This window comes from Gluconacetobacter diazotrophicus PA1 5 (genome assembly GCF_000067045.1).
In the GTDB taxonomy this organism is placed as follows: domain Bacteria; phylum Pseudomonadota; class Alphaproteobacteria; order Acetobacterales; family Acetobacteraceae; genus Gluconacetobacter; species Gluconacetobacter diazotrophicus.
Genome location: NC_010125.1, coordinates 312,254 through 368,471, shown reverse-complemented (window position 1 = coordinate 368,471; position 56,218 = coordinate 312,254). Strand labels below are relative to the sequence as shown.

At 65.6% G+C, this 56,218-nt stretch carries 50 protein-coding genes and 3 pseudogenes (1 of these 53 only partly in view); 21 read left to right on the top strand and 32 right to left on the bottom strand.

Features of this window, described 5'->3' with window-relative positions; genetic code table 11:
* The first annotated feature begins 50 nt into the window (after positions 1-50).
* Positions 51-761, top strand: coding sequence for an ATP-binding cassette domain-containing protein (locus GDI_RS01685; RefSeq protein ID WP_012222642.1), 711 nt, complete (start codon positions 51-53; stop codon positions 759-761).
* A 45-nt stretch (positions 762-806) separates the two neighbouring features.
* The gene (locus GDI_RS01680; protein WP_012222640.1) at positions 807-1,751 is read left to right on the top strand and encodes a substrate-binding domain-containing protein; all 945 of its coding nucleotides are present in this window, start codon (positions 807-809) and stop codon (positions 1,749-1,751) included.
* Between the two features lie 96 nt (positions 1,752-1,847).
* Here GDI_RS01680 and GDI_RS01675 read toward each other — a convergent pair whose 3' ends face one another.
* Genes GDI_RS01675 through GDI_RS01665 form a run of 3 tightly spaced genes read right to left on the bottom strand, consistent with a single transcriptional unit; the run spans position 1,848 to position 5,057 of the window.
* Positions 1,848-2,990 carry a Gfo/Idh/MocA family protein gene (locus tag GDI_RS01675; protein ID WP_012222639.1) on the bottom strand — a complete coding sequence of 381 codons (1,143 nt, stop codon included), beginning with the start codon at positions 2,988-2,990 and terminating at the stop codon, positions 1,848-1,850.
* A 26-nt stretch (positions 2,991-3,016) separates the two neighbouring features.
* A complete protein-coding gene (locus GDI_RS01670; protein WP_012222638.1) occupies positions 3,017-3,853 on the bottom strand; it encodes an SDR family oxidoreductase in 837 nt (278 codons plus the stop codon).
* Positions 3,854-3,860: 7 nt separating this feature from the next.
* Positions 3,861-5,057: a phytanoyl-CoA dioxygenase family protein gene (locus GDI_RS01665; protein ID WP_012222637.1), complete on the bottom strand. Its 1,197-nt coding sequence runs from the start codon at positions 5,055-5,057 to the stop codon at positions 3,861-3,863.
* 91 nt (positions 5,058-5,148) lie between these two features.
* On the opposite strand from GDI_RS01665, the gene GDI_RS01660 reads away from it, so the two are divergent.
* Positions 5,149-6,249: a LacI family DNA-binding transcriptional regulator gene (locus GDI_RS01660; RefSeq protein WP_012222636.1), complete on the top strand. Its 1,101-nt coding sequence runs from the start codon at positions 5,149-5,151 to the stop codon at positions 6,247-6,249.
* A gap of 7 nt (positions 6,250-6,256) precedes the next feature.
* Here GDI_RS01660 and GDI_RS01655 read toward each other — a convergent pair whose 3' ends face one another.
* Genes GDI_RS01655 through GDI_RS01645 form a run of 3 tightly spaced genes read right to left on the bottom strand, consistent with a single transcriptional unit; the run spans position 6,257 to position 8,679 of the window.
* Positions 6,257-7,654, bottom strand: coding sequence for a DHA2 family efflux MFS transporter permease subunit (locus GDI_RS01655; RefSeq protein WP_012222635.1), 1,398 nt, complete (start codon positions 7,652-7,654; stop codon positions 6,257-6,259).
* Complete coding sequence (locus GDI_RS01650) at positions 7,651-8,208, bottom strand: cysteine hydrolase family protein (RefSeq protein WP_012222634.1); 558 nt, start codon at positions 8,206-8,208, stop codon at positions 7,651-7,653. Before GDI_RS01650 ends, GDI_RS01655 begins: the two co-directional genes overlap by 4 nt.
* Before the next feature lie 18 nt (positions 8,209-8,226).
* On the bottom strand, positions 8,227-8,679 hold the full coding sequence (locus GDI_RS01645) for a MarR family winged helix-turn-helix transcriptional regulator (protein ID WP_012222633.1): 453 nt from the start codon (positions 8,677-8,679) through the stop codon (positions 8,227-8,229).
* Positions 8,680-8,779: 100 nt separating this feature from the next.
* Between GDI_RS01645 and tcuC the strand changes: the two genes are divergently transcribed.
* A complete protein-coding gene (gene tcuC / locus GDI_RS01640; protein WP_173363363.1) occupies positions 8,780-10,054 on the top strand; it encodes a tricarballylate/proton symporter TcuC in 1,275 nt (424 codons plus the stop codon).
* A gap of 38 nt (positions 10,055-10,092) precedes the next feature.
* Here the strand turns inward: tcuC and GDI_RS01635 are convergent, their stop codons facing one another.
* The 7 genes from GDI_RS01635 to GDI_RS01605 all read right to left on the bottom strand — a co-directional run bounded on the left by GDI_RS01635 (position 10,093) and on the right by GDI_RS01605 (position 18,057).
* On the bottom strand, positions 10,093-11,484 hold the full coding sequence (locus tag GDI_RS01635) for an NAD-dependent succinate-semialdehyde dehydrogenase (RefSeq protein WP_012222631.1): 1,392 nt from the start codon (positions 11,482-11,484) through the stop codon (positions 10,093-10,095).
* A gap of 368 nt (positions 11,485-11,852) precedes the next feature.
* A complete protein-coding gene (locus tag GDI_RS01630; RefSeq protein WP_012222629.1) occupies positions 11,853-13,280 on the bottom strand; it encodes an NAD(P)(+) transhydrogenase (Re/Si-specific) subunit beta in 1,428 nt (475 codons plus the stop codon).
* Positions 13,277-13,639 carry an NAD(P) transhydrogenase subunit alpha gene (locus tag GDI_RS01625; RefSeq protein WP_041249245.1) on the bottom strand — a complete coding sequence of 121 codons (363 nt, stop codon included), beginning with the start codon at positions 13,637-13,639 and terminating at the stop codon, positions 13,277-13,279. The genes GDI_RS01630 and GDI_RS01625 overlap by 4 nt, the downstream gene beginning before the upstream one ends.
* Positions 13,630-14,805: an NAD(P) transhydrogenase subunit alpha gene (locus GDI_RS01620; protein ID WP_012222627.1), complete on the bottom strand. Its 1,176-nt coding sequence runs from the start codon at positions 14,803-14,805 to the stop codon at positions 13,630-13,632. Before GDI_RS01620 ends, GDI_RS01625 begins: the two co-directional genes overlap by 10 nt.
* A 376-nt stretch (positions 14,806-15,181) precedes the next feature.
* Positions 15,182-16,288 carry an NADH:flavin oxidoreductase/NADH oxidase gene (locus GDI_RS01615; RefSeq protein WP_012222626.1) on the bottom strand — a complete coding sequence of 369 codons (1,107 nt, stop codon included), beginning with the start codon at positions 16,286-16,288 and terminating at the stop codon, positions 15,182-15,184.
* A 48-nt stretch (positions 16,289-16,336) separates the two neighbouring features.
* Positions 16,337-17,146, bottom strand: coding sequence for a phosphate/phosphite/phosphonate ABC transporter substrate-binding protein (locus GDI_RS01610; RefSeq protein ID WP_012222625.1), 810 nt, complete (start codon positions 17,144-17,146; stop codon positions 16,337-16,339).
* The gene (locus tag GDI_RS01605) at positions 17,143-18,057 is read right to left on the bottom strand and encodes a fatty acid desaturase (protein ID WP_012554288.1); all 915 of its coding nucleotides are present in this window, start codon (positions 18,055-18,057) and stop codon (positions 17,143-17,145) included. Before GDI_RS01605 ends, GDI_RS01610 begins: the two co-directional genes overlap by 4 nt.
* Before the next feature lie 137 nt (positions 18,058-18,194).
* Between GDI_RS01605 and GDI_RS01600 the strand changes: the two genes are divergently transcribed.
* Complete coding sequence (locus GDI_RS01600; protein ID WP_012222621.1) at positions 18,195-19,115, top strand: helix-turn-helix domain-containing protein; 921 nt, start codon at positions 18,195-18,197, stop codon at positions 19,113-19,115.
* Positions 19,108-20,403, top strand: a complete 1,296-nt coding sequence (locus GDI_RS01595) for an MFS transporter (protein ID WP_231854184.1) — start codon at positions 19,108-19,110, stop codon at positions 20,401-20,403. Before GDI_RS01600 ends, GDI_RS01595 begins: the two co-directional genes overlap by 8 nt.
* Before the next feature lie 427 nt (positions 20,404-20,830).
* Here the strand turns inward: GDI_RS01595 and GDI_RS01590 are convergent, their stop codons facing one another.
* From GDI_RS01590 to GDI_RS01580, 3 genes are all read right to left on the bottom strand, one after another.
* Entirely contained in the window at positions 20,831-22,084 is a 1,254-nt protein-coding gene (locus GDI_RS01590; protein WP_012222617.1) for an arsenic transporter, read from the bottom strand.
* Positions 22,081-23,343 carry an MFS transporter gene (locus tag GDI_RS01585; protein WP_173363362.1) on the bottom strand — a complete coding sequence of 421 codons (1,263 nt, stop codon included), beginning with the start codon at positions 23,341-23,343 and terminating at the stop codon, positions 22,081-22,083. Before GDI_RS01585 ends, GDI_RS01590 begins: the two co-directional genes overlap by 4 nt.
* 264 nt (positions 23,344-23,607) lie before the next feature.
* On the bottom strand, positions 23,608-24,015 hold the full coding sequence (locus GDI_RS01580; RefSeq protein WP_012554285.1) for a VOC family protein: 408 nt from the start codon (positions 24,013-24,015) through the stop codon (positions 23,608-23,610).
* Between the two features lie 226 nt (positions 24,016-24,241).
* On the opposite strand from GDI_RS01580, the gene GDI_RS01575 reads away from it, so the two are divergent.
* Entirely contained in the window at positions 24,242-25,066 is an 825-nt protein-coding gene (locus tag GDI_RS01575; protein ID WP_012553437.1) for an IS5-like element ISGdi2 family transposase, read from the top strand.
* A gap of 308 nt (positions 25,067-25,374) precedes the next feature.
* Here GDI_RS01575 and GDI_RS01570 read toward each other — a convergent pair whose 3' ends face one another.
* The 3 genes from GDI_RS01570 to GDI_RS01565 form a co-directional block, all read right to left on the bottom strand.
* Positions 25,375-25,758: a type II toxin-antitoxin system VapC family toxin gene (locus GDI_RS01570; protein ID WP_012222609.1), complete on the bottom strand. Its 384-nt coding sequence runs from the start codon at positions 25,756-25,758 to the stop codon at positions 25,375-25,377.
* Positions 25,755-26,051 carry a type II toxin-antitoxin system Phd/YefM family antitoxin gene (locus GDI_RS18800; RefSeq protein WP_173363392.1) on the bottom strand — a complete coding sequence of 99 codons (297 nt, stop codon included), beginning with the start codon at positions 26,049-26,051 and terminating at the stop codon, positions 25,755-25,757. The genes GDI_RS01570 and GDI_RS18800 overlap by 4 nt, the downstream gene beginning before the upstream one ends.
* A 202-nt stretch (positions 26,052-26,253) precedes the next feature.
* Positions 26,254-28,653, bottom strand: coding sequence for a TonB-dependent receptor (locus GDI_RS01565; protein ID WP_012222607.1), 2,400 nt, complete (start codon positions 28,651-28,653; stop codon positions 26,254-26,256).
* A 296-nt stretch (positions 28,654-28,949) separates the two neighbouring features.
* On the opposite strand from GDI_RS01565, the gene mgtA reads away from it, so the two are divergent.
* Positions 28,950-31,472, top strand: coding sequence for a magnesium-translocating P-type ATPase (mgtA, locus tag GDI_RS01560; RefSeq protein WP_041249244.1), 2,523 nt, complete (start codon positions 28,950-28,952; stop codon positions 31,470-31,472).
* Here the strand turns inward: mgtA and GDI_RS01555 are convergent.
* Both GDI_RS01555 and GDI_RS01550 read right to left on the bottom strand, forming a co-directional pair.
* Positions 31,469-31,969: a hypothetical protein gene (locus tag GDI_RS01555; protein ID WP_012222605.1), complete on the bottom strand. Its 501-nt coding sequence runs from the start codon at positions 31,967-31,969 to the stop codon at positions 31,469-31,471. The genes mgtA and GDI_RS01555 overlap by 4 nt on opposite strands.
* Before the next feature lie 160 nt (positions 31,970-32,129).
* Positions 32,130-34,577, bottom strand: a complete 2,448-nt coding sequence (locus tag GDI_RS01550) for a membrane-bound PQQ-dependent dehydrogenase, glucose/quinate/shikimate family (protein WP_012222603.1) — start codon at positions 34,575-34,577, stop codon at positions 32,130-32,132.
* A gap of 382 nt (positions 34,578-34,959) precedes the next feature.
* On the opposite strand from GDI_RS01550, the gene GDI_RS01540 reads away from it, so the two are divergent.
* Both GDI_RS01540 and GDI_RS01535 read left to right on the top strand, forming a co-directional pair.
* Entirely contained in the window at positions 34,960-35,502 is a 543-nt protein-coding gene (locus GDI_RS01540) for a cupin domain-containing protein (RefSeq protein ID WP_012222601.1), read from the top strand.
* A complete protein-coding gene (locus GDI_RS01535; protein ID WP_012222599.1) occupies positions 35,499-36,017 on the top strand; it encodes a VOC family protein in 519 nt (172 codons plus the stop codon). Before GDI_RS01540 ends, GDI_RS01535 begins: the two co-directional genes overlap by 4 nt.
* 144 nt (positions 36,018-36,161) lie before the next feature.
* Here the strand turns inward: GDI_RS01535 and GDI_RS01530 are convergent, their stop codons facing one another.
* The 6 genes from GDI_RS01530 to GDI_RS01505 form a co-directional block, all read right to left on the bottom strand.
* Positions 36,162-37,274 (bottom strand): sugar ABC transporter substrate-binding protein, encoded by a 1,113-nt coding sequence (locus GDI_RS01530; protein WP_012222596.1) that lies wholly within the window; start codon positions 37,272-37,274, stop codon positions 36,162-36,164.
* A 56-nt stretch (positions 37,275-37,330) separates the two neighbouring features.
* On the bottom strand, positions 37,331-38,986 hold the full coding sequence (locus tag GDI_RS01525) for a GMC family oxidoreductase (protein ID WP_012222594.1): 1,656 nt from the start codon (positions 38,984-38,986) through the stop codon (positions 37,331-37,333).
* A 72-nt stretch (positions 38,987-39,058) separates the two neighbouring features.
* On the bottom strand, positions 39,059-39,841 hold the full coding sequence (locus tag GDI_RS01520; protein ID WP_012222592.1) for an enoyl-CoA hydratase/isomerase family protein: 783 nt from the start codon (positions 39,839-39,841) through the stop codon (positions 39,059-39,061).
* 68 nt (positions 39,842-39,909) lie between these two features.
* Positions 39,910-40,968: a LacI family DNA-binding transcriptional regulator gene (locus tag GDI_RS01515; protein WP_197535944.1), complete on the bottom strand. Its 1,059-nt coding sequence runs from the start codon at positions 40,966-40,968 to the stop codon at positions 39,910-39,912.
* 95 nt (positions 40,969-41,063) lie between these two features.
* Positions 41,064-41,480, bottom strand: a complete 417-nt coding sequence (locus tag GDI_RS01510; RefSeq protein ID WP_012222588.1) for a hypothetical protein — start codon at positions 41,478-41,480, stop codon at positions 41,064-41,066.
* Positions 41,477-42,337 (bottom strand): YitT family protein, encoded by an 861-nt coding sequence (locus GDI_RS01505; RefSeq protein ID WP_081482914.1) that lies wholly within the window; start codon positions 42,335-42,337, stop codon positions 41,477-41,479. Before GDI_RS01505 ends, GDI_RS01510 begins: the two co-directional genes overlap by 4 nt.
* Before the next feature lie 121 nt (positions 42,338-42,458).
* Between GDI_RS01505 and GDI_RS01500 the strand changes: the two genes are divergently transcribed.
* Positions 42,459-43,379 carry an SPFH domain-containing protein gene (locus GDI_RS01500; RefSeq protein WP_012222584.1) on the top strand — a complete coding sequence of 307 codons (921 nt, stop codon included), beginning with the start codon at positions 42,459-42,461 and terminating at the stop codon, positions 43,377-43,379.
* Positions 43,380-43,384: 5 nt separating this feature from the next.
* On the opposite strand, the gene GDI_RS18795 is transcribed toward GDI_RS01500, so the two are convergent.
* Positions 43,385-44,330, bottom strand: a protein-coding gene (locus GDI_RS18795; RefSeq protein WP_076611189.1) for an IS630-like element ISGdi6 family transposase whose coding sequence is annotated in 2 segments (ribosomal slippage) — positions 43,385-43,990 and positions 43,992-44,330 — 945 coding nt in all. Because the reading frame shifts where the segments join, the coding sequence is not laid out codon by codon here.
* 231 nt (positions 44,331-44,561) lie between these two features.
* Here GDI_RS18795 and GDI_RS01485 point away from each other — a divergent pair.
* Positions 44,562-45,272, top strand: coding sequence for a TetR family transcriptional regulator (locus tag GDI_RS01485; RefSeq protein ID WP_012554276.1), 711 nt, complete (start codon positions 44,562-44,564; stop codon positions 45,270-45,272).
* On the opposite strand, the gene GDI_RS01480 is transcribed toward GDI_RS01485, so the two are convergent.
* Both GDI_RS01480 and exaC read right to left on the bottom strand, forming a co-directional pair.
* Entirely contained in the window at positions 45,241-46,524 is a 1,284-nt protein-coding gene (locus GDI_RS01480) for an NAD(P)/FAD-dependent oxidoreductase (protein ID WP_012222578.1), read from the bottom strand. The genes GDI_RS01485 and GDI_RS01480 overlap by 32 nt on opposite strands.
* 83 nt (positions 46,525-46,607) lie before the next feature.
* Positions 46,608-48,110, bottom strand: a complete 1,503-nt coding sequence (gene exaC / locus GDI_RS01475) for an acetaldehyde dehydrogenase ExaC (protein WP_012222576.1) — start codon at positions 48,108-48,110, stop codon at positions 46,608-46,610.
* 434 nt (positions 48,111-48,544) lie between these two features.
* On the opposite strand from exaC, the gene GDI_RS01470 reads away from it, so the two are divergent.
* The 5 genes from GDI_RS01470 (at position 48,545) to eutC (ending at position 52,779) form a co-directional block, all read left to right on the top strand.
* The gene (locus GDI_RS01470; protein WP_012554275.1) at positions 48,545-49,924 is read left to right on the top strand and encodes an ethanolamine ammonia-lyase subunit EutB; all 1,380 of its coding nucleotides are present in this window, start codon (positions 48,545-48,547) and stop codon (positions 49,922-49,924) included.
* 98 nt (positions 49,925-50,022) lie between these two features.
* The gene (locus tag GDI_RS01465) at positions 50,023-51,261 is read left to right on the top strand and encodes an alpha-hydroxy acid oxidase (protein ID WP_012222572.1); all 1,239 of its coding nucleotides are present in this window, start codon (positions 50,023-50,025) and stop codon (positions 51,259-51,261) included.
* Positions 51,262-51,374: 113 nt separating this feature from the next.
* Positions 51,375-51,635 (top strand): antitoxin, encoded by a 261-nt coding sequence (locus GDI_RS01460; RefSeq protein ID WP_012554274.1) that lies wholly within the window; start codon positions 51,375-51,377, stop codon positions 51,633-51,635.
* A gap of 14 nt (positions 51,636-51,649) precedes the next feature.
* Positions 51,650-52,045, top strand: a complete 396-nt coding sequence (locus tag GDI_RS01455) for a type II toxin-antitoxin system VapC family toxin (protein ID WP_012222568.1) — start codon at positions 51,650-51,652, stop codon at positions 52,043-52,045.
* Complete coding sequence (eutC, locus tag GDI_RS01450) at positions 52,042-52,779, top strand: ethanolamine ammonia-lyase subunit EutC (protein WP_012222567.1); 738 nt, start codon at positions 52,042-52,044, stop codon at positions 52,777-52,779. The genes GDI_RS01455 and eutC overlap by 4 nt, the downstream gene beginning before the upstream one ends.
* A 10-nt stretch (positions 52,780-52,789) precedes the next feature.
* On the opposite strand, the gene GDI_RS01445 is transcribed toward eutC, so the two are convergent.
* Positions 52,790-53,254 (bottom strand): retropepsin-like aspartic protease family protein, encoded by a 465-nt coding sequence (locus GDI_RS01445; RefSeq protein ID WP_012554272.1) that lies wholly within the window; start codon positions 53,252-53,254, stop codon positions 52,790-52,792.
* A gap of 111 nt (positions 53,255-53,365) precedes the next feature.
* Between GDI_RS01445 and GDI_RS18790 the strand changes: the two are divergent.
* The 4 genes and pseudogenes from GDI_RS18790 to GDI_RS01430 all read left to right on the top strand — a co-directional run.
* Positions 53,366-53,536, top strand: a pseudogene (locus tag GDI_RS18790) (IS5/IS1182 family transposase); the annotation flags it as partial.
* A gap of 112 nt (positions 53,537-53,648) precedes the next feature.
* Positions 53,649-54,137: pseudogene (locus tag GDI_RS01440) on the top strand (IS630-like element ISGdi4 family transposase); the annotation flags it as partial.
* Between the two features lie 115 nt (positions 54,138-54,252).
* Positions 54,253-55,311 carry an IS481-like element ISGdi10 family transposase gene (locus GDI_RS01435; protein WP_012222646.1) on the top strand — a complete coding sequence of 353 codons (1,059 nt, stop codon included), beginning with the start codon at positions 54,253-54,255 and terminating at the stop codon, positions 55,309-55,311.
* A 58-nt stretch (positions 55,312-55,369) separates the two neighbouring features.
* A pseudogene (locus GDI_RS01430) lies at positions 55,370-55,939 on the top strand (IS630-like element ISGdi4 family transposase); the annotation flags it as partial.
* On the opposite strand, the gene GDI_RS01425 reads toward GDI_RS01430, so the two are convergent.
* Positions 55,936-56,218: the final stretch of a hypothetical protein gene (locus GDI_RS01425; RefSeq protein ID WP_231854182.1), read on the bottom strand. It continues 488 nt past the right edge of the window; the window shows 283 of its 771 coding nt (coding positions 489-771); the start codon falls outside the window, past its right edge — the gene reads right to left on this strand; the stop codon is at positions 55,936-55,938. The pseudogene GDI_RS01430 and the gene GDI_RS01425 sit on opposite strands and share 4 nt — an antisense overlap.

The following is a 56,218-nucleotide window of genomic DNA, read 5'->3' as shown; positions in this document are numbered from 1 at the left end:
AAATCAAGGATGTCCGCAAGGAATTCGGGCAGGTCATCGCCCTGGCCGGCGTGTCGCTGACCGTCCGGGCGGGCGAGGTGCTGTGCCTGCTGGGCGATAACGGCGCCGGCAAGTCGACGCTGATCAAGACGCTGTCGGGCGTGCATGCGCCCACCAGCGGCACGTTCCTGGTCGATGGCCAGCCCGCCCATTTCCACGGCCCGCGCGACGCGCTGGCGGCGGGGATCGCCACCGTGTTCCAGGACCTTGCGATGATTCCGCTGATGTCGGTCACGCGGAATTTCTTCATGGGGCGGGAGCCGGTGCAGGGCGTCTTTCCCTTCCGCTGGGTGGATTTCAAGGCCTGCCGCCGCATCACCCATGACCAGATGAACAAGATCGGCATCGACGTGCGCGACCCCGACCAGGCGGTGGGCACGCTGTCGGGCGGCGAGCGCCAGTGCGTGGCCATCGCGCGGGCCGTCTATTTCGGCGCGCGGGTGCTGATCCTGGACGAACCGACATCGGCGCTGGGCGTCGCGCAGACCTCGATGGTTCTGAAATATATCGACCAGGTCAGGAACAGGGGCCTGGCCGTGGTCTTCATCACGCACAATGTGCGGCATGCCTTCGCCGTGGGGGACAGTTTCACGGTCCTGAACCGCGGCAAGACGCTGGGTTCCTACCGGAAGTCGGAAATCGACATGGACCGCCTGCAAAGCCTGATGGCCGGCGGGCGGGAGATGCAGAAGCTTTCGGACGAACTGGGCGGGATGGTGTAGCAGGCTTCCATCATTCCAAGACGACGATAACAAGAAGAGAAAGAAATGAAAAAATCGTCCGTTATCGCGGCAGGCATCCTGGCGCTTTCCAGTGCCGCGTGGGTCCCCGCGGGCCGCGCCGCCGACAAGTCGATCAACATCATCATGGTCACCCATGGACAGGCGGCCGATCCCTTCTGGGCGGTCGTGCGCAACGGCGCCAAGGTCGCCGCGCAGCAGGCCGGCGTGCATGTGGAATTCCGCCAGCCCGACACGTTCGACATGACGCAGATGGCAAACCTGATCACCGCCGCCGTCAGCCAGCACCCCGACGGGCTGGTGGTCAGCGTGCCCGACGTGGATGCGCTGTCCGGCCCCATTCACAAGGCCCTGGCGGCCGGCATCAACGTCATCGCCACCAACGCGGCGGCGGAAACCGCGCGCCAGGTCGGCGTCGGCCTGGATGTCGGGCAGGAGGAATCCACGGCCGGCGAGGCCGCGGGCGCCGCGATGAAGAAGGCCGGCGGCACGAACGCGCTGTGCGTCAACCAGGAACCGGGCAACGTGGCGCTGGACCATCGCTGCGCCGGATTCGCGAAGGCGTTCGGAAAATCCAAGGTCCTGCCGGTCGATATGGATACCAGCAGCACCAAGGCCAAGATCCAGGGCGCGTTGCGGGCCGATCCCACGATCGACACGATCATCGGGCTGGGCGCCGAGACCGTGGGTGAACCCGCCGTCTCCGCCGTCAAGGCGCTGGGCCTGACCGGCAAGGTGCGGGTGGGCGCGTTCGACCTCGCCCCCGGCTTCCTGCAGGAAATCCGCGACGGCCAGGCGCTGTTCGCGGTGGACCAGCAGCCCTACCTGCAGGGCTATCTGCCGGTGATGTTCCTGGCCCTGAAGGTGCGGTACGGGATGATGCCGGCCAGCGACGTGGCTTCGGGCCCCAGCCTGGTGATGAAGGACCAGGCTGCGTCGGTGATCGCGCTGTCCGGACAGGGTATCCGGTAGAACCAGGCCGCGAAATTCATCCGGCGTGCCGTCATCGGCACGCCGGATTTTTTATGTAATATATTCCATTTTTCCGAATCACGTGATTTTCCCACCTTATTGGGCGGGAACGTCCATCCACTGCCGGGTCCGGGACGAATCCCGGACGGCTTCCATGACCATGGCGGTGCGCAGCGCATCGCGGAAGGGTGTCTCGGCGGGCGCCACGCCGCAGACGGCGTCGATCAGGTTCCGGACCTCGATGACCTTCAGGTCGTTGAAGCCAAGCTGATGGCCGGCGCCGGGGGTAAAGGCCCCGTAGGGCGGATAGGCGGGCGAGGCGGTCAGGCGCGTGAAGCCACGGCGGTTGGCGGCCTGCCCGGATTTGAACAGTTCCAGTTCGTTCAGGCGTTCCTGCGTGAAGCGCAACGCCCCCTTCGACCCGGTGACGTCGAACGACAGGCCCATTTCACGCCCGGTCGCGACCCAGGACGTGAACAGCGTGGCGGTGAACGGGTGGTCCTGGAAGCGGGCCAGGATCGCGGCCTGGTCGTCGATGCCGACCCGGTGCGACTGGCCGTCGGACGACGTGCGCGTGGGATAGACGGTATCCAGGCCGGCGCAGACCGACGCGACCTCGCCCAGCAGGTAGCGGCTCATGGAAATCAGGTGCGAGCCGATATCGGCCAGTGCGCCGCCCGCTTCCTCGGGCTGGAAACGCCAGGACCAGGACCCTTCGGGCGTGCCCATGAAGCCGGCGATATACTGGCCGGAAAACCCGATGATGTCCCCGATCTCGCCACTGGCGATGATTTCCTTCGCCGTGTGGACCATCGGGTTGCGCAGGTAGTTGAAGCCGACCTGCGTCACCACCCCGGCGCGCTCGGCGGCCTCGGTCATGGCGCGGGCGTCTTCCAGTGACGTGGCCAGCGGTTTTTCGCAATAGACATGCTTGCCCGCCGCGATCGCGGCCAGGGCCATCGGGGCGTGCTGGCGGTTGGGCGTGGTGATGGCGACGATATCGACCGCCGGGTCCAGGACAAGCCGTTCCCATTGCGCGGTGAAGCGCGCGAAGCCGAGTTCATAGGCCGCGCGCGCCGCCTTGTCGGCGGAGATGTCCGCCAGGATTTCCAGCCTGGGCTCGGCGGCCAGGGGGAAGACCCCGCCCACCGTGCGAAAGGCCAGCGCATGGGCCTTACCCATGAAACCGCTGCCGATCAGCCCTATGCCCAGCGTGCGTCTTGAAACGTTTTTCGTCATGACCTGCTCCTGGTTTCTTTTTTTCGTTATTCGCCGTGCAGGCGCATGGCCTGGGCGGGATGGGGCGAATCATCGTACGCGCCCCAGACCGACTGGTCGAAACAGATGACCGATCCCGTCATCAGGCCGGATTCGGCGCTGGACAGATAGGCGCAGGCGCGCGCGACCTCCTCGGGGCTGATCAGGCGGCCGAAGGGCTGCGTCTGGGCCGCGTCCTTCAGCCAGCCCTCGGACGCGCCGTGGAATTCGCGCTGGATGCGGTCTTCGCCGTCCGACGCCATCCAGCCGATATTCAGCGCGTTGACCCGGATGCGATTGCGCAGCAGCGCATAGGCGGTATTGCGGGTCAGCGTTTCCAGCGCCCCCTTCGAGGCGCAATAGGCGGCGATGAAAGGCTGCCCGCCCATGGCGGACATCGAGCCGATATTGACGATCGTGCCTTCGGTCGATTCCCGGATCATGATCTTCACGGCGTCCTGGATCAGGAAAAAGAGCGCGCGCACGTTGACCGCCATCATGCGGTCGAACAATTCGGGCGTGGTGTCCAGGATGGTGCCGCGATCGGTCAGTCCCGCCGCGTTCACCAGCGCGTCGATCCGGCCGAACGCGCCGTCGCACGCCTGCACGACGGCCCGCACGTCGTCCATGTCCGCGAGGTCGGCGGCCACGAAGCGCACGTCGGTATCGAAATCGCGCCGCAGCCGGGCCGCGACGTCTTCACCCTTGTGACGGTTGCGGCCGCAGATCACGATCCCCTTGGCGCCGCGCTGCGCGAACACGGTGGCGATGGCGGCACCCAGCCCCTGCGTGCCGCCCGTGACCAGGGCCACCTTGCCCGTCAGGTCGCCTGTCTTCGTCGTCATGTTTCGCTTACTCCCCTTTTTTTCTTGCGTCCTGCGCCAGCAGCGCCTCGACGAACAGATGCTCGCTCCACCGCTCGTCCAGGGCCTCGTGCATCAACTGGGCCTGGGTGCGGGGGGCGAGGTTATGCAACGGCGGATCGCGATCGAGGTTCGTGGGAAACGAATAGCCCTCGGCGCAGGCCGCGACCGTATTGCCGATGCCTTCCAGATCCAGGATGTTTTCGGATTTCAGGGTACCGAGCGCGGAGTACAGCGCCGCGCACATGCGCGTCCTGTTCACCGTTTCCATGGCCCGCCCGAATGCCGAGGAGATCTGCAGCAGGTTCGCCAGCCGGCCGATATCGCGCGACCTGTTCGCGCCGGCGGCATGGATTAGGGCGGGGTTGAAGAAGACCATGTCGCCCCGGGACAGGGGAAGCTGGACATGGTGGGCGTGGAAATACTCCACGAAATCGGGCCGGGTGACCGCCAGATAGCCCGCAAGATAGGTCTGGCTGTAGGGCAGGAACAGCGTCGGCCCGCTTTCCAGCGGCATGTCGACATGCGCCACCGCGCCCTGCAGCGTCAGCATCGGCGAAAGCTGATGGACGTGGCGCGGATAATGCGCCATGGCGTCCGGACTCTGGAAGCCCAGATGGTAGTCGCGATGGGGCGCCTGCGCGCCGCCGCCGGGATTGACGCGATTGACCTGCGCCGTCACCTGGTAGGCGGGGCCGAGCCAGGCCCGGGCCAGAAGGGCGATGACGGGATTCGCGTAATAGCGGGCGAAATTCCCGGGATCTTCCAGGCAGTGCTTTTCCAGCGCGTTCCACACCCTGTCATTGGCGCCCGGCTTGGCGAAATGGTCGCCGCCGCCGCTCTGGGTGCGCCGTTCCTCGTCGATGATCCGACCGAAGACCGAACTGGCCTGATCCAGCACGCCGGGATCGTCCATCGCGCCACGGAAGACCGCGACGCCGGGGCCATCCGCCAGCAGGGCGCAGAGTTCCGATTTCACCGCGACGGCGCGTTCCGCGTCGTTCCGGACGAGGGCCGCCAGTTCCTGCCCGTCATAGATCGGGATGTTCCGTTCGATCGCGTGGGCGTGGGGGTAGTGCGCGGGATCGGCCGTGCGTTCGACCAGTTTCCTGAAGGACGGCAGGTCGCAGTCGGCCTGGGTGAGCGTGGACGGCTGAGTTCTTGTCTTGCTCTCGTTGTTTTTCATTGTCCGCCTCCTTGAGACGCCGTTACGCTACAGGCGTCGCGGGTGCGAAACAGACTGGAAAACCATCAAAAACCCATCAGACGGCGGCGCCATGACGCATATGTTCCCGATCAAGGATATCGCCCACCAGGCGGGGTTGAGCATGGCGACGGTGGACCGTGTGCTGAACGCGCGGGCGGGCGTCAGCCGGCAGACGGGCCTGCGCGTCCGTGCCGCCATCGCGGAACTGGAACGGCAGGAGGCACGGGCGCTGCTGCCGGGCCGGAAGATGACGATCGACGTGCTGATGGAGGCGCCGCGCCGCTTCACGACCGAGGCGCGCGCGGCGTTCGAGGCCGAGATGGCGGCGTTCGTGCCGCTGGTGTTCCGCTGCCGCTTCCACCTGATGGAAACCGAGGGCCCGGCGGCGCTGGCGCGGGCGATCGACCGCATCCGCCTGCGCGGCACGGACGGCATGCTGGTCAAGGTACCCGATACCCCGGTGATCCATGCCGCCGTGGCGCGCGCGGCGGCGGCGGGGATCACGGTCGTGACGTTCGTCACCGACCTGCCCTCGGCCCCCCGGGCGGCCTATGTCGGGGTCGACAACCGGGCGGCGGGCGAGACGGCGGCCTATCTGGTCGGCCGGGCGCTGGGGGCGCAGGCGGCCACGGTGCTGGTCACGATTTCCAGTTCCCGGTTTCGGGGCGAGGGCGACCGGGAAAAGGGATTCCGCACGGTCATGCGTGCCTGTTACCCGTCGATCCGGGTGACGAGCGTCTGCGAGGGACGCGGGCAGGATGCGGAAACCGGCCGGCTGGTCCACGACGCGCTGGCGGCCGACCCGACGATCTGCGCGATCTATTCGATCGGCGGCGGCAATCGCGCGACCCTGGACGCGTGCCGCGAGATGGGCCGGGCGATCCGCATCTTCGTGGCCCATGACCTGGATGCGGACAATCGTGCCCTGCTGGCCGGGCATGCGATCGACTTCGTCCTGTACCATAACCTGCGGGCGGACGCCCGGGCGGCGTTCGACGTGTTCCGGCACGGTGCCTTCTGCAGGGGCGAGAGCGTGGCGCGCCTGTCGTCGGTGGAAATCGTGACGCCCTACAATCTTCCGGTCAGCCCGCCGGACATCGGGCCGCCGGACATCGGGACCGAGCGGCAGATCCGGTGGAACGCCCCCGCGTGGGGCGCGCCGTCCGGATAGGGGGCGATCACGGCGCGGGTCCGGCCCCGGGAAGCCGCCGGGGCAGCCGCAACGCCGCCAGGACCAGCAGCGCGTGCAGGATGCACAGCAGGCCGAACGACGCGGCAAAGGCGCCCGGAACCGTCGCCGCGCCGGCCGTGGCGGACAGGCGCCACCCCAGGAAGGTCGCGCACAGCGTCGTCAGCATCGGGCCGCCCAGGCGCTGGACGATGTTCATGGCGGTGGTGGCCATCGGCAGGTCCCGCCGCGCCACCGCGGCATAGCCCGAGGTCATGGACGGGATGCCGATGGCGCTGATGCCGATGCCCCGCAGGAACAGGCCGGGCGCCAGCACGGCGGCGGCGAACCCGTGGCGCGCCAGGACGATCAGCGGCAGCGTCCCGGCCAGGGCCAGCAGCGCGCCGCCGGCCGCCAGCCGGCGGATGCCGAAGCGTTTCGTCAGCCGACCCATGAACGGATAGGTGCACATCATGCCCAGCCCCAGCGGCGCCATCAGCCAGCCGGTCTGGCCGGGCGACAGCCCGCAGGCCCGGACCAGATAGATCGGAACCAGCATCTGCCCGGCATAGGAAATGCCGTTGAGCATGAACAGGGCGACGATCGCGGCGGAGAAGTTCCGGCCCCCGAACAGGCGCAAATCGATCAGCGCCGCGTCGCCCCGGGCCCGCGCCGCGCGGTAATAGAGCGCGAACAGGATGACGGAGACGGCCAGGGCCGCGCCGCCGGTCCGCGTGCACGCATGGTCCGAACCGTAGAGGAACAGGACCAGACCCGGCGACAGCAGGGCCAGCCCGGTCAGGTCGAGGCCGCGCGGCCGCGTGTCCTGCCGGTCGTCGGGCAGGACCGTCGCCGCCAGCGCCAGCGCCAGCCCCCCGACCGGCAGGTTCACGAGGAAGAGCCAGCGCCATGAGGCGAAATGCAGGATCGCGCCCGCGGCGACCGGCCCCAGCAGCGGCGCCAGCAGGATCGGCAGGGCGGCGATGCCGGCCACCTGCGCCATGTTCCGGCCGGCGACGCGGGCGACCATCATCTGCGCCATGGGGGCCAGCAGCCCGCCGGCCATGCCCTGCAGGACACGGAAGGCAACCAGCGACGGGGCCGACCAGGCCAGCCCGCACAGCCCCGAGGAAAGCGTGAAGGCCGCGAAGCACCACAGATAGAGCGCCCGGGCGCCGATGCGGTCCACCAGCCAGCCGTTCAGCGGCAGCGTCAGCGCCAGGGCGAGCAGATAGCCGCTCATCACCCACTGGATGGCCGGCAGGCCAGCATGCAGCTCCACGGCCAGCGGCGCCAGCGACACGTTGACGACCGTGGCGTCGAGCTGCGCCATGAACGACCCGATGGCGGCGACGCACACCACGCGCCACGCGCCGGGGGCGAGCCGGTCGGCCGGGGGTAGGTTCATCCGCGTTCGAGAAGGTCGATGACCTGCCGGGTGGACCCGGTCTCGCCCAGTCGCGGGAAGATCCGCTGGACGCTGTTGTCGTGCGCCTCGGGGCTGAGGTCGGTCATGGCGTCCAGCGCCAGGGTGACGTTGAGGCCCATCGCATGGGCCTCGCGCGCCGTCGATTCGACGCCGAGGCTGGTGGCGATGCCGGCCAGCACCACCTGGGTGACGCCGAGCGCCCGCAACTGCCGCGCAAGGTCGGTGCTGGCGAAGGCGCCCCATGTTGTCTTGGTCACGCGCAGGTCGCCGGGCTGGGCGTCCAGTTCGGGCACCAGGTCGGCCCAGTCCGGCGGCATGCCGTCCAGGCTGAAGCTGCGTTCCGTGCGGCCCGGCGCGCCGCCCGTCACGTTGACCAGCACCACCGGCAGGCCGCGCCGGCGGAACGCGGCGGCCAGCGCGGCGGCGGAGGCCACGATGCCCGCGACGGGATGGACGGTCGGAAAGCCGACGATGCCCTTCTGCAGGTCGATGACGACCAGGGCGGTCCTGGGGTCGAGAACGGTGAGGGTCATGGGAATGCCTTGCGCTTGTCAGGGATCGAGGAGGCGTTTGAGAAGATCGACGGCGGCGGCGAGCTGGTCCTGTTCCGGGGCCGTCAGCCTGGCCTGCACGGTACGGAACAGCCAGTCCTGCCGCGCCGCCCGACCGGCGCCGATCCAGTGCCGGAACCGGTCGGTCAGCGAGACGATGGTCTGTCGGCCGTCCGAAGGGTCGGGGGTGGCCGAAACGTGGCCGGCCGCCAGCAGGGCCGCGATGATGGCGCCCATCGATTGCGGCCGCATGGCCTCGGCCCGCGCCAGCGCGCTGCCGGTCATGGGTCCGTCGCGTTCCAGCCGCAGCAGGACCGATTTCTGGGCCGACGTCAGGTCGCCGGCATCGGCCTGCTCGCGCAATCGCCGGACCAGCGCGCCGAGGACGAGGCGCAGTTCGGCGGCCAGGGCGAAGGCCCGCGCGCTTTCGGAATCGGAAGGTTCGGACACCATCCGCCCGACATGGCATGTATGAAGGTAAACTGCAAAGTTATTCTACACACCCGCCGGGCCGGGGTGGACCGAAGGGATCGCGATGCGGCATTCATCGGCCATGACGACGCACCCCCCGACCGATATCCCGCGCATCAGGGCCGCCCTTCAGGTCGCCGCCGGCAACATGCTGGAGATGTACGACTTCATGGTGTTCGGCTATTACGCCGCCGCCATCGGCCAGGCCTTCTTTCCGTCCGGCAACGCCTATGCCGAGACGCTGAAATCCTTCGCGACCTTCGGCGCGGGCTTTTTGATGCGCCCGCTGGGCGCGCTGATCCTGGGCGCCTATGTGGACCGGATCGGGCGGCGGCGGGGCCTGCTGCTGACGCTGTTGCTGATGGCGATCGGCACGCTGACCCTGACCGTCACCCCCCGCTATGCCGCGATCGGCCTGGCCGCGCCGGTCATCGTGCTGTGCGGGCGGCTGCTGCAGGGGTTTTCGGCCGGCGTGGAACTGGGATCGACATCGGTCTACCTGGCGGAAATCGCGCGGCCCGCCCATCGCGGCTTCCTGGTCTCGCTGCAATCGGCATCGCAGCAGGTGGCGGTGATCGGCGCGGCGGCGATCGGGGTGGCGCTGGCGACGATGCTGCCCGACGCCACCATGCGGCAATGGGGCTGGCGGGTGCCGCTGCTGGCGGGCTGCCTGATCGTGCCGGTCCTGTTCGTCCTGCGCCGGCACCTGCGCGAGACCGCGGCCTTCGCCGCCCAGGCCGCCCCGCCCCACCTGCCCGAGGTGCTGGCCACCCTGCGCCGGGAATGGCGCGTGGTATCGACCGGCGTGATGATGGTGCTGATGACCACGATTTCGTTCTACGTCATCACGGCCTATACCCCGACCTTCGGCAGCGGCGTGCTGCATCTGTCGGGCCGCGACAGCCTGGCCGTCACGCTGTGCGTCGGTCTGTCGAACCTGCTGCTGCTGCCGGCCTTCGGCGCGGTGTCGGACCGGGTCGGACGGCGTCCGCTGCTGGCCGGCGCCACGATCGCCGCCATCCTGACCGCCTGGCCCGCGATGTCGTGGCTGGTCGCGTCCCCGTCCTTCGCCCACCTGCTGGCGGTGGAGATCTGGCTGTCGCTGATCTACAGCGCCTATAACGGCGCCGCCGTGGTGTACCTGACCGAGATCGTGCCGCCGCGCATCCGCACCACCGGCTTTTCGCTGGCCTATAGCTGCGCGACCTGCATCGGCGGCTTCACGCCGGCGCTGTGCACGTGGCTGATCCATGTGACGGACAGCCGCGCGGCGCCGGGGGCGGTGCTGTCCGCCGCCGCCCTGTGCGGACTGGCCGCCGCACTGGTCGCGCGGCCATTCCGGAAAACGGAGGGGTAGGCGCCCGCCCGAAGGCAGGCGCCCGCCCCCGCGGGCCGTCAGAACGGCGCATCGATGTCCACGACGTCGATCAGCTTGGCATTGACGAATTCCTTGATGCCCAGCCCGATCAGCTCGCGCCCGTAGCCGGAGCGCAGCACGCCGCCGAACGGCAGGTCGGCCTTCACCATCGTGGGATGGTTGACATAGACCATGCCGGTCTCGATCTGCGCGGCCACGGCCTCGCCGCGCGCTTCATCCCGGGTGAAGACCGAGCCGCCCAGGCCATAGGGCGAGTCGTTGGCGATGCGGATCGCATCCGCCTCGTCCTTCGCCCGGAACAGCAGGGTGACGGGGCCGAAGAATTCCTCGCGCCGGGCCGGATTGTCATGCGCGACGTCCGACAGGATCACCGGGCGGAAGAAGGCGCCCGCATTGGGCAACGGCAGCGGAATCTCCTCGGCCTTCGCCCCGGCGGCGACCGCCCCTTCGACCTGCTTCTTCAGGTCGTTGACCGCACCCTGCGACGACAGCGGCGCCAGCGTGGTGGACGGGTCCATCGGGTCGCCCATCTTCAGCTTCGCCACGCCTTCGCGATAGCCCTTGGCGAACGCGTCGTACACCTTGTCCACGACGATCATCCGCTTGGCCGAGACGCAGACCTGCCCGGCGTTCCAGTGGCGGCCGAACACGGCCCACTTGATCGTCTTTTCGAGGTCCGCGTCCTCCAGCACGATGAAGGCGTCCGACCCGCCCAGTTCCATGGTCGATTTCTTCAGCGCCGCCCCGGCACCGGATGCGACCTTGGCCCCCGCCCCTTCCGAACCGGTCAGCGCCACGCCGCGCACGCGGTGGTCGGCGATGATGCGCGAGACCTGGTCATGCGTGGGATAGAGGTTGCGGAACCCGCCCTTCGGCAGGCCGGCCTCGATCATCAGCCGGTCCATGGCCTCGGCGCATTGCGGCACGTTGGACGCGTGCTTCAGCACGACCGTGTTGCCGGCGGAAAGCTGCGGCGCGATGATGCGGGCCACCTGGTAGAACGGGAAGTTCCACGGCTCGACGGCCAGCAGGATGCCCAGCGGCTGGAAGATGATCCTGGCGCGGCCTTCGTCCTTGCTGGCGACCGGCAGGCTCTCCGGCGCCAGCAGCTTTTCCGCATTCTTGGCGTAATATTCGAAGATCGCGGCCGACAGTTCGGTTTCCGCGCGCGCTTCGGAAATCAGCTTGCCCATTTCCAGCGTCAGCAGGGCGGAATATTTCTCGCTGTCGCGGCGCAGGATGTCGGCGGCCTTCTGCATGACCTTCGCCCGTTCGGCGAACGAGGTTTCGCGCCAGGACAGGAACGCCGCGTGCGCCGCGTCCAGCGCGGCATCGACCTCGGAATCGGTCGAATTCGGGAATGTCTTGATCTGTTCGTTCGTAAACGGGTTAATCGTCGCGTAAGCCATTGAACTTGATCCTCTGATTGTCGGCCTTGCGCGCTGCGGCGGCGCGTGCCCGATCAGTTCTGGAAGTCCGGAGCGGACCGTCCCTCGACATGTCCGTTCCGCAGGTCGTCAAAGATCTTTTTTATGTCTTCAAGTTTCTCATCCTCTCCGACCGTGCGCCATCTCCCGAAAGATGAAGACGGCGCCTCGATCACGTCCCGTCGGCACCGGCGATCGAACCCGGGACCATGCCGGACGGCAGTCCCCGCGGAACGATCGTCCGCGCCGGGCAGCATAACCCATCGCCCATGAAAACGCGAACGAGGAACCGACAGTAATGCGCGCGCGATCGACGCCCCACACCGCATTTTGAACACATTCTGATGCAATCAGTTCGTTCCAAGTGCCTTCAATGACTCGACCATCTTGGTCAGTACGGCCTGTGCGTCACCATAGACCATCGACGTATTCTTCTCGAAGAACAGCGGATTCTGGACACCGGAATACCCGGCCCCCTGCCCGCGCTTGATGACGAACACCTGTTTCGCCTGGTCGGCGTTCAGGATCGGCATGCCGTAGAGGGGCGATGTCCTGTCCGTCCGCGCCGAAGGGTTGACGACATCGTTCGCGCCGATCACCAGCGCCACGTCGGTTGACGCGAAGCTGTCGTTGATGTCGTCCATGTCGAAGATCATGTCGTACGGCACATTGGCCTCGGCCAGCAGCACGTTCATGTGGCCGGGCATACGGCCGGCAACGGGATGGATCGCGAATTTCACGTCCACGCCGGCGGCTTGCAGCATCTTGACGAATTCATAGAGCTTCTGCTGCGCCTGGGCGACGGCAAGCCCGTAGCCGGGAATGATGATGACGCTGGACGCATAGCGCATCGACGTCGCCGCGTCGGCCGGATCGACCGACTTCATCTGCCCCTGCGGCCCCGCCGCCACCTGCGTGGCGGATGCCCCGAAATTGCTGAACAGGACATTGGCCAGCGACCGATTCATGGCCTTGGCCATCAGGACCGTCAGCAGCGTTCCCGCCGCCCCCACGACCATGCCGGCGATCATCAGCGCCGGATTGGCCATGACATAGCCTTCCAGCCCCACGGCCAGGCCGGTGAAGGTGTTGTAGAGCGAAATGACGACCGGCATGTCCGCGCCGCCGATCGGCACGGTCATGCACAGCCCGAAAAACAGCGCGCCGGCGAAGAACAGTTCGGCGTACAGCCCCGCCTGCTGCGATCCGGTGATCTGCGTCGCCACCACCAGGCCGCCCAGCAGGATCGTGGCGAAGAACACGATCGCATTGAACGCCTGCTGGCCGCCGAAACGGATGGGATTCTTCATGCGCCCGTCCAGCTTGGCCCATGCGACCAGCGAGCCGGTCAGCGACACGCAGCCGATCAGCGCGCCCGTGACCGTCACGCCGAAATGCAGGGCCGAGCCTTCCTGGTGCCGCAGCAGCGCCACGGCCGCCACCGCCGCCGCCGCGCCGCCCCCCATGCCGTTATAGAGCGCCACCATCTGCGGCATGGCCGTCATGGCGACGGTCCTGCCCTTCCAGGCGGCCCAGCTTCCGCCCAGGACCAATGCCAGGACCGCGAGCGCCAGGTTGGCCGGCAGATGCGGCCGAGCGGCACCCTGCACCCCGAAGACCTGCAGGAAGCAGAGCCCGACGACGAACGCCATGCCCCAGCCGGCCGTGACGATGCCCCGCACCGCCGTGACCGGGGACGACATGCCCTTCAGCCCGTATATGAACAGCATGGATGCGATCAGGCCGCTGAAGCCGACGACAGAATCGATCATGGTCATGATGCCGCCTTTTGGTCACCGGCGGGCTTCGATCCCGGCGGGGCGGTGGCCGGAGCGATGGCCGGGGCGATACTGGGGCGGAACATCGCCAGCATGCGGTCCGTCACCGCATAGCCGCCCACCACATTGCCCGCGCCCAGCAGCACGCCGAGGAAACCGATGACCTGCTCGGCCGTGTCGGTCGCGGAAAACAGCGCCGTCAGCGCGCCGACCACGACGATGCCATGGATGAAGTTGGACCCCGACATCAGCGGGGTATGCAGGATCGACGGCACGCGGCTGATGACGACATAGCCGGTGAAGGCCGCCAGCACGAAGATGTAGAGCGCGATGATGAACGTCATCGAGGTCATGAGCATGGCGCGTCTTCTTTCACCGCGAGGGCCGGCTTCACGGAAGGCGGGCCTTCCACGACCTGCCGCACCGCATCGTTGACGATCCTGCCGTCATGGGTCACGAGCGTCTTCGCGATGACCTCGTCCGTCATGTCCAGCGACAGCTTGCCGTCCCTGACGATCTGTTCCAGCAGGTTGAGGACGTTCTTCGCATACAGTTCGCTTGCCTGTTCGGCCAAGCGCGACGGCAGGTTGACAGGACCGATCAGGGTCGCCGGACCGGCCTGCACGGTTTCGCCGGCCCGGGTGCCCTCGCAATTGCCCCCGCCCTCGGCACCCAGGTCGACGATCACCGATCCGGGCTTCATCCTGGCGATCTGCCGGGCGTCGATCAGGCGCGGGGCCTGGCGGCCCGGCACGGCGGCCGTCGTGATGACCAGGTCGGATCGCGCGATGTGGTCGCTGAGAACGGCGCGCACCGTCGCCTTCTCCTCGGCGGTGAGTTCGCGCGCATAGCCGCCCTGACCCGTCGCATCCACGCCGGTTTCGACGAATTTCGCGCCCAGCGAGCGAGCCTCGTCCCGGGTCTCGGGCCGCACGTCGTAGCCTTCGGTCACCGCGCCCAGGCGGCGTGCCGTCGCCAGCGCCTGCAGGCCGGCCACGCCCAGGCCCATGACCAGCACCTGAGCCGCGCGGAGCGAGCCCACCGCCGTCGTCATCATCGGCAGGATTTTCGGCATCTGCACGGCGCCCAGCAGGACGGAATAATACCCCGCCAGCGTCGCCTGGCTGGACAGGGCATCCATGGCCTGCGCGCGGCTGATGCGCGGCACCTGCTCCATGGCGAAGGCCGTGATCCGCCCGTCGCGCAGGGCTTTGACCAGATCTGGATTGTTCCTGCCATATACGAAGGAAATCAGGATCGCGCCGGGCTTCATGGCCTGCACGTCCCCGGTTGCCGGCGGCTGGATGGCCAGAACGACATCCGCCGAACCGAGCAGCGCCTTCCGGTCGGGCTCGATCCGCACGTCCTTGTAGCTGGCGTCGGGATAGGATGACGGGACGCCCGCGCCCGCTTCCAGCGCCACATCGCATCCCAGCCGCCCGATACGGGCCGCGACGTCCGGGACCAGGGCGACGCGCCGTTCGTCCGCCCCCTTTTCCCTGATCGCTGCAATCTTAAGACTCATGACCAGTTCTCACATTGTATTGCATGCTGAATTCTGCTCTCTCGTCGCAGATATACTTGCATTACTATTTATTTTTCGTGAAAAGGTAATATGAGAGACTGATTTATTGATATCCGGACGACAAGACGATGACCATTGATCTGGATCATCGAATCGTCATTATGATATGCGCGCAATGCAGGTCAGCCGCGTCCTGCGCGAGTGACCAACGAATATTTCATGAACAGAAATATTGAGACACAATCTGGCTGGAATCGGAATGTCCGCCGCACCGGCCGGCAGGGTGCGGTCCGGGCGTCGGAAGCCGAAGGCGGCTTTCGCGCAGACCGTGGTCAGGGGGAATCACCTAACCACGTGAATCCGATGACTGACTACTCTAGCCCCTGGTCTTGAACAGGTCCTTGTGGACCCGGGGCTGGCAGCGCAGGTACTGGTCGGGAGCCTTCACCTGGGCGCCCAGATGCGCCGCCGCGTGCCACGGCCAGCGCGGGTCGTAGAGGATGGTCCGGGCCAGGGCGATCATGTCGGCGTCGCCGGTCGCGACGATCGCTTCCGCCTGCTCGAACCCCGTGATCAGGCCCACGGCGACCACCGGCATGGTCGTTTCCGCCTTCACCGCGCGGGCCAGCGGGACCTGGTAGCTGGGGTGGACCGGGATCTGCTGTTGGGGGCTGAGCCCGCCGCTGGACACATGGATGGCGTCGCAGCCCCGGGATTCCAGCGCTTTGGCCAGCGCGATCGTCTGTTCGACATCCCATCCGCCCGGCACCCAGTCGGTGCCGGAGACGCGGATCGTCACCGGGCCGTCGGGAAAGGCCTCGCGCACCGCGTCGAAGACCTCCAGCGGGAAGCGCAGCCGATTTTCCAGGCTGCCGCCATACGCATCGTCCCGCCGGTTGGAAAGCGGGGAGAGGAACTGGTGCAGCAGGTACCCATGCGCGCCGTGGACCTGTATGGCGTCCAGGCCAAGCCGGGCCGCCCGCCGGGCCGCCGCCGCGAACGCGTCGCGCACCCGCCGCAATCCGTCGATGTCCAGGGCCTGGGGCGCGTGGTCGCCTTCGGCGAACGGCACGGCGGACGGGGCCACGGTCTGCCAGGCGTTGGGCGAGCCCGGCGGCAGGTGCCGCCCGCCCTTCCACGGCAGGTCGGTCGAGGCCTTGCGCCCCGCATGCGCCAACTGGAGCGCGATGGGCATGTCGGACCACGGGCGGATGCCCTCGATCGTGCGGCGCAGGGCGGCCTCGGTCGCGTCGTCCCACAGGCCGATATCGGCATAGGTGATCCGCCCTTCCGGCAGGACGGAGGTCGCCTCGATCGTCAGCAGGCCCGCGCCGGACAGGGCCAGGCCGCCCAGATGGATCAGGTGCCAGTCCGTCATGCAGCCGTCCACGGCGGAATACTGGCACATCGGGGCCACGACGATCCGGTTGTCCAGCGACAGGCCGCCGAGTCTGATCGGTTCGAAGAGTTTCGGTCCGCTCATGGTTCGCTCCCCAGGTTATGGTCAGGGCTGCATTCTTCGTTCTTTTTTTCAGAAAAGAGAAGCGATCACCCGTTGCAGCACCTGCCCGGTTTCCGGGTCCAGCCGCCCCGACGCGATGAACGGCAGGCCGGGGCGTCGCGCGGTCCAGCCCACGGGGTGGATTTGGGCGGCGGCCGGTTCGTGCCGCAGGGCCAGGGCCCAGCTGCGGCAGTCGATGGCGGCGACATCCGCCCGCCCCTCGGCCACCGCGCGGATCGAATCGCGGTGCGCGCCCGTTTCCACGCGGGCGGAAAACAGGTCCGGCCCTGCCCCGGCCTGGTGCAGGTCGTCGCGCAGGGCGAGAAAGCCGGACAGCGAATGCGGCGCGTTATAGGCCAGCACCCGCCCCCGCAGGACGGCCAGCGGCAGGATCGCCCGCCCGTCGGGGGGCGGCGCCACCGCCGGGCCGGTCGCACGGCGGGCGACGACCGCGCTGGTATAGGATGTGCCGCTGCCGCCCGCGACGCCATCGTAGCGGCCGGGACCGATTACGGTAACGTGCGCGGCCAGGCCGTGGGCCATCGGGCCCCAGCAGGCCTGGGCGATCAGCAGCGCCGGATGCCGCCACAGCACATCCAGGTCCAGTTCCTTCGCCGGCAGGGTGGCGGGGTCGGGTGCCAGCAGCGTGCCGTCCGGCGCGCGGATGCCGCCGGGGACGGCGGGCATGTCGCCGTTGCGGCGCACCAGGCCGTCGGGCGCTGCGATCCCCGCCGCCCGCAGGTGGCCGCGCAGTTCCGCCCAGCGGCGATCGACCCGCGACCGTTCCTCGGGCCAGTCGTACATCGGCAGGGCGGCGATCAGCGTCACGGGCAGCGTCATGGGCCGGCGGCCCGGCGGGGCGGATGGGCTAGCGGTTCCTTGCGCCGCAGCAGGTAACGCCACGTGATGGCGCCGTAGCCGCGATAGACATACCCGCCATTCAGGCCGTGCCAGTGCTGCCGGTCCGCCCGGTACGCGGCGGGCAGCCGATACCAGGGCAGGTCCGGCCGCGCGTGATGGACGATGTGCAGGTTGTTGTACAGGAACACGGGGGCCAGCCAGGACCGTTCGACGATGACGGTCCGCCGTTCCGGGACATCGTGCCATTGATGTTCGCAATAGGTGCGGATACCGATCAGCGCCGCGCCGCCATAGGCCGGGCCGGCCAGGTAGAGCCAGAACGGCATGCCGAACACGCGCTCCACGATCCAGGCCACGGGAAGCAGCGACAGCGCATGGATCAGCCACGCCGCGCGCACGGCACCGTCACCCCGGCCGATCCGCCGCGCGTCGGCCGCGACGAAGCGGCCGAACCCCACCACCGGCCCCAGCACCAGCCGCCCGAGAAACAAATTGTTCAGGCCCAGCAGCCATCGCGCGGGCCAGGGCAGGCGCGCCAGCCGCGCGGGGTCGTGATAGTAGCTTTCCGGATCGTCGTCCGGGTCGGTCAGCGTGCCGTCGCGATGGTGCGCCAGGTGCGTCTCGCGATACCGCCGGAACGGATACAGCAGGCCGATCGGCAGGCCGACCAGGATTTCGTTCAGCCCGGCGGACGGTGTCGGATGCCGGTGCGTCGCCTCGTGCTGCAACGAGGAATGGAAGGCAATGGCCACGGCCAGCAGCGCCAGCCCCGCGACGGGACTGAAGCGATAGACGACCGTCCCCGCCGCCAGCCATGTGCCGTAGCACAGCAGGATGGCGAGGCAGGTCGGCCATTCGATCGCCGGCCGGGCGGAAACGTCCCGAATCATAAGCACATCCACCAAAATAACTATTTCTTGACGTGTAAATATGGAGTGCCCATAAAACAACGTTATATGTGGAAATTGGTGTTGACATTTGTCATATTCCACCAGTGCGTGTAGTTATTTATGAACGGGTTCGTGGAATGGACAAGCGCGTCATCGCCGGGATGTTCCGGGCCCGGCTGCTGACCCTGATCGACCGGTCGGGGCTGAACCGGTCCAGCTTCGCGGCCGAAATCGGGATCGACCGGTCGGCCCTGTCGCAATTGCTGTCGGACGATGCGGTGCGGCTGCCGCGCGCGGACACGCTGGCGCTGATTGCCGGCCGGCACGGCGTGACCGTGGACTGGCTGCTGGGCCTGACCGACGACGACCCGGCGCAGGCGCGGCCCGATGCAGGCACCGAGATGGTGGAAAACGGCCGCTATCACAACATTCCGCTGCTGACCCGCTGGCATGCCGAGGCCGCCGGCACCAAGATCCGGTCCGTGCCCCACCGGCTGCCCGACATCCTGCGCACACCGGCGATCGTGCGCTATGAATTGCGGAACGACGTGCGGACGGAGGACGGCCGGCAGGCCCAGGCGGCGGCCGAAATCGCCCGCGGCCTGGATTTCAAGCGCCGCCCCGGCACCGATATGGAAGTCTGCCTGTCGATCCAGGCGCTGGAGGCGCTGGGAGCAGGCGCCTTTCCGTGGGACGGGCTGGCCGCGTCCGTCCGGCGCGAGCAGTTCCGGCATATGGCCAGGATGGTGGATGCGGTTTATCCGTCGTTCAGGATTTTCCTGTTCGATGAACGAACCCTGCATTCCCTGCCTTATACGATCTTCGGCACGCAGCGTGTCGCGATTTATGGAGGCGACATGTATGTCGTGCTGAACGAACCGGAGGCGGTCATGCGCATGCAGCGCCATTTCGAGCACCTGATCCGCCATGCCGCGATCCAGCCCCATGACGTGGCGGCCTATCTGCGCGGCCTGGAGCGGCATATCGAAGCCGATGCCACCGAACCGTTCCTGGCCGTGCGGCCGGACCGGGCCGCCGGGGCGTGCCTGGGTGGCTGAGCGGTCCGGAGGCGCGGCGCCGCACTGGCTGGCGGCGATGCCGGGCGGGGCGGGCGCCGGGGTCGGGCGCCGGCGGGGGCCGACGCGGCTGGTGGTGCTGGGGCTGCTGATCGCGGCGGGGTGCGTCAGCTATATCGACCGCACGGCGCTGGCGGTGTCCACTGTGGAAATCGGTCGGGAATTCGGGCTGTCCTATACCGACCTGGGCCTGCTGCTGTCGTCCTTCGCGACCGTTTACATGCTGTGCCAGATTCCTGCCGGGCTGGTCGCCGACCGGGTACGCGCGCGGCGGCTGCTGCTGTTCAGCCTGCTGGTCTGGAGCGCCGCCCAGATCCTGTCGGCGTTCTCCACGGGCATGGGCGGGCTATTGGCTGCGCGCGGCCTGCTGGCCATCGGCGAGGCGCCGATCTTCCTGGCCGGGACGCGCGTGATCGCGCTGTGGTTCGACCGGGGCCGGCGGGCCATGCCGATCGGCCTGTTCAATGCGTCCTCCGCGCTGGGGCAGGTGCTGGCCCCCGCGCTGCTGGGCGGCATCGCCGTGCAGTTCGGCTGGCGCGCCATGTTCGGCGTCGTGGGCTGTACCAGCCTGGTCCTGGCCGTGATATGGGCGTGGGTCTATCGCGACCCGCGCACCGTGGCGGCGGGGCGGGGCGAGACGCGCCCCCGCCCACGATCGCCGAAGGAAATCCGCTTCCTGCTGTCGCATCGCAGCAGTTGGGCGCTGGCCGGCGGGTTCGTCGGCGTGGTCTATCTGCAATGGCTGTACGCGGCGTGGCTGCCGACCTACCTGCAGACGGCACGCCATGCCGCGGCGGCGCGGGCCGATTACCTGTCGTCCCTTCCGCAACTGGCCGGATTCCTCGGGGGGCTGGGCGGCGGCGTGGTGTCCGAGGTACTGGGCCGGATCGGCTGGCCCGCCGCGCGGGCCTGCCGCGTGCCGCTGGTCGCGGCGCTGTTCGTCGCAGCGGCCGCCACGATCCTGGCGCCGCTCTGCCCCGCGATGGTCCTGTCGCTGGTGGCCATGTCCGTCGCGCTGTTCGCCGCCGGCATCGCCATGACCTGCGGCTGGACGCTGGGCACGGTCCTGATCGACGACGGGTCGATCGCGACGCTGGAAGCCATCCAGAACATGGGCGGCTCGCTGGGCGGCGCCATCGCACCGGTCCTGACCGGCGCGATCACCCAGCGGACGGGGTCCTTCACCATGGCAATGGTGGTCGCCGGCTTGGTCGCGGCGCTGTCCGGAATCATCTACTGGGTGGGAACGGGCCGGCGTATCGAGGCATGAGCGCCGCTTGAAAATCGGCGGTTCCACCGTTCGCGAACACGGCGGCTTGCGACACCAGATCGACAGGTCAGGGGCTCGGCTACCAATCCCAGGGGAGGACGTCCCGCACGGACCGCTGTCAGCCGCCGTACACCCCGCCCCGTCATTCAAGCAGGGCAGTCCATTTCCCGGGTGTGGACACCGGTATGCATTCGTCGAATGGCCGAGTTGGCCGGGAAAGCGGAGTGTCCGCTATCGGCAATATAGTGGAGAGAAACTGACAGTAATGCATTCGAACTGGGCGAAGCCTCAACAGCCACTTTCTCCGTAGAACAAAAACCATTTAACAGACAGCAAGCGCATCTATTCATAGAGTTCGTCGGAAAATAAATTTTATCTACGGACAGCTCTGAGGCTGGCAGCAGCCTGCGAATATCGTCTAATCTGTTCACCCGATCAAAAGCCGGGCACCGAGTACCGTGAGGAGCGCAACGGGCATCGCCACGGCGCCAACCCTGAGAAATTGCAGAAACCCGATCTCTTCGCCTTCTCGACGGATCACCTGCAACCAGAGAATTGTGGCCAGAGATCCTGTCACGGAAAGGTTTGGGCCAAGATCCACGCCGATTAACAGGTTATCAACTACCAGTCGCGATACATGAGTCTGCGCCACTGTCTCACTGGCAATCAATCCAGCAGGCAGGTTGTTCATGATGTTGGAAATGAAGGCCAAAAGAGTGCCAGCTCCCCAAGCTGTGGCCACAAGGTCGGTATTGGCGGCGTGTTGAAGCAGGTGGTCAAGAACCCCGACCACCCCCGCACTTTCGACGGCGGCTACCAGAACGAACAGGCCGCCGACCAGCGGGAGAACACCCCATGAAATATCCCTCATGAGCGCAATCGGCGATCGTCGTGCCAGCGTCGATACGCCCAATGCTGTTCCAATACCGGCGAGCGCTGTTGGTAAGCCGAGAGGCAGATCAAAAGCGGACACTGTGACAAGCAAAAGCGCGGTCAGGGCGATGCCGACAAAAGCCGCTTTGCCGCCTAGTGTTAATGGGGTGGTCCCAACCTGGGAGATGCAGTCCTGACGCAAGTGTGACTGTTCCATGAGGCGCAAAACACCATAAGTCGTCACGATCGCCAGGAGCGACGGGAGCGCGAATGACCTTATCCATGATCCCAGCGCGGGGAGTGCGCCGTCATACAGAACCAGGTTCGCCGGATTGGAGACAGGCAGGACAAAGCTTGCCGCATTGGCAACGAGTGCACAGGCAAACAACAGCGGAAGAGGATCAGCTTTTGCCTTTTTTGCTGCCTCGAACACGGCTGGTGTCAGCACAACAGCCGTTGCGTCGTTGGACATGAACATCGTCACTACGACACCGGCCAGATAGACCAGTGTGAACAGCTTTGCCGTTGAACCTGCGGCATGATTGACCGCCCAGGTCGCGATCCAGTCGAACAGCCCGTTTGCACGGGCCGTTTCACTGAGCAGCATCATGCCGATCAGAAACAGATAGACGTCGCCGCCCTTCAGGAGGCCGGTCTCCGCCATGGTCAGGGGGATCAGCCCCGTAAGCACGAGGGCTGCCGCCCCTATGACGGCCCATACCCACTCCGGAACCCGGAACGGTTGGATTATGACACCGGCCGTCGCCAGAGCCGCGATTGCCCAGATCGCCTCTTGGTGAAAGGTCATGCCGACACCTGATCGGCAGAGCGTAGGATCGATGCCGAGCCTATCCAGAGCCCCAGTGACAAGATTGCAAAACAGCCCAGACTATAAAACGCCACCGGATATCCCAGATCTTCGGCAAGCCATCCTCCCAGAGCCGGAGAAAGGCTTGCTCCAATGCCCTGCGCCGTCATGACCACACCCTGTCCGATATTGATGCGTCCGGTTCCGTTCAGCAGTCTGGCCACCAGACCCGGCACGGCGACACTCTGAAGCCCCGCACCGATCCCATCGAGGATCTGCACCGGCCACACCCCCCAATGCTGGATGAAGCTTCCCGCGATCAAACCACGCAGCGGTAGGGCGGCAAACGATATCAGCAGGACGATCCAGTACCCACGGTTCCTGACGACACGTATGGCCAGCAGGCTCACGACGATCATCACAGCCTGTGCGACCATCACAGTCATCGCCGTGAACATGGCGGGATTACCTTTGCCTGCACTGACGACCGCCATGCCGTAGAGCGGGAGCATCGCGGCATTTCCGAGATGGAAGAAACACAAACAACTCGCCAGAATGAGAAGAGGCTTGTGTCGCAGAAAGGATCGTAGCCCCTCGGTCGTCCCCTCATCGTGAGCAGGTTCATCGTCCAGTCCGCGTGCAGCTTTATGATCTATGGATTTTTCCGGGATCAGGAGCACCGCAGAAATGGCGAACAGACCGAAGGCGACTTCAAGAAAGAAAATCGCTGAGAGGCCAAACTGCCAACCGAGCCAGCCAGACAGTCCGGCCCCGGCCATATTGCCGGCGTGGTTCCAGGCCTGATTACGGCCAATTTGTGTGTTGAAGCCTTTCTGGCGCACGATCCCGAGCGTTATGGCCGCCATCAGAGGACCAATCCCGGCTCCGGCCAGAGCGGTTGCAAGTTGACTGACCGTCACAACCGGCACCGCTTGCGAGCTTAGCAGAAGGAGTGACGCGGAAATCGTGCAGAGCGCTGCCACAATGACGAGCAACCGCTTTTTCGTCGTGTGATCAATCAGCGCGCCCGCGGGAATGGTGGCGAGCATTCCGGCAACGCCTCCCACGGTCATGACGGTTCCGATCGGTCCCGTCTGCCAGCCGTGACGCTGAAGAAAAACGCCCAGAAAGGGCCCTATCCCCGCTTGGACGTCCGCCATGAAGAAATTGAGAGCGCATAAGGCAAACAAGGCCCGATTGAGCCTCGGAATAGCGAGGGTTTTGCCAGTACAGGCTGCAGTGGTATGCGGCTGGGTCATCACGTTCTCTTCGTTAAGAAGCAAGCTTTAACTGCGTTCGATAGAATAAGTTACAAAACTATTTTTCCCGTGCTTTTTGTTGAATTTATTGAAGTTATTATCAATGTTCACTCTTCGGATAAAGTCGTTCAATCAGGAAAATGTCCGCTCTCGGAAAATGCTTTTCTACGCTTTTACGTCTTGAGTGAGGCGGTTGCTGCCTGTCTGATCCTGCATCATAGATCAGACAGGCAGTTCAGGTTACTCAGCCGCTCATGCCGGGCATTATTGTGGGTTTCCCGGATACGCTTCTACGGGCCGAACTGGCGTTAATGTCGTTATTTCGATGAAGTAGCCACCCTTCGCTCGAAAGTAGAAAGACCACGCGCCATGTGCGTCGCGTGGTGCCTGCACCTCCCAGCCGTCCTCGCTCAGGCGCTTATATAGAGCATCGACGTCCTCGCGAGACTTTTGGATGAAACCAATGTGCAGGATGTCGAATTGCTTGGGATAATCGAAGCCTTCGAGCTTGTTGTCGAAATGGTTGACGATCAGCACCAGCCCATCATTGTCCTGCATGATGGCCATCTTGGTTCCACGTACAACAAGATTGCGCAGGCCGAAATACTGTTCGAACATTGCGCGATCAGCCTCGGTATCGTGGCTGTAGAGGTTGATGTGGTTCAGCTTCATGACTGTGCCTTTCCGTTGGTGAGACGGACACGAGCCGGTCGCAACATGGACAACAACGACCGACCACGGACGAGGCCTGTCCTCGTCGTGTCCGGCCATGGCCAAGAGCGGTCTTACTCGCTCAAGCGTGACTGTCTCTGAAGAGACCACAGGTTGTCACCATACCTGCATCGCTGTCTTTTTAGAGCCTGTTTGGAAAGTCGCTGAAGTGTGATTCAAGCTCTGGATGTGGACGCCAGAGCAGAGAGGCCGCATGGCCAGGATTACCCGCAAGACGAAGCGTTATCCGTCTGATATGACGGAGGAGGAATGGGCGCGCATCGCGCCACTGATGCCCGAGCCGGGACGCACGGGGCGTCCGCGCGAGATCGAATTCCGCGAGGTGATCAACGCGGTTCGTTACCTGGTTCGATCCGGCTGCGGCTGGCGAATGCTGCCGATCCATTTCGGGCATTGGCGTACGGTCTATGGTTGGTTCAGGGAATTGGCCCGGCGGTTCCTGTTCCAGACCATTCATGATGTGGAACTGATGCTTGACCGGGAGCGCTCGGGCCGTGAAGCCAGCCCTTCGGCCGGAGTGATCGACAGCCAGAGCATCAAGGCGCCGCACGCGAAAACAAGAGGTTACGACGCTGGAAAGAAGATTGTCGGGCGCAAGCGGCATATCGCCGTGGATACGGACGGACGCCTGCTGATGGTCAACCTGACGCCGGCGGACATCTCCGACAGCGCCGGAGCGCAGATGATCCTGGACGCGATCCGCAAGCGCTGGCCGTGGGTCAAGCATCTATTCGCGGACGGTGCCTATGACCGGCTCCAGTTGATGGACAAGGCTGCCTACCTGGACTTCGTCGTCGAGGTGATCCGTCGCAGGGACGGAGCGAAAGGCTTTGAGGTTCTCCCCCGGCGCTGGGTCGTGGAGCGAACCTTCGGATGGATGACCCGATGGCGACGCCTCGTGCGCGATTACGAGCGTCGCATCGATGTCTCACAGGCCATGATCTTCGTCGCCATGGGCGCCAATCTCACCCGAAGAAACGCTCATCCATGACTTTCCAAACAGGCTCTTAGGCAAAATCGACTTTGCTGATACCAGCAGCAGCGGTCAAGCAGCATCTTCAGGCATGTCCGCTTCGTAGAAGCTTATTGAATGAAGAAAACGACCAAGAAGAGGGCGAAAGCCGCCAATCTCTTCTCTTTGGGTCCGCTTTCCTGGCACCCTTTCCCGAAAGCGGACCAACGATGCCTCGCATCGACCCACGTGTGCAAACGGTATGATCGCCTGAAAATTCGTGCTCACGCTGCCGAAAAACTGACGCGGCGCCCCTAGAAGGATTGAGGGAAAGCCCTATGGAACAATCATGAACAGCGGATTTTTTTAATAGGATAGCCATCCATCTGGCTGTCGTCCGACAGAAACAGTGCATGTTCACTCTGCGCCTGCGCCATCAGCAGGGGATCGAAGGGATCTCGATGGTGCATGGGGAGTTCCATCAGGACTTTCAGATGCTCAGGCTGGATCTGAAGAAGGGTAAAACCCTCTGCCGGGATGGCATCGAGGATTTCGTTCAGATCGGCATCCAGCTTGCCGATCCGGATCTTGATCGCGATCTCCCAGAGCGAGACGACGCTGACCAGAATATCGTGCGCCGGGTCTGCGATAATCTCCCCGGCCTGGGGCCCGAGTCTTTCAGAATCTGATAGCCACCAAAGCAGAGCATGCGTGTCGAGCAGGACCTTCACGACTCTCCATCCATGCTGTCGAGCACATCCTGTGGCGTCTGGTCAAAATCATCACGCAGCCTGATCCGCCCGCGCAATGCGCCGGGCTGGCGACGAGGACGACAGGATGGTGAAGGAGGACGTAATTCGGCCACCACTTCATCATGTGATGTCACCAGGATCGTGCTGCCCTGCCGGACCTGACGGAGATAGGTGGTCAGGTTCCCCCGGAGTTCCCGCACTCCGATTTTCAGCGGAGCAGGCCCGCCGCCAGAAAGCTGTTCACTCATATACCCCTCCCTATGTGTCATCATACCATGTACACACAGGGAGGAGACAAGCGATAAATAGGTGCTATGGCCAACCTCACAGATCAGCCGCTTTTGACAAGGAGAGTGCATCTTCGACATCGGCATCCCAGATACCGCACAGTACTGTTCAGTTTCCCCGGCAACCTTTCCCAAAAGCGGACCAATGACGCCCCGCACCAACCGTGTTTGGAAACGGTATAATCGCCTAGAAATTCGCACTCACGCTGCCGAAGAACTGACGCGGGGCCCCCAGAAGGAAATAATTGTATCCGGTATCGGTGAAATTGTTTCCCAGTTCGTTGGTGGTGGCCACGTAGGTCTTGTTGGCCAGGTTGTAGATATTGAAGCTGGCCGTCACGCCCTTCAGGAACCGGACATCGCCGAAATTGTAGCGCATTCCGAAATTCGCCAGGAAATAGCCGGGTACGTGCAGGTCGTTGGTATAGGTCAACTGGCGGCTGGAGATGTAGTTGCCGTCGACATGCACGTTGAAGTTACGGATCGTGTAGGCGATGCTGCCCTTGTACATGAAGGTCGGATAGTTGGGGACCAGCTTGCCGCGTGTGGGTTCCAGGCCGGTCGCGGTCATGACGTTCTGGTCGTACGTCGAATGTGCGTAGGAGAACGAATTGTAGATCGACAGCCCGTCCACCGGGCGCACGGTCGCGCTGACCTCGGCCCCGTTGGTGGTCACCCCGCCGACATTCTGCACCGCCGTGATGGGATTGATGCCGGCATTGCTGGAAATCAGTTGCAGGCGATTGGAGAAATTGATCCGGTACAGCGAGACGAGGCCGCTGACCAGCGGGCTGGTATAGCGGTATCCGCCTTCGTACACCCAGTCCGTTTCCGGCCGCAGCGAGGCCTTGGACGCCTGGAACGCGGTCTGGTTCGCCGTCCAGGGAGTGGCCGAGACGTTGGTGCCGTACCCGTCCTCGGGGTAGCTGCGCATGTTGTGCGAGACGTCGAAGAACAGTTCGTGATGCGGCAGGAAGCGCCAGTTGGCGGAAAGCTGGGGCAGGAAGGCGTTCGACGCCGTCAGGCTGCCCTGGGCGATCAGGTTGCCGCCGTTCAGCGCCGGCACCTGCCCCGGCACATGGTTGCCGGCCGAGACGATCATCGACTTGAACCCGGCATTGAGCGTCAGGTTGTGCGTGACGTGATACGTGTCCTGCAGGTGGAAGGCGAAGGTGTTGGTGTTGAAGACCTCCTGCCACGGGGCGGCGAAGACATTGCCGGGATAGCCGCCCGTCGGGTTGCCCAGCGTGCCCGTGCCCAGCAGCGGGGCCTCGGCGAAGGCACGGTTTTCGGTGAACTGGTCGTATTCGTACCAGACACCGGCATTGATCGTGTTCCGCGCGACGGTATAGGTCACCGCCGACAGGAAGCCCGCGCGCGTGATGCCGGGATTCTGCACACGCTGTGACAGCGGCGCCCGGTTGGGCGAATGCATGTACGGCGTGGACCAGGTGCTGTAGCCGCTGTCGCCGTGGCCGTAGACCGTCGTTTTCCAGTTCAGGTGGGAATTGAAGTTTTCGTCCAGGGTCACGCCGCCCAGGTAATCGACGCGGTTGGCGGTGCCGGCATAATAGGCGGCGTCGAACGGGTCGTTCGATTTCGTGTATTGCGCGGGGTAGATGCCCTGGGCGGCCCGATAGGCGGCGGTGTAGTCGGGATAATAGTTGGCTAGGCCGGGGCCGATCGTCCGCAGGTAGTTCGGCGTCATGTCCTGGTAGTCGAACTGCTGGGTGGAACTCCAGTCGAAGAATACCTTCAGCGACGAATCCCGCGCCAGGGGCTGTACCAGCTTGGCGTTGACCTGGTCGGAATAGTCATAGCCCTGCCCCTTCCACAGGTTCATGTCGGTCCGGGCGTAGGAGACGAAGAAGCGCGTGCCGGTCGGGTTCAGGTCGCCGCTGTTCAGGCGGACGAAGGTGCGGAAGGTCGCATTGCTGCCGAAGGTCTGTTCGACCGTGCCGCCGCGCGTATGGGACGGGTCGATGGAATGGAACTGGATGGCGCCGCCCAGATTGCTGCTGGAGGCAACATCGATGCCCCCGGCCCCCTGCGAGACATCGACGCCCGCGATATTGTCGCTGGTCAGCGCCCGCGTGATGGTCAGGCCGTTGTAATTGTTGAACTGCTGGTCGCCCAGCGGGATATCGTCCAGCGTGAAGCCCAACTGGTTCTGGCTGAACCCGCGCATGAACACCTGGCTGGAATATTCATAGGCGCCGAAGGGATCGGCCGACTGATACAGCACGCCCGGAAGCTGGTCGAGCACCTTCAGCGGCGACGTGCCGGGCACGCTCTGCCGCATCATGCTGGTCGTGACGCTGGTCATCTGCCGCGTCGATCCCTGCCCGAACACCACGATGGATTCCGGCTGCGGCGGGGACGCGGGCTGGACCGGCCGGGCCGCCGGCGCAGCGCGGCGCGGCGCGGGCTGCGCCGTGTGCTGGGTGGCCCGCGGCTTCGCCGCCGGGGTCGGGTCCGCCGCGTGGGCGGCGGACAGGCCGGTCAAGGCAGTGGACAGCAAAAGGCACCACGCCCCACGCCCCCGCCTGTTCGACTGGTTTCTTGCGAAGAACGGGACGAACTTCATGGGCGGAATTCCACAGTTTATAACAATTAATTAATCGTATTGTATGATATGAACGTCATATGCGCGTTGAATGTAAACATTCCGGCGGTTTTTGACGTATTTCACCGTCGTGTTGCGTATGTTCAACAGTGCCCCTGGACCCGTGGGCCTAACGCGGGGCGCGGGCGTCGGCTGCACGCATAAGGGCCGGGGGCGGCTTCGGTTTTGTGCCGAACCGGCGAATGGTGCGGCCGTTAGGGATTCAGGCTGCGGAAGGCGGGGAGGCCGCGCAACGCGGCGTGGATCGGCGCGGTGGGATGGCGGACGCTCGGCTTCCTGACCTGAAGGTGTTCTGGACCCGCACGCCCGAAGCCCTCTGCGGCCTGCTGCAGTGCGGGCTGGACGGGCTGAGCACGGCCGACGCCCAGGACCGGCTGGAACGCTACGGCCCCAACACCGATGCCCCGCCCCGCCGCGCCGGCCCCGTGCGGGCGGTGACGCGGCGGCTGTTCGAACCGCTGTCGCTGATCCTGCTGGCGGCGGGGGTCGTTTCGGTCGCGACCGGCGATGCCGGGGGCGGGTCGATCATCGTCGCCATCCTGGTGCTGTCGATCGGGCTGGATACGGTCCAGGAAGGATACGCGCTGAAGGCCGCCGAGGAATTGCGGCGGTCGGTCGCGCTGCGGGCCGAGGCCCGGCGCGACGGGCGGTTCGTCGATGTGGACGTGGCCGCCATCGTCCCGGGCGACATCCTGCGCGTGCGGGCCGGCGACATCGTTCCCGCCGATGCCCTGGTGCTGTCGGCCAGCGGCTTCACCGCCGACGAAGCGGCGCTGACGGGCGAGCCCTATCCGGTGGAAAAGCGGGCGGGACCGGCGGAAACCCCCGATGCGGCAGAGGCCACGAACGCGCTGTTCCGGGGCGCCGTGGCACAGACCGGCGAGGCGATCGCGCTGGCGGTCGGCACCGGGCGCCTGACCCTGTTCGGCGCCGCCGCCGCCGCGCTGGCCGAGGCACGGGGCCCCTCGCCCTTCCAGCGCGACCTGCACGCGTTCGGGCTGGTGGTCGCGCGGCTGACGCTGGCGCTGGTCGTCATCGTGCTGGCCGTCCGCGTGCTCGCCGGGCGGCCGGCGCTGGATTCGCTGATGTTCGCGGTGGCGCTGGCCGTGGGGCTGACGCCCGAACTGCTGCCGATGATCACCACCGTCACGCTGTCGCGCGGCGCCATCCGCATGGCGCGGCGCAAGGTGATCGTCAAGCGCCTGGCCGCGATCCACGACCTGGGCGCGATGACGGTGCTGTGCACCGACAAGACCGGGACCCTGACCTCGGCCGAAATCGCGCTGGCCGGCTCGCTGGATGCCGCCGGCAGGCCCTCCGCCCGTCCGGCGCGGCTGGGCGCCATCGCCGGGCGGCTGGGGGGTGATCGCGGCGCGCTGGACCTGGCGCTGGCCCGGGGAGCGCCGGCCGAGGACGGCTGGACCGAGACGGCGCGCCGGGCCTTCGATTTCAGCCGGCGGCTGGGGTCGATCCTGACATCCGGCCCCGAAGGCGCGGTCCTGATCGTCAAGGGCGCGGCGGAGGCCGTGCTGCCGCTGTGCACGACGCAGCGCGCGCAGGGCGTCCCTGCCGATGGACGAGGCGGCGCGCGCGGCGGCGGCCGAGCGTATCCGCGCCACTGGCCGCCGCGGGACAGCGGGCACATCGCCATCGCGTCCCGCCCCTGGACGACGCCGCCCGGCGAGATCGGAGGCGAGGATGAGGCCGACCTGGTCTTCGAGGGGCTGTGCACCTTCGTCGATCCGCCCAAGCCGACCGCCGCCGGGGCCATCGCCCGCCTGGCGGCGGCGGGAATCACGCTCAAGATCCTGTCGGGCGACGATCCGGTCATCGTCCGGCGGATTGCCGGCCTGGTCGGGATCGACGCCGAGGACGTCCTGTCCGGCCCCGACATCGAAGCCTTCAGCGACGAGGCGCTGGCCGTGCGGGCCCAGGCGGTCCATGCCTACGGCCGGCTGGCGCCCGACCAGAAATCGCGGATCGTCAAGGCGTTGCGGGCGCGGGGGGCGGTCGTCGGGTTCCTGGGCGACGGCATCAACGATTCCCCGGCGCTGAAGGTCGCGGATGTCGGGCTGTCGGTCGAGGGCGCGACCGGCGTGGCCCAGGCCGCCGCCGACATGATCCTGCTGGCCCCGGACCTGGAAGTCGTCGCCGACGGGGTCGAGGAAGGGCGGCGGACCTTCGCCAACATCCTGAAATATGTCCGCATGGGCGCCAGTTCCAACCTGGGCAACATGCTGTCGATGGCCGTGGCCTCGATGACGCTGCCGTTCCTGCCGATGCTGCCGACCCAGATCCTGCTGAACAACCTGCTGTACGATTTCTCGGAAATCGGCATTCCGTTCGACACCGTGCGGCCGGAAGCCGTCGCCCGGCCGCAGGTCTGGGACATGCGCGGCCTGCTGCGGTTCGCGGCCGTGATGGGGCCGCTGTCCTCGCTGTTCGATTTCCTGACCTTCGGCGTGCTTCTGTTCCTGTTCCATGCCGGGGAAACCGCATTCAGGACGGCGTGGTTCCTGGAATCCATGGCGACGCAGATCCTGGTCATCTTCATCATCCGCACCAACGGGCGCCCGTGGCGCACCCGGCCGCAATCCGCCCTGGTCGCCTCGTCCCTCCTCGCCCTGGCCGTGGCCATGGTGCTACCCTTGACGCCGGCGGGGCGATGGGTGGGGTTCCAGCCGCCTTCACCCGCGATGGCGGCCGTCCTGTCCGGTCTGGTCGTGGCGTACCTGCTGGCCGCCGAACTGGTGAAGAGGTGGGTGGTGGCCAGGAGCTAAAATGTCACATTGGCCCGCATCGCGAAGACGAGCGCGTTGGGAAAATGGGTGCTCAGGCCTTTGACATGGGCGATCTGGTACCAGTCCAGATCGGCACCAATGGAAACCTGGTGCGCATAGGCACCCGTCTGCCGCATGCCCCCGACCGGATTCCCCGCGGATTCCGCCAGGTAATTCAGAAAAGGGTAAATGCCACGCCTGTGCAGGAACGGCAGGATACCGCCCCAGTCGCCAAACAGATGGGCGGTCTGATAGGGGCTGGTGCCCGGCACGAGGAGGGTCGAGGGCTGAAGCGGGCGCACCAGCATCGCGGCTTGCTGCGCCGTTTCGATGGCCTCGTCCTGCGGTCCCTCCTTCGCGGCCTGCGCAAAAGCCGATGCCACGTCGTCCGTCGCCTGGGCGGCGGCGGAGGCCGGCAGATATGCCCCGAGAACACACGCCAGCAGAATGATGATACGTCCGAAACCGCAGCCGGAAAAATCTGTCCGGACACTCATCATGCCTGGCCTTTCCTGTTGCCGCCGGGCGTACCGCAGCAGATCCTCCCTACGAAGACGATCGGAGGAATTATGATGGGGGGATACTCACCAAGGGGAAGCGCCGCGCCGCCTGGACCCGCTTCGCCCGAGCGGCGAAGCGGGTCCGGTTTCTCACGCGTCATTTAGGCAGGGCGAAAGCCACGACCTCGTCGCCGTTCCGTGTCTTGAGGCCGCCATGCCCGCCCACCGCGAGCACCACATATTGCCGCCCGTCCTTGCCCATATAGGTCATCGGGGTCGCGTTCCCGCCGGCATCGAGGGTGGTTTCATAAAGAATCCGGCCGTTCCGCCCGTCGAGGACACGGAACGCCTGGTCGGCAGTGGCGCCCATGAAGACCAGTCCGGTCGGGGTCGTCAGCGTGCCGCCCATGCTGAAGATGCCGGTCGGCAGCCCGACGGGCATACGCAGGGCATTGGTCGGGCCGACATTCTTCGTCGTTCCCAGCGCGCGTTCCCAGATCTTCCGATGATGCACTAGGTCGATGGCCTGCGTCCTGCCCCAGGGCGGCGCCAGGCACGGCGCCCCGAAAATGCCCAGCCACGGCTTGATGACGGCGGAATAGGGCAGGCCATGCTGCGGATTGTTCGAAAAAGTCGGCTCGGGATAGGGCTGGTTCCATCCGGCCCATGGCTTGAACAGGCCCTGCTTCAGGGCCTGCCCATACGGGACAAGCTGCATGGTGAACGGGATATAGGTCGTGTTGACATACAGGACGCCGCGCGTGGGATCGATCGTCGCGCCATACCAGTCGTCCACGCCGTCGAATGCCGGAAACCCGATCGTTCCCTGCGCGCTGGGGGGTGTGAACAGGCCCTGGAACCTCATGCGTTTGAAGGCGATGCGACAGGCCATCTGGTCGAACGGCGTGATCCCCCACAGATCGTCCGTCGTCGGGTCGGACCGGCGCAGGTTCGGCATGTCCGGCGAATAGGGCTGCGTCGGGGAATACCGTTCGTCCGCAACGGTGCCTCCCGGTACCGGTCGTTCCTCGACACGGTAGAACGGCTTGCCGGTACGACGGTCGAGCACGAACAGCTCGCCCTGCTTGGTGGTCTGGACCAGCGCGGGGGTCATCCGGCCGCTGCTGTCCGGCAGATCGACCAGCGACGGGCCGACCGGAAGGTCGAAATCCCACAGGTCGTGATGGACGGTCTGGAAGTGCCAGCGTTCCTCGCCCGTCGTGATGTCCAGCGCCACCAGGGACGTATCATACTGCTCGTCGAAGGGACGGCGCTTGACGCCGTAATAATCGGGCGTCGCGATACCCAGCGGCACATAGACCATGTTCAGGGCGGGATCGGCCGTATAGACGCCCCAGCCATTGGGGGTGCCGCGCGTGAAGGTTTCACCCGGATTCAACGGGCGGTTGGCGGGCGTATGCCCGATATCCCACCCCCAGGCCAGTTGGCCCGTGGTCGCGTCGAAGCCGCGAATGACGCCCGACGGCTCGCCCACGGTCTGGTTGTCGTAGACCCAGCCGCTCAGCATGATGCGATTGTTCATCACCATCGGCGGAGACGTGATGAAGTGGAATCCCGCCGGGATGACGCCCATGCCTTCACGCAGGTCGACAACGCCGTCATGACCGAATGCCGGGCACAGGCGACCGGTATCGGCGTCAAGCGCGAACAGGGTCGGGGGCGAGCCGGAATCGGTGGAAATGATGCGATGCGGGCAGGGCGATCCGGCGGGCGCCTCGAAATAGGATACGCCCCGGCAGGCCTGGTAGATATTCTGGCCGTAATCCCCATTGGGGCTGTATCGCCACACCTGCTTGCCGGTGGTGGCGTCCACGGCCACGACATCGCGATGCGGCGTGCAGAAGACAAGATTGTCGCCGATCTTCAGCGGCGTCGCCTCGAAGCTGAATTCGCGTCCGCGCGCGTTTTCGTCGGCGCGCGGCACATCCCCGGTATGGAAGATCCAGGCCGGTTTCAGGTCATGGGCATTGTCCGCGGTGATCTGGCTCGCCATTCCGAAGCGGTCACCGGCCGAGGTACCGCCCATATAGCGCCATTCATTGTTGGCCAGGGATTCCGCATTGATCAGCGCGCCGTCACGATGGTCCGTCGGAAACGGATTGTGCTGGATCGTGCGCGAGGCCGTAACGGCCCATCCGCACGCGAACAGGAAGACGAACAGGGCGGCGCAACTGCCCATGCCGCCCAGTACGGTCGTATTGATGCGGACGCGCCCATTGGGGTCCCGCAGGCGGCCGGCCACCCACGGGCCGAAAACCCACAGGCCGATGCCGGATGGCAGCGCCAGGGGCGGCAGCAGGCGCCATCCGTCAAGCCCCACCCGTGACAGCGCCCATACCAGGGTGCTGCCCAGCATGATAGCATAGACCCACAGCCCCGCACCCCGCCCGGTGACGATCAGGCCGCCGCTGACCAGCGTCAGCACGCCCGCGACAGTATAGTAACTGCTGTCGCCCAGCGTGATCAGCCACACGCCCGGAATCGTCATGACGACGCCATAGATGATCAGAAAAAATCCAGTGATCCGCAAGGAAAGAGGAACAGGTCGCGTTTGTCCCAAGGCGCTTCTCCGGTTTATCTTCATGCAGGCGCAGCATCATGCAACGATACTAACCACGAATATGTCATAAGGTTTCTGGCCGAAGACGCGCCGAGGCGGCGGGACCCGGGATCGCGGCCTGTCGGATACGCTCCTCCCGGATGCGCCCTTTACGCTCACAGAAACGTCATCCGGTCATGCAGCAACAGTTCGTCGCAGACGCGTTAGCCATTCATACCAGGACCACCACGTGTCTTTTCAATCGCTTCACCGCGACCGGCCCTCTACACGATCCCACCCACGGTTGCGGGGCGGTCCAATCCGATGCCCGCATAGCTGTCGCGGCCCAGAAGGCGCGTGCCTCCTATCACATCATCCGCTTCCCCCTCCAGCGGGAGCAGCGCTTCAATGCGGAGACTCGCCAGTCATGACTGCATATTTCCTTCCCCGCCCATCGCAGGTCCGTCTCGGCGCAGCGGCGCTGCTCGCCCTCGCCGGTCTCACCGGCCACGCGCGCGCGCAATCGCCCGCGCCGCCGACAGCCGTCTACTGGGACAACTGGGTGGATCATAACGGCGTCAGCCACATGACGCGCTGCCAGTTCCATACCTACACGCTCAAGACCGTCAACAAGCCGGCGGCGCCCCAATGGTCGGACCCGACCCCCGAAGGCACGGCCCAGGTGGTGTCCACGGTGCAACCCAGCCACTGGAACGGCGCCTGGCATCCGGACCCCAAGGTGCAATGGATCATCCCGCTCAAGGGAAGCTGGTGGGTCCAGGCGCAGGACGGCACGCGCGTTACGCTCAACCCGGGCGACGTCTCACTCGGCGAGGATCAGATGAGCAAACCCGACGCGCAGGGCCATCGCGGCCATCTTGCAGGCAATGTGGGCGACGGCCCGGTCACGCTGATGGTCGTTCAGCTTGCCGAAAAGCCCACGGTCGATCAGCCGTGTCGTTTCAAATGATCCGGGGCATGGACCATGTCGGCATCACGGTGCCCGACCTCGAATCCGCGAGCCGTTTCCTTGTTGAAGCGTTCGGGGCGATTGCGCTTTACGACAACATGACGCGGAAGAAGCCGCCTTTCGCGGGGCCGGAGGCAGAAGCCACGCTCGGCCTGGAAGCCGGCGGCGCGGTCATCGCCATGCGCATGCTCAAGCTCGGCTTCGGACCGGGGATCGAGTTGTTCGAAATCCGTGCGCCGGATCAGCATCCGCCGGCGCGCGCGTCCGATTTCGGGCTGCAGCATTTCGCGCTCTATGTGGACGATATCGAGGCGGCGACCCGACGCTTCACCGAGGCCGGCGGGACACTGCTGACGCGTCCACGCGCACAGCTCGGCATCGAAGAGGGCGAGGGCAATACGTTCTGCTATGGCCGCACCCCCTGGGGAATGACGGTCGAGTTCCTGAGCACGCCCAACACCCGGACGATCGACGCCCAATCGCCCACACCGCGATATCAGCCGCCGCGAACCTGAGCGGCGCACCGCATCGCGACATCCCGCCCCCTTGACGATGCGGCCTCGGCCGCGGTCAAGGGGGCGGGAACGGGCGTGCCGACGCACGCCAGCACGATCCTCGACCGTTCCGCGGCAGGACCCGGGCAAGGTCCGCCCTGCCGGTCAGGCTTTGTACTGGATCTGGCCCTTGCTCAGGCCCCAGAAATCCTTCCAGTCGTATGTCGGATTGCCGTCGATATATTTCGATTTGAAGTCCCGCGCGTCCGTGGCGGTCACCATGACGGTCGGACCGTAGAATTCGCGATGGTCCTTCGGCTCGGCGGACGGCCTGAAGACCCCCGTCGCGGCATAATAGGCCAGCGCCGCCGTGATGCCGCCGCCCCAGTACGGGTTGTTGAACACCGTCGCCAGGATTTTGCCCTTGATCACCAGATCCACCGCCTGCGGATTCCCGTTATAGGAGACGATGGGCATGGTCTCGATCCCCTCGGCCCGCAGCGCCTCGATCACGCCATAGGCGATGGTGTCGCTGGCGCAGTGCACGCCCTTGATCCCGTCGCCGTAGCGGGTCAGGAAGCCGGACATGACCTGATTGGCCTTCTGGGTATCCCAGTCGGCGGCCTGGACCCCCGGAAGCTCGACATTCGGATAGGCCTTCAGCGCGTTCTTCAGCCCGGCCAGGCGCTCGATGGACGGGTTATTGGAGGCGATGCCGCCCAGATGCACTACGCCGCCCTTGCCGCCCATCGCATCGAACAGCAGCCGCGCCGTCTGTTCCGACGGCCCGACATCCGACCATGTCATGTGCGAGACGTAATGGTCGCCGAAATCCCAGGGATGCAGGTCGTCGGTCTTGTTCCAGATGGTCGAGACATAGGCGCCGGCCCGGCTGACCGCCTCGACCACCGGGCGGCAGTTCGGGGCGTCGTTGGTGTCGGCGGCCAGCGCGACCCCGCTGCCGTAGCGCGACAGAACCGCCTTGATGTCGGCAAGGGATTTCTCGCTCGATCCTTCGTTGATCAGGTTGATCAGCGCGCTCCGGGGCAGGCCCAGGCTCTGGACGAACGCCTCGCCGCCGGAAACGATCGCGTTCCAGTACGGGTCCGTCCGGTCGCGATAGCTCCACGCGATCGGCGGCGCCGACCCCGCCGCCCGCGCGCCGCGCGGACGCAGCGCGCCCATCGTCGCCATCCCGCCAAGCCCGTAGGCCGACAGCAGGAGCAGGTTGCGCCGGCTGATCGTCTGCTGTTCAATGTAGGCCTTGATGAACGACATGTGTGTCTCCACGCCCCTGTTTTGAGGCACACCATTGCGGGCACGGGCCCGGGTCGTCAGGCGACCTCGCGCCGCGCGTGCTGCGGGATATCGTTGCGCTGGTCGTCAAGGATCGCCGGCGCCAGGGGCTGCCGGCCGAGGATCATGTCCGCACCTTTCTCGCCCACCATGATGGTCGGGCTGTTGGTGTTGCATGAGGGTATCTTCGGCATCACCGACGCATCGCAGACGCGCAGCCCGGCAATGCCGTGCAGGCGCAGTTCCGGGTCCACCACGGCATCCGCCCCGACGCCCATCCGGCACGTCCCCACCGGATGGTGGTCGGTCTTGGCGTTCCGGCACGCGTAATCGAACAGTTCGGCGTCGGTGCGCACGGCGGGACCGGGCAGACGCTCGGCCAGGACGAAATCCTGCATCGCCGGCTGCAGGATGATCTCGCGCGCGATCTTCAGGCCCTCGATCGACATGGTTCGATCATGCGGATCGCTGAAATAATTCGGATCGATCAGCGGGGCGGCCGCCGGGTCGGCGGACCGCAGCGTCACGGTGCCGCGCGACCGGGGGCGCAGATAGGCGGTATTCAGGGTCACGCCCGCGTTCCGAAGCCGCGCGACGCCTGCCTCGATCCCCGAACCCAGGCCCAGGTGAAACTGAAGATCCGGATATGCGGCCCTGGGATCGACGTACCAGAACCCTCCCGTCTCGAAAAGGCTCGAGGCTGCCGGGCCGTTTCTGTAGATCAGGTATTGCAGGCCGGCGGCAAGCGTCCGATGCGGCCGCGCGACACCGTCATAGGTGAAATCGCCCCTACATTCGGCAATGACGAAAAGATCCAGATGGTCCTGCAGGTTGCGGCCCACGCCCGGCAGATCGTGCATGACGGGGATATCCAGGGCGCACAGTTCGTCGGCCGGGCCGATGCCCGATTGCAGCAGCAGCTTGGGCGAGCCTATGGCCCCCGAGCAGAGAATGACCTCGCGCTCCGCCCGGACGAATCCCGTCCGGCCGGAAAACGAAAGCTCGACCCCGATTGCCCGCCCCTTCTCGACCACGACCCGCAGCACCTGGGCATTGAGCCGCACGGTCAGGTTTTTCCGCCCCCGCGCCGCGCCGAGATAGGCACGGGATGCCGACGACCGTTCGTGATTGCGCTGCGTCAGCTGGAAGAACCCGATGCCGGCCTGACGGGGTCCATTGAAATCATGGTTGTAGGGAATACCAAGTTCCTGGGCGGCCTTGATATAGGCCTCGCAGATCGGCAGGGGCGCCGCGGGCATCGACACACCCAGCGGCCCCCCGGCACCATGATAGTCGTCGAGGAAGCGCTGGTTGTTTTCCGCCCGTTTGAAATAAGGCAGGACGCGACGATATTCCCAGGCCTCGCAGCCCTTTTCCCGTGCCCAGCCGTCATAATCGCCCGCGTTGCCACGGGTGTAGATCTGCGCGTTGATCGACGATCCGCCCCCGATCACCATGGCCTGCGTATAGCGCAGCACGCGGCCCTGCATGTGCCTCTGGGGAACGGTCTCCCACCCTCGGCTGCCGATGCCCTTGGTCATTTTCGCGAAGCCGGCGGGGATGCGATACAGCATGTTCCGGTCGCTTCCGCCGGCCTCGAGCAGGAGGACCCGGACCCGGGGGTCCTCGCTCAGGCGGGCGGCGAGAACGCAGCCCGCCGGCCCTCCGCCCACAATCACATAGTCATATGCCATGTCTTTCTCCCGGAGCGGATTGCAGCAGGGTCGGGTCGCGTGCCCCTCAGGGCCTGGCCATCCGTCGTGTGGTCACGACCAGCCGCCCCTGAATCGCGGCGCGCGCTTTTCACGGAACGCGGTCACCCCTTCCGTCATGTCGGGGCGGCCCGAAACGGCGATCGCCGCCAGCGCATCGACGGCGGCCCCCCGGTCCTCGCCCTCGGCGATCGAAATCATGAGCTTGATCGCCTCGGTCGCGCCCGGCGCACGCCCGACGATCCGGTCGGCCGCCTGTTGCGCGGCCGGCAGGGCGGTCCCCGTGGCCACGACGCTGTCGAAAATGCCCAGGTCGCGCGCCTCGCCGGCCGTGAGGACCTCGCCGCCCAGCGCCATCCGGCGCACGACCTGCGCCCCCAGGCGCCTGACAAGGCGCTGGGTACCCGACCATCCCGGCACCATGCCCAGACTGGCCTCCGGAAGGCCGACGCGGACATGCGTCTCGGCGATGCGGATATCGGCGGTGGCCGCGATCTCCAGGCCGCCGCCCAGGGCGTGGCCGTTGATCGCGGCAATCAGCGGCATCCGCAGCGTCGCAAGGCGATCGAAGACGCGATGGCCATGCCGCACCCAGTTATGGCCGAAATCGCCGGGGCCCATTCCGCCCCAGGCATGGATGTCGCCCCCCGCGCAGAACGCGTCCCCCTCACCCGTCAGGATGGCGGCACGGACGTGCGGGGCACCATCGACCTCGTCGCAGGCATGGAACAGCGCGTCCAGCATGCCGAGGTCGAGCGCGTTGCGCCGGGCCGGACGCGCCAGGGTGACGGTGGCGACAGGCCCCGCGATCGAAACCTTCACCGTTCCGTCAGGCATCGGGCGACTCTCCGGTCCGCTCTTGTTTTGCCTTTTTTCTAATTGGAAGGTTCCAGAGCCGCGTCGGTTCAGCGCATTTCGGGGACGGCGCCTGCCGCCGCGACCGGTCCGGCCGACCAGGGCTCGCCACAACTGGCGCGCACGACCAGCCGTGCCGGTGTCGTGATCGTCTCGGGCCGGACGTCGCCGGAACTGATGCGGTGCAGAAGGATCTGCGCCGTGCGCCGGCCGACCGCCTCGGGGTCCGTTGCGACGGTCGTCAACGCCGGGACGGCCGTCCGCGCGCCCATGACGTCGTCGAACCCGACGATCGCGAAATCCCGCCCCGGTTCCAGTCCGGCGCCGCGCAGCCCGTCGCAGGCCCCGAACGCCACCGCGTCATTGACGCACATGCAGGCCATCGGATGACCCGGCATGTCCAGCAGGCGCCCCATGGCCTGGACCCCACCCGGCCGCGAGGCGTTGCTTTCGACGGCATACGCCTCCTCGAACAGCAGGCCGGCCTCCGCCATCGCATCGCGCAGGCCGGACAGGCGCGTCTGGTAGACCGACGTATCCGGAAAGCCGCCCAGCCAGGCGATGCGGCAGTGGCCGAGGCCGATGAGATGGCGCGCGGCCTCGTGGCTGCCGGCCCGATTGTCGGCGACGACGGTGGTTGCCCTGAGGCCGGGAAGGTCCCGGACCGCAAGGACGATCGGGACCGGCCCCGCCATATGGGCCTTCAGGTCGGCGGCGCGCGTGCCGCGCGCGGGCGACAGGATGATCCCCGAGACACCGTGTTCGAGCATCGCGGACAGGACCTCGGCCTGGCGTTCCACGCTCTCGCCCGTATGGGCCATCAACTGCACGAAGCCGGCCGACTGCACGATCATGTCCATGCCGACCGCCATCTCGGCGAAGAAGCTGTTGGTCACGTCATTGACGACGATCCCGATCGCGTTCGAACGGGACTGGCGCAGGTTGGCCGCATTCCGGTTATAGACGTACCCGACCTGCCGGATGGCGGCCAGGACCCGGCTGCGGGCGCCTTCGCTGACGATCGGGTTCTTCTGAAGGACCAGGGAAACCGTCGATTTCGACACGCCCGCCACGCGCGCCACGTCCAGAATGGTAGGCTTGGCCGACACCGGATCCTCCAACCGCCCCATGGCCGGATCGCCCGGCCGGAAGCCGGCATGCTACAATGGGTTCATGCGCCGGAGCCAGTAGGGCATGGTCCTGCCTAGCCCTTCACCCCGCTGGTCGCGATGCAGGGGAAATGCTGCCGGGCGCGGCCCTGGATGTCCGCGGGGCGCCGCATCGGCAGGGCCAGGACGAAGCCGCGCACCGCACGGGGCAGATGGACCAGCAGGTACCGGACCACCGCCTGCTCCGAAACGCCCGCCGCCGCGGCGAGGTGCGCCAGGTCCTCGGGCGGGATCAGCCGGGCGATCATGGCGGCGCTCGTCTCCGCCGGGTGGGGCTGGCAGCCCCAGCCCCGTACCTGGTCGTACACCGCGGCGTCCCCGGCGCGATCCAGCAGGCCGTACATCCCCATGCCGGGCTTGTCGGTATCGAGATACGCATCAATCGCGGCGGCCAGCGCGTGGCGTTCGTCGGCCGTCATGTCCGGTTCGTTCCGGGATGGTGGCTGCGTCATCCTGCCCTCCCCTTCCGCGCACCTCCAACACGCCGGCAGCGGGGAAAGTTTCGGGCGGGGGTTCGGAGGCTGTTCCAAAAGCCCTGAACGATTGACCGAGCGAGATGCGCCCGAAGGGCCGCGCCCGGCGTGTGTTCCCGAGCACCGAAGCGGAGCGGCCTGACGGGCCGAGACCGAATCGGAGCACAGGGAACGCGCGTCGGATCGCCGGCATCAGGGCTTTTGACAGCCTCTAATAGCCCGTGTAGTACGCGCCCGGTGTGGAAGGTCGCGACCACGCCGCTGATCGCGACGGCGCTGACGGCCGACAGCAGGACATGCCTCACGTCGATCGCCAGCAGCGACACCAGCAGGATTCCGACATCGATGGTCAACTGGGCCTTGCCGACGTTCCAGCCCCTTGTCTTGTACAGCCACAGCGTGACGACGCCCGTGCCGCCCACGCCCGCCTGGTGCCGCGCCAGCGACAGGATACCCATGCCGATCGTGGTGCCGCCGAAGAACGCCGCCCAGAGCGGGTCGATGAAGCTGAGTCCCATGATGTGGGGAAAGACCAGTGAAAACAGCGTGATGCTGCTGCTGACCAGCAGCGTCTTCACCGTGAAGGCGATGCCCATCGTCCGTGATGCGAACAGCAGGAAGGGAATGTTGATCAGCGTGAACAGCATGCCCGCCGACAGCGGCAGGACATAGGACAGCAGCAGCGCCACGCCGGCCACGCCGCCCGTGACCAGCCCCGCGCGATGCAGGCAGGCCAGGCCGAGGACGATCAGCGAACAGCCGATGACCAGCGCATAGGCGTCCTCGAACACCGAGTGCCGGAGAGGGTTCCTGTCAGCGGAGGGCGGGCTGGGCATGTCGGCCATTCGAACGAAAGGGGAAACGGGCGGAGCCTCTCCTAGAGAGCGCATCTGCGCCTGTAAAGGGCGCCGCGTGCCCCCGATTGCCGGGAGGAACAATAATAGATATCGTATCGTCATGGTATTCCAGAACTATGCCGCCAGCCCGAAGTCGCTGGCCCGCTATGGCGTCATCGCGATCGGCGGTCTTGTCATCCTTTCTCTGCTGTCCGGGTCCGGTTATACGATCGACCAGAAGAATATCGGCGTCGTGACGCGCTTCGGCGCGGTGTCGCGCACGGCGGGGCCGGGACTGCACTTCAAGCTGCCCTGGATCGAGAGCGTGACGGAATACAGTACCGCGATCCAGCAGGTCGAAATCCAGAAATCCGAGGTCTTCACCGCCGACAACCAGGGTGTGGACGTGACCATGCTGGTGCAGTTCGCCGTTCCGGATTCCGACGTGCGGAACCTGTACGAGCATGTGCCGTACTACGAACGCCGGATCTATACCCTGGCGAACGACCGGATGAAGTCGGCGTTCGGCAAGCGGCAGGTGGCCGACGTGCCGCGGTCGCGCGCCCAGATCGAGGGCGAGATCAAGAGCGACGTCGCGGCGCAGGCCATGGCGCTGTACGGCATCGAGGTGTCGGAGGTCCAGATTACCGACCTGGACTATACCGCCGCCTTTCGCAACGCGATCGACATGATGACCAAGGCAAAGGCCGAGGTCACGCGGTCCGAGCAGTTGCGCCAGAAGGCCCTCATCGACGCCGAGCGCCAGCAGATCGCCGCCCGCGCCAACGCCGACGCCGCCGTGGCGGGCGCCGAGGGCGAGGCCCGGTCGATCAAGGCGCGATCCGAAGCCGAAGCCGCCGCAACCCGAATCAAGGGCGAGGCCGAGGCCGACGCGATCAGGGCCCAGGCGGCGGCGCTGGGGGCCAGCCCGGAATACGTGTCCTATACGCAGGCGAAACGGTGGGACGGGAAGCTGCCGAGCACCATCCTGGGCTCGCAGCCCATGCCGATGCTGAACATGTCCATGGGGATTAGAGCGTGATGATTTTAGGTTGGTCCATATCCTGAGTTTATGAAATAATTGGCGCATTCGCTGGGAGCGTAGCTGCGCAGGAGTTCGCCGATGGTTGAACTGACTGCGTCGCGGCTTCGAGCCGCGGCCTTGCGGAGCAGGTGCTTGAGCTTGGCAAAGACCTGTTCAATGGGATTCAGGTCTGGGGAGTATTTTGGCAGGAGGATCAGGCGCGCGCCGACCTGTCGGATGGCTGCGCGTGCTGCCTTGTTTTTGTGGCTGCCGAGGTTGTCAGCGATCACGATGTCACCAGGCCTGAGCGTCGGCACGAGTTCATTCTCGACGTAGATGCGGAAGCTTTCGCCGTTGATCGGACCATCGAGCAGCCACGGCGCATCGATCCGATCGACCCGCAGGGCGGCAATAAAGGTCATGGTGTTCCAATGACCCCAAGGCACTTTGGCCCGGAGCCGTTCGCCACGCGGCGCCCAGCCGCGTAGCGGCGCCATATTGGTTTTGGTCCAGGTTTCATCGATGAACACCAGGCGGGCGGGATCTATGAGGTGTTGGTATTTTTGCCATCGCGCCCGGTGTCGGGCGACATCAGGACGGTCCTGTTCGGCTGCGACGAGTGTTTTTTTTGAAGCTGAGCCCCTCGTCGTGGACGAAGACCCACACAGAGCGATAATCGACCCTGAGCCCGCGCCCGGCAAGTTCTGCGACCAAGCCCCGCAGGGTAAAGCCCCCCGCCTTGCAACGCTCGATCAGCCATTCCCGATGCGCACCCGTCAGCCGTTTCGGCTTGTGGCCGCCCATCTGGCCAGGGGAAACGCTGCCGGTCCGCCGAAAGCTCTGCATCCACCGGATCGCGGTGCTGGGTGCTACACCGTAGCGCTTCGCGGCCTCGTGGCAGGAGAGGCCGTCTGTCTCCACGGCTGCCACAACCCGGTCGCGAAGATCCATCGAATAAGGACGCGCCATCCATGCTGGCCTCCAATCCAGACAGCATGTTGAATCAGATTTTCGGCAATCTGGGTACCCATATTCCGATTCAGACCGAAATCATCACGCTCTAGGGTTCCAGGCTTTCAAAAGCGCCGTTTCTGACGATCCGGGCCACGCGCCCGGCAATGGGGTATTTGAAACGGCGCCCTGTTCTTTTTTGAAAGAAGGAACAAGGATCGGACGATCAATTCTTTACTGGCGGCAGGTGTGGGGATCGTCCTTCTGGACTATCCTGCCGAAATCCATTTGAGAAAGCCTGCCGTGTCGTCTGCATCGCCTCAATCCGTCCTGTCCCGCCGAGAGCAGCGCCGCGTCGAAACGCGCGCCTCGCTCATCAACGCGGCAATGTCCCTGCTTTCCACGAAAGGTTTTGAAGAAACCACGGTCGATGAAATCGCGCAGACCGCCGGAATCGCACGGCGCACGCTGTTTCGCTATTTCCCGACCAAGGCCGACATCGTGACGGCATGGACGCAGCAGATGACGGACGTCCTGGCACGCAGCGTCGCCGCATGCCCCGCCAGCCTTCCCCCGCAGGCCCTGCTCGGTCACGCGCTCGAATCCGTGGTTCCGCATATCGCGCCCACCCCGCGTGAGGCCTACGCCTGCGTCTATCTGATCGAACGCACGCCGGCGCTGCTGTCGGTCAGCCTGCGTAAATACGCGCAATGGGAAGACAGCCTCGCGGACGCACTGATGCAGCGACTGGCGCCGTCCGACGACCGGGCATTGTCCGCGCGCGTCGCCGCGCGATCCGGCATCGCCGCATTCCGGACCGCGCTGGACGAATGGATCAGGCTGAAGGGGCGCAGCCGCCTGGTTCCGATCCTGCGCCGGATCATGCGACTGCAGGCCGCGATGCTGGCCCCGGCCGATCTGGACTGGATCAGTCCAGACGAACTGACGGCCGCACCATAGTGTCGATCCAGTCCGCGACACAGGACATCAGGCCGCGAAAGAAACCGTACAGTTCGACCTGATGCTGACGATAGAGCATCAGATGGCCCACCCGTGCCGTCAGGCCCTTCAGCACGCCGCCACCGAAGACGCTTCCACCGGGCAGCGTACCCCAGCCGTTATAATTGCCCAGGGCCACGATCGCGCCCTTGTTGCGGAACACGCAGGCGGGGACGTCCTGCCCGTCGCGTATCCACGCGGACAGATGGCGGGCCAGATGGTGCGCCTGCTGCCGGGCCACCTGTGCCGTGGGCGGCAGCGGGTCGTCGACGATGAACGAACAATCCCCCAGCGCGAAAATCCGGTCGTCATCGACGGAAAGCAGATTGGGCTTGACCAGGATCTGCCCCGAACGGCTCAGGGACAGGCCGCCATAGGATTTCGTCACGTCCGGCGCCTTCACGCCCGCGGCCCAGACGCGCAGCGTGGCCGGAATATGCGTGCCGTCCTTCAGGCTGAATCCCGTCTCGTCGGCGCCCGAAACCATGGCCGAGGTGCGCACCGAAACGCCGATCCGCTCCAGTTCCTGCTGCGCCGCGGCGGACACCGCCTCCGGAAAAGCGGGCAGTACGCGCGGTCCGGCCTCCAGCAGGGTGATCCGGAGCCTGGGCGGCGTCGGGCCGAACGCATGCAGCCCGACGATGTCGAGCGCCTTGTGCAGTTCGGCGGCCAACTGCGTTCCGGTGGCGCCGCCGCCGACGATGGCGATGTCCAGCTCGGCATTCGTCGCATAGGCCCGCAGGAGTTCCATGCGGAATTTTTCGTTGAATCCGTTCGCTTCCACCAGATTGTCGATGAACAGGCAATGTTCCGCGACGCCCGGGGTCCGGAAATCGTTGGCGCAACTGCCGATCGACAGCACCAGCGCGTCATAGGTCACGGTGCGGCTTTCCAGGACGGTGCTGCCGTCCGAGGCCCGCAGCGGGCCAAGCACGACCTCCCGCTTCGCGCGATCCAGGGAAATCACCTCGCCCGGCCAGAACTCGAAATGATGGGCGCCGGCCTGCGACATGAAGCTGATGCGGTCGTTCTCGTTCTGCGCGGTGCCGGCAGCGAAGCAGTGCAGCATCGGCTTCCAGACGTGCGAGAAGCTTTTATCGATAAGCGTGATGCGCGCGCTGCCCTGCTTCCCCAGTGTCCCGCCAAGCCGCGTCGCCAGGGCAAGTCCGGCCACACCACCGCCGACAATCAGGATTTCGGATCTGGACACCATCGATTTTCAAATTCCATACCAGCAGAATGGAAAACGGGGCGCAGCATAGCAGGCCCCGCCCCGAAAGCTCAGGAGAAAAAACCTCAGAAGAATCCGAGCTTTTTCTCGCTGTAGCTGACCAGCATGTTCTTCGTCTGCTGGTAGTGTTCCAGCACCATCTTGTGCGTTTCGCGGCCGATGCCGGACTTCTTGTATCCGCCGAACGCCGCGTGCGCGGGATAGGCATGGTAGCAATTGATCCAGACCCGCCCCGCTTCCAGGCCGCGCCCCATGCGATAGCAGATGTTGGCGTTGCGCGACCACACGCCGGACCCCAGGCCGAACGGCGTGTCGTTGGCGATCGCCAGCGCCTCTTCCTCGGTCTTGAAGGTGGTCACGGCCAGCACCGGCCCGAAGATTTCCTCCTGGAAAATCCGCATCTTGTTATGGCCGCGGAACACCGTCGGCTGGACGTAGAAGCCGTCGTTGAACGCGGCCCCCAGGTCGGGCTTGGCGCCGCCGGTCAGCAGTTCCGCGCCCTCGTCCTTGCCGATGCCGATATATTCCAGGATCTTGTTTTCCTGCATGCTGGAGTTCTGGGCCCCCATCATGGTCTGCGGGTCCAGCGGGTTGCCGTGGCGGATGGCCTTCACGCGGGGCAGGGCGCGTTCCATGAACCGCTCGTAGATCGATTCATGAACCAGCGCGCGGCTGGGGCAGGAACAGATCTGGCCCTGGTTCAGGGCGAACATCGTGAAGCCCTCGATCGCCTTGTCCAGGTAATCGTCGTCCTGGTCCATAACGTCGGCAAAGAAGATATTGGGCGACTTGCCGCCCAGTTCCAGCGTGGCCGGGATCAGGTTTTCCGCCGCCGCGTGCGCGATCATCTTGCCGGTCGGGGTCGATCCGGTGAAGGCGATCTTGGCGATGCGCGAACTGGTGGACAGCGCCGCGCCGACATCGCGGCCCAGGCCGTTGACGATGTTCAGGGTGCCCGCCGGGAACAGGTCGCCGATCAGTTCCATCAGCACCAGGATGCTGGCGGGGGTGGTTTCGGCGGGCTTCATGACGACGCAGTTGCCGGCGACCAGGGCGGGGGCCAGCTTCCACGACGCCATCAGGATCGGGAAGTTCCACGGAATGATCTGGCCGACCACGCCCAGCGGTTCATGGAAATGATAGGCGATGGTCGTGTCGTTGATTTCGCTCAGCGCGCCTTCCTGGGCGCGGATGCACCCGGCGAAATAGCGAAAATGGTCGATGGCCAGCGGAATATCCGCCGCCAGGGTCTCGCGGATCGGCTTGCCGTTGTCCCAGGTCTCGGCCCGGGCCAGCAGGTCGAGATTCGCCTCCATCCGGTCCGCCGCCTTCAGCAGCACCCGCGACCGCTCGGCCGGCGAGGTATGGGCCCAGGATTTGAAGGCCTTGTGCGCCGCGTCCAGCGCCAGTTCGACATCCTCGGCCGTCGATTGCGGCACTTCGCACAGGACCCGCCCGTCCACCGGGGACGTGTTCTTCATGTACGCGCCCTTCACGGGGGACGTCCATTCGCCGCCGATATAGTTTCCGTAACGGGATTTGAAGGGAGGTTCCTGATCGATGCCCACGGTGCCGCTCCGTCGTCTGCGTTGAATGCCGGACCCGGCGTCGCACGGGTCCTTAAACAGGACCGAATCGGTCCGTTTAATTATTCGGTGGATATATAGGCGGGAGTCGAAGAGCAAGCGATCGGGGAATCACGTCTACGTGAAAAATGGCACCAAGTGCCATATTTTTATGAGAGAAAAACAATTTATAACAATGTATTATTCCACATCCCCATTTTCTATTCAGACATGACAATCGTGCTGCACCCGTCATCGCGCCCATCATTTTCGAGCCCGTTCCCGCCGGAATTTCCATTCAATTCATTGTCGATATTCGGGGTTCCGTGCCTTTATCAGCCCGCGATAAACTCCTGTCCGGCAACCAGTCTCATTCTCTTCAAATATCTGAACGGGCTTCGCTATTCGGAAGACAAAAGAGAAGGATCATCCCCACCGTGCCCTATCGGATCATCCTGGACAGCGAACGCTACAATTTCGCCCATCTGCGCCACGTCCTGGCCTGCGCGTCCCCGGCGCGGTCGGGCGACGAACTGGCCGGCCTGGCCGCCGCCGACCCGGTGGAACGCATGGCCGCCCGGCATGTCCTGGCCGACATTCCGCTGCGCGATTTCCTGAACGATGTGCCGGTACCCTACGAGGATGACGAGGTCACGCGGCTGATCGTCGATACGCACGACGCGGCGTCCTTCGCGCCGGTCGCGCACATGACGGTCGGGCAGTTCCGCGACTGGCTGCTGTCCTACACGGCCGATGGCGACGCGATCACGGCGCTGGGGCCGGGCCTGACGCCGGAAATCGTGTCGGCCGTCAGCAAGCTGATGCGCAACCAGGACCTGATCGCGGCGGCGCGCAAGATCCGGGTGGTGACGGCGTTCCGCAACACGCAGGGCCTGCCCGGCCGGCTGGGCACGCGGTTGCAGCCCAACCACCCGACCGACGATGCGCGCGGCATCGCGGCGTCGCTTCTGGACGGGCTGCTGCTGGGGGTGGGCGACGCCGTGCTGGGCATCAACCCCGCCACCGACAGCATCGCCAACGGCATCGTGCTGCTGGACATGCTGGAACAGGTGCGCACCCGCTATGCCATCCCGGCCCAGACCTGCGTGCTGACGCACATCACCAACGCCATCGCGATGATGGCGCGCGGGGCACCGGTCGACCTGGTGTTCCAATCCGTGGCGGGCACCCAGGCCGCCAATGCCGGCTTCGGCGTGTCGCTGTCCGTGCTGGCCGAGGCCCATGACGCGGCCCGGTCGCTGAATCGCGGCACGGTGGGGCACAACGTGATGTATTTCGAGACCGGACAGGGCTCCGCGCTGTCGGCCGGCGCCCATCACGGCATGGACCAGCAGACGGCCGAGGTCCGGGCCTATGCCGTCGCGCGCGCGTTCTCGCCCCTGCTGGTGAACACGGTGGTGGGATTCATCGGGCCGGAATACCTGTATGACGGCAAGCAGATCATCCGCGCGGGGCTGGAAGACCATTTCTGCGGCAAGCTGATGGGCCTGCCGATGGGATGCGACGCGTGCTACACCAACCATGCCGAAGCCGACCAGGACGACATGGACAACCTGATGATGCTGCTGACGGTGGCGGGGGTGAATTTCCTGATCGCCGTGCCGGGCGGCGACGACGTGATGCTGAGCTACCAGAGCCTGTCCCATCACGACATGCTGACCCTGCGATCCAGCTTCGGCGTGCGCGCCGCGCCGGAATTCGAGGCCTGGCTGCATGAAATGAACTTGCTGGACCCCGACGGGCGGCTGCGCGTCAATGCCCCGCAGAGCCTGGGGCGTATCCTGGGGCCGGGCTGACATTTCAGAGGCTGTTTCAAAAGCCTCTCGGACCGGACCGGCAACCCCGCCCCCCGCAAAACGCTGGAAAACCAGTATACTGCGAGAGGCACCCGACGATGACGGCGACGGACCAGACCCTGCCCGCCCTGGACGAACCGATCCCGGCCCGCATTCCCGGCTGGCTGCGTGCCATCCGGGCGCGGCGGGGGGAGGCCCCGCGCTTCCTCAACCTGCATGATTATGCCCCGGCCGCCCGGCGGTTGCTGCCGCGCGCGCTGTTCGCCTACATCAACGGGTCGGCGGGCGACGGGCGGGCGCTGGCCGCCAATCGCGCGGCCTTCGACCGCTGGTGCCTGGTCCCGCATGTGCTGCGGGGCGTCAGCCGGCGCAGCGCGCGCACCCACCTGATGGGCCATCACTACGCCATGCCGGTGGGGATTTCGGCCTTCGGCGCGGCGGCGGTGATCGGCTTCGACGCCGACCGGGCGATGGCGCGGGCAGCATATGCGGCGGGCGTGCCCTACCAGCTCAGCGCCAATTCCATCACGCCGATGGAAGACGTCATCCGCGACAATCCCGATGCCTGGTTCGCCGCCTACCTGCCCGCCAATCCGTCGCTGATCGACCGGATGCTGACGCGCATCGGCCGGGCCGGGTTCCGCACGCTGGTCATCACCGTGGACGTGCCCGTGGCGGCGCGGCGCGAGGACGAGACCCGCGCGCACTACGCCATGCCGCTGCGCCCGTCCGCCCGTCTAGCGTTCGACATGCTGTCGCACCCGCGCTGGCTGCTGGGCCGGCTAGGGCGGACGCTGCTGGCGCGCGGCATTCCGCATATCCAGAACATCACCCCCGGCCGGGGGCCGTCGATCTTCGCGCGGTCGGTCGGGGCGGTCGGCGGGGCGGCGGACTTCAACTGGGACCATATCCGCGCCATCCGCCGGTCATGGCCGGGGCGGCTGGTGCTGAAGGGCATCCTGTCGGCGCAGGACGCCGTGACGGCGCAGCAGATCGGCGCGGACGGCATCATCGTATCCAATCACGGGGCGCGGCTGTGCGATTGCGTCATCTCGCCGCTGGAGGCGCTGCCCGCCATCCGGCAGGCCTGCCCGGACCTGACCGTGCTGCTGGACAGCGGGGTGCGGCGGGCGGGCGACGTCATCACGGCCATCGCCCTGGGCGCAGACGGCGTGATGATCGGGCGGCCGTTCTTCTTCGCCACCATCCTGGGTGGGCAGCCGGGGCTGGCGCACGCCATCGGGCTGATCGCCGGCGAACTGGACCGCGACATGGCGTTCCTGGGCCTGCTGGACCTGCGCGAAAGCCGCGAAAACCGCCTGCATCGGCGTGGCTGACAGGGGTGACATGATTGGTGCGTTCATGACACTGGCCTATGAAACGCTTGATATATACCATGCCGTATACCATAAAGCGCCATATGCCACGTCACCTGTCGCGGAGGGGTGTGATGACGCAGGTCGCAAAAATCTTCAACAATGGCCGCAGCCAGGCGGTTCGTCTGCCGGCCGCCTTTCGCTTTGAAGGCACGGAAGTCTTCATTCGCCGTGACGAGGCAACGGGCGACGTCATCCTTTCGCGCCGACCGGAAAGCTGGGACGGCTTGTTCGCTGCCATCAGGGAGGGCGGCGTGCCGGACGATTTCCTCAGCGACTCCGAACGCGATCAGGCACAGGACCATCGCGATCCGTTCGCCGAGGGACCGAAGTGAGCGCCGGCTTAACAATGACCCGGATGCTCGACACCAATACGGTCAGTCACATTCTCAAGGGGCATCCGCGTGCGCTGGAGCGCCTGTCTCAGATCCCCATGGCGAGCGTCTGCATCTCCGTCATCACGGAAGCCGAACTGCGTTTCGGTATCGCCAAACGTCCGGAGGCGACCCGGCTCCATCGGGTCGTGAACGAATTCCTTCAGCGCGTGGATGTCCAGCCATGGGAATCATCGACGGCCGATTCATATGGCAACCTGCGGGCCGCGCTGGAGGCATCCGGAAAGATCGTGGGAAGTCTTGACCTCCTGATCGCCGCGCATGCCCTGGATCTGAATTCGATCCTCGTTACGAACGACGCGGGATTCAGCAAAATCGCCCAATTGGAAACCGAGGACTGGACAGCATGACCGCCCACGACCTCACCGACCCGGCATCCGACCCGTGGGGCCCCCTGCGCCGCCTGACCAGTGCCCGGATCGGCCAGGCGCGGACCGGCGACACCGTGGCGGGGGCCGAGGTCCGGGCCTTTCAACTGGCGCACGCCCGGGCCCGGCAGGCCGTGCTGGCCCCGCTGCGGACCGAGGCGCTGGGCCTGGACGAGGCGTTCGTGCCGGTGCGCAGCCAGGCGGCCGATCGCGGGGAATTCGTCCGGCGGCCCGACCTGGGGCGGCGCCTGTCGCCCGACAGCGCGGCGGGGCTGGTGCCCGGATCGTACGACATCGCCTTCGTCATCGCCGATGGGTTGTCGGCCCTGGCGGCGGAACGCCAGGGGCCGCCGGTCCTGGCCGCCTGCCGCGCCCTGCTGCCCGGCTGGCGGATCGCCCCGGTGGTGGTGGCGCACAATGCCCGCGTGGCGCTGGGCGACGATATCGCGCAGCGACTGGGCGCGCGCTGCGTGGTCATGATGATCGGCGAGCGGCCGGGCCTGAGCGTCGCGGAATCGCTCAGCCTGTACATGACCTGGGACCCGTATCCGGGGCGGATGGATTCCGAACGCAACTGCATTTCCAACATCCACCCCCATGGCGGCCTGACGCCCCGACAGGCGGCGGCCACGCTGGCACGGCTGCTGAACGAGGCCCGCCGGATCGGCGCCAGCGGGATCGTGCTGAAGGACGAGGCGGGAGCGAGGATCGCGTGATCCTGCATCCTCAGCGCGGCGCGTCCGGGGCGGGGCGCCCTTCCTGAAGGGCCTGCACGTACATCGCGTCCTGCCGGCGTGACAGCCAGACGCGATGGGTGCGGAAGAAATCCGCGCCCAGCAGGGTCTGGTCGGTGTCCGTCACGGCCAGTTGCGGGTGATTCAGCACGAAATCGTCCCCGATCCGCAGCGTATCGAACTGGTGCAGGTAGGTCCTGTTGTCATTGTCATCGATCCCGATGCTGTTTCGCGTCGGGTCGTGGCGCAGGGCCCCATCCGTGACCCCCGCCGCGTGCGCGTCGGACGTGCTGATCACGGTGCGCCAGGCCCCGCTGTCGAGAATGGCGTCGATCGGATGTCCGTCCAGATGCAGCTTCACGATGATCCGCGGCGTGCGCCCGGTGGTATAGCGGATCGGAATCCTGTGCGCCCGGCCGGGCCAGAGCGGCAGATCGCCCTCGGCGCATCCCGCCACCCGGTAGAGATTGATCTTGTGGTCGGGCAGGTGGAGGGTTCGAAAAACCCTCTGGTTCTGGTCCTATCTGTGTGATTCCATCTGTCCTGCGTTGATTGAGGATGATGGAAGATGAAGCAGCCGGGATTTTTTGACGTTGAAGAGCGGCTTGCCCGGTTAAGCGGGCTTGGCGATCAGCTCGAAGCATTTTCCCGGACTGTAGATTTTGAAGCGTTCCGTCCTGATCTGGAGAAGGCTCTGGCCTATTCAGATGGAAGCAAAGGCGGGCGACCGCCATTTGATCCGTTGCTAATACCAACTCCGGTCCGCCCTGACTCATATGTGATTGCCTGACGGTATCGTTCTGGAACGAGCTGTGATTCACAGGATGCCGAACCGGGCGGGAGGCATCCGAATGGGCGGGGCGTTAGCGTTGCGTGAGGATTATGATGCGGCGGGACTGCGTGCTCTGGCGCGGACAACGAGGCATGCGGGCCAGGCGCGTCGGCTTCTGGCGCTGGCGGCGATCTACGATGGTGCGTCACGCGGAGACGCGGCACGACTGGCTGGGACGGATCGGCAGATTGTGCGGGACTGGGTGGTGCGTTTCAACGCCGAGGGCCCGGATGGCGTGCGGGATCATCATGGGGGCGGTGTCGTTCCCCGCCTGACACCAGCCATGTTGGAAGCGCTGATGCGCCGGATCGAGGACGGCCCGATCGCTGCCGTGCATGGGGTGGTGCGCTGGCGGCAGGCTGATCTGGGGCAATGGCTTTATGAGGAATTCGGCGTCTCTCTTTCGCGCAGCCGGCTGAGCGCCGTTATCCGGGGCCTCGACTTCCGCCTTCTGACGGGACGCCCCCGGCACCATGCCCAGGATCCCGAGGCCCAGGACGTTTTTAAAATGTAGAAGTCTCGACTAAATCTGACGGATGGTGTCTGCTGAAGCTCAACCAGGGCTGCGGCGGGGGCGGAGTGGCCGGGCGACGCAGCCGCCCGAGCCATCGGAGGATATCCTCATGACCCGTGACCAGAAGATCATCCGCGCCAAAGTTGGCCTGCTGGAACTATCGAAGCAACTGGGCAACGTCTCCCAGGCCTGCAAGATGATGGGGTATTCGCGCGACAGCTTCTACCGCTTCAAGGAGCTCTACGACAAAGGCGGCGAAATCGCGCTCCAGGAACTCTCCCGCCGCAAACCCTTGCTGAAAAACCGCGTCGAGCCGGCGGTTGAGGAAGCAGTGGTCGCGATCGCCATCGAACAACCGGCCTGGGGCCAGGCCCGCGTGGCCAACGAACTGCTCAAGCGCGGCGTCACCGTCTCTCCTTTCGGGGTGCGCAGCATCTGGCTGCGCCACGACCTCGCTACCATGAAGCTCCGCCTCAAGGCGCTCGAAGCCAAGATGGCCCAGGAACGGCTGATCCTCACCGAAAGCCAGCTTGCGGCCCTGGAGAAGGCCAAGGCCGACAAGGAGGCCTGGGGCGAGTTCGAGACCGAATGTCCCGGCTATTGCGGCGCTCAGGATACCTTCTATGTCGGCACCCTGAAGGGCGTCGGTCGCGTCTACCAGCAGACCTTCGTCGATACCTACAGCAAGGTCGGCTTCGCCAAGCTCTATGACCGCAAGACCCCGGTTACCGCTGCCGACCTGCTCAACGACCGCGTCATCCCCTTCTTCGAGCTGCACGATCTCCCGCTCCAGCGCGTGCTGACCGACCGGGGCACCGAATTCTGCGGCTCTCATGACCGCCATGAATACGAACTCTATCTGGCGGTGGAGAACATCGACCATACCCGCACCAAGGCGCGCAGCCCGCAGACCAACGGCATCGTCGAGCGCTTCCACAAGACCATGCTCGACGAGTTCTATCGTGTCACTTTTCGCCGCAAGATCTACGACAGCATCCACGAACTCCAGGCAGACCTCGACGAATGGATGGATGACTTCAACCGCAATCGCACCCACCAGGGACGATACTGCTTCGGCAAAACCCCGATGCAAACCTTCCTTGACGCAGCCCACCACGCCCGCGAAAAAGATATCGGGCGCCACGTCGAACACCACATGAACGCGTAGCATCCACGCCGGCCACTTCAAGCCGTCCGTCAGATTAAGTGCAAACTTCTACATTTAAAAAAGCTTCCCCGACGTCATGGCCGGGATCCGGGCCCGGCATCCCGGCAAGGCCATCGAACTCTGGTGGGGCGACGAGGCGAGGGTCGGCCAGAAAACGAAGCTGACGCGCCGCTGGGCCAGACGCGGCACCCGTCCACGCGCGCCTGCCGATCAGCGCACACGTTCGGCCTGGATCTTCGGAGCGATCTGTCCGGCGCTAGGCAAGGGAGCGGCCCTCGTCCTGCCCTGGTGCAACCTCCACGCCATGAACCGGCATCTCGACGAGATCTCGCAGGCCGTAGCGCCGGGCGCTCACGCTATCCTCATCGTCGATCAGGCAGCGTGGCATACCAGCCCGAAACTCGATATCCCCGCCAACATCACCATCCTGCCGCTCCCGCCACGCTCGCCCGAACTCAATCCGGTGGAAAACGTCTGGCAGTTCATGCGCAATACCTGGCTGTCGAACCGGATCTTCCGCACCTACGACGACATCGTCGATATCTGCTGCCACGCCTGGAACCAGCTCGTCGACCAGCCCTGGCGCATCATGTCCCTCGGGCTACGACAATGGGCACATGGGTTTTAACAAACAGGAGTTGGTATAACGAACGGTACGGACAGGATATAAAACAGGCACAAATACGCAATCAGGAAACATCCGAAAATGATGATCGCATGATATCCGCCCGCCTCTTCCCGAGAGTCCTGCGTCCAGTCCATGTTCCTGAACGAAATCGGCTGTATTCCGGAAATCGCCGTTGTCCGGCCCCCCGGCCGTGCCCGCACCTCGTAGGCCGAATTGTCGGGACTGGACGCGCTTCGATTGGCATCGGGATCCTGCAACGATGCCGTCGGGTCGGAAACT

What these genes read in the sequence shown, in the direction of transcription:
- GDI_RS01680 (WP_012222640.1), top strand. Translation starts at nt 807, where the DNA reads ATGAAAAAATCGTCCGTTATCGCGGCAGGCATCCTGGCGCTTTCCAGT.
- GDI_RS01675 (WP_012222639.1), bottom strand. Translation starts at nt 2,990, where the DNA reads ATGACGAAAAACGTTTCAAGACGCACGCTGGGCATAGGGCTGATCGGC.
- GDI_RS01670 (WP_012222638.1), bottom strand. Translation starts at nt 3,853, where the DNA reads ATGACGACGAAGACAGGCGACCTGACGGGCAAGGTGGCCCTGGTCACG.
- GDI_RS01665 (WP_012222637.1), bottom strand. Translation starts at nt 5,057, where the DNA reads ATGAAAAACAACGAGAGCAAGACAAGAACTCAGCCGTCCACGCTCACC.
- GDI_RS01660 (WP_012222636.1), top strand. Translation starts at nt 5,149, where the DNA reads ATGACGCATATGTTCCCGATCAAGGATATCGCCCACCAGGCGGGGTTG.
- GDI_RS01655 (WP_012222635.1), bottom strand. Translation starts at nt 7,654, where the DNA reads ATGAACCTACCCCCGGCCGACCGGCTCGCCCCCGGCGCGTGGCGCGTG.
- GDI_RS01650 (WP_012222634.1), bottom strand. Translation starts at nt 8,208, where the DNA reads ATGACCCTCACCGTTCTCGACCCCAGGACCGCCCTGGTCGTCATCGAC.
- GDI_RS01645 (WP_012222633.1), bottom strand. Translation starts at nt 8,679, where the DNA reads ATGGTGTCCGAACCTTCCGATTCCGAAAGCGCGCGGGCCTTCGCCCTG.
- tcuC (WP_173363363.1), top strand. Translation starts at nt 8,780, where the DNA reads ATGACGACGCACCCCCCGACCGATATCCCGCGCATCAGGGCCGCCCTT.
- GDI_RS01635 (WP_012222631.1), bottom strand. Translation starts at nt 11,484, where the DNA reads ATGGCTTACGCGACGATTAACCCGTTTACGAACGAACAGATCAAGACA.
- GDI_RS01630 (WP_012222629.1), bottom strand. Translation starts at nt 13,280, where the DNA reads ATGACCATGATCGATTCTGTCGTCGGCTTCAGCGGCCTGATCGCATCC.
- GDI_RS01625 (WP_041249245.1), bottom strand. Translation starts at nt 13,639, where the DNA reads ATGCTCATGACCTCGATGACGTTCATCATCGCGCTCTACATCTTCGTG.
- GDI_RS01620 (WP_012222627.1), bottom strand. Translation starts at nt 14,805, where the DNA reads ATGAGTCTTAAGATTGCAGCGATCAGGGAAAAGGGGGCGGACGAACGG.
- GDI_RS01615 (WP_012222626.1), bottom strand. Translation starts at nt 16,288, where the DNA reads ATGAGCGGACCGAAACTCTTCGAACCGATCAGACTCGGCGGCCTGTCG.
- GDI_RS01610 (WP_012222625.1), bottom strand. Translation starts at nt 17,146, where the DNA reads ATGACGCTGCCCGTGACGCTGATCGCCGCCCTGCCGATGTACGACTGG.
- GDI_RS01605 (WP_012554288.1), bottom strand. Translation starts at nt 18,057, where the DNA reads ATGATTCGGGACGTTTCCGCCCGGCCGGCGATCGAATGGCCGACCTGC.
- GDI_RS01600 (WP_012222621.1), top strand. Translation starts at nt 18,195, where the DNA reads ATGGACAAGCGCGTCATCGCCGGGATGTTCCGGGCCCGGCTGCTGACC.
- GDI_RS01590 (WP_012222617.1), bottom strand. Translation starts at nt 22,084, where the DNA reads ATGACCTTTCACCAAGAGGCGATCTGGGCAATCGCGGCTCTGGCGACG.
- GDI_RS01585 (WP_173363362.1), bottom strand. Translation starts at nt 23,343, where the DNA reads ATGACCCAGCCGCATACCACTGCAGCCTGTACTGGCAAAACCCTCGCT.
- GDI_RS01580 (WP_012554285.1), bottom strand. Translation starts at nt 24,015, where the DNA reads ATGAAGCTGAACCACATCAACCTCTACAGCCACGATACCGAGGCTGAT.
- GDI_RS01575 (WP_012553437.1), top strand. Translation starts at nt 24,242, where the DNA reads ATGTGGACGCCAGAGCAGAGAGGCCGCATGGCCAGGATTACCCGCAAG.
- GDI_RS18800 (WP_173363392.1), bottom strand. Translation starts at nt 26,051, where the DNA reads ATGATGACACATAGGGAGGGGTATATGAGTGAACAGCTTTCTGGCGGC.
- GDI_RS01565 (WP_012222607.1), bottom strand. Translation starts at nt 28,653, where the DNA reads ATGAAGTTCGTCCCGTTCTTCGCAAGAAACCAGTCGAACAGGCGGGGG.
- mgtA (WP_041249244.1), top strand. Translation starts at nt 28,950, where the DNA reads ATGGCGGACGCTCGGCTTCCTGACCTGAAGGTGTTCTGGACCCGCACG.
- GDI_RS01555 (WP_012222605.1), bottom strand. Translation starts at nt 31,969, where the DNA reads ATGAGTGTCCGGACAGATTTTTCCGGCTGCGGTTTCGGACGTATCATC.
- GDI_RS01550 (WP_012222603.1), bottom strand. Translation starts at nt 34,577, where the DNA reads ATGAAGATAAACCGGAGAAGCGCCTTGGGACAAACGCGACCTGTTCCT.
- GDI_RS01540 (WP_012222601.1), top strand. Translation starts at nt 34,960, where the DNA reads ATGACTGCATATTTCCTTCCCCGCCCATCGCAGGTCCGTCTCGGCGCA.
- GDI_RS01535 (WP_012222599.1), top strand. Translation starts at nt 35,499, where the DNA reads ATGATCCGGGGCATGGACCATGTCGGCATCACGGTGCCCGACCTCGAA.
- GDI_RS01530 (WP_012222596.1), bottom strand. Translation starts at nt 37,274, where the DNA reads ATGTCGTTCATCAAGGCCTACATTGAACAGCAGACGATCAGCCGGCGC.
- GDI_RS01525 (WP_012222594.1), bottom strand. Translation starts at nt 38,986, where the DNA reads ATGGCATATGACTATGTGATTGTGGGCGGAGGGCCGGCGGGCTGCGTT.
- GDI_RS01520 (WP_012222592.1), bottom strand. Translation starts at nt 39,841, where the DNA reads ATGCCTGACGGAACGGTGAAGGTTTCGATCGCGGGGCCTGTCGCCACC.
- GDI_RS01510 (WP_012222588.1), bottom strand. Translation starts at nt 41,480, where the DNA reads ATGACGCAGCCACCATCCCGGAACGAACCGGACATGACGGCCGACGAA.
- GDI_RS01505 (WP_081482914.1), bottom strand. Translation starts at nt 42,337, where the DNA reads ATGCCCAGCCCGCCCTCCGCTGACAGGAACCCTCTCCGGCACTCGGTG.
- GDI_RS01500 (WP_012222584.1), top strand. Translation starts at nt 42,459, where the DNA reads ATGGTATTCCAGAACTATGCCGCCAGCCCGAAGTCGCTGGCCCGCTAT.
- GDI_RS01480 (WP_012222578.1), bottom strand. Translation starts at nt 46,524, where the DNA reads ATGGTGTCCAGATCCGAAATCCTGATTGTCGGCGGTGGTGTGGCCGGA.
- GDI_RS01465 (WP_012222572.1), top strand. Translation starts at nt 50,023, where the DNA reads ATGACGGCGACGGACCAGACCCTGCCCGCCCTGGACGAACCGATCCCG.
- GDI_RS01460 (WP_012554274.1), top strand. Translation starts at nt 51,375, where the DNA reads ATGACGCAGGTCGCAAAAATCTTCAACAATGGCCGCAGCCAGGCGGTT.
- GDI_RS01455 (WP_012222568.1), top strand. Translation starts at nt 51,650, where the DNA reads ATGACCCGGATGCTCGACACCAATACGGTCAGTCACATTCTCAAGGGG.
- eutC (WP_012222567.1), top strand. Translation starts at nt 52,042, where the DNA reads ATGACCGCCCACGACCTCACCGACCCGGCATCCGACCCGTGGGGCCCC.
- GDI_RS01435 (WP_012222646.1), top strand. Translation starts at nt 54,253, where the DNA reads ATGACCCGTGACCAGAAGATCATCCGCGCCAAAGTTGGCCTGCTGGAA.